The 53,995-nt window shown below is 46.7% G+C and carries 68 protein-coding genes and 1 pseudogene (1 of these 69 cut by a window edge); 52 read left to right on the forward strand and 17 right to left on the reverse strand.

Translation table 11 applies throughout. From position 1 onward, the window contains the following. The 3 genes and pseudogenes from VNE01S_RS16700 to VNE01S_RS16710 all read right to left on the reverse strand — a co-directional run. Positions 1-226: pseudogene (locus VNE01S_RS16700) on the reverse strand (amidohydrolase); the annotation flags it as partial. Between the two features lie 147 nt (positions 227-373). After that, positions 374-967 (reverse strand): NADPH-dependent FMN reductase, encoded by a 594-nt coding sequence (locus VNE01S_RS16705; RefSeq protein ID WP_053397104.1) that lies wholly within the window; start codon positions 965-967, stop codon positions 374-376. 40 nt (positions 968-1,007) lie between these two features. Further along, a complete protein-coding gene (locus VNE01S_RS16710; RefSeq protein ID WP_053397105.1) occupies positions 1,008-1,880 on the reverse strand; it encodes an EamA family transporter in 873 nt (290 codons plus the stop codon). A 121-nt stretch (positions 1,881-2,001) separates the two neighbouring features. On the opposite strand from VNE01S_RS16710, the gene VNE01S_RS16715 reads away from it, so the two are divergent. From VNE01S_RS16715 to VNE01S_RS16740, 6 genes are all read left to right on the forward strand, one after another. Continuing rightward, positions 2,002-2,481 carry a MarR family winged helix-turn-helix transcriptional regulator gene (locus tag VNE01S_RS16715; RefSeq protein WP_053397106.1) on the forward strand — a complete coding sequence of 160 codons (480 nt, stop codon included), beginning with the start codon at positions 2,002-2,004 and terminating at the stop codon, positions 2,479-2,481. Between the two features lie 70 nt (positions 2,482-2,551). Continuing rightward, positions 2,552-3,130, forward strand: coding sequence for an aminodeoxychorismate/anthranilate synthase component II (locus VNE01S_RS16720; RefSeq protein ID WP_053397107.1), 579 nt, complete (start codon positions 2,552-2,554; stop codon positions 3,128-3,130). Positions 3,131-3,499: 369 nt separating this feature from the next. Beyond that, positions 3,500-4,714, forward strand: coding sequence for an aspartate aminotransferase family protein (locus tag VNE01S_RS16725; RefSeq protein ID WP_053397108.1), 1,215 nt, complete (start codon positions 3,500-3,502; stop codon positions 4,712-4,714). 242 nt (positions 4,715-4,956) lie between these two features. Further along, positions 4,957-5,976 carry an arginine N-succinyltransferase gene (gene astA, locus VNE01S_RS16730; RefSeq protein ID WP_053397109.1) on the forward strand — a complete coding sequence of 340 codons (1,020 nt, stop codon included), beginning with the start codon at positions 4,957-4,959 and terminating at the stop codon, positions 5,974-5,976. A 16-nt stretch (positions 5,977-5,992) separates the two neighbouring features. Further along, positions 5,993-7,450 carry a succinylglutamate-semialdehyde dehydrogenase gene (astD, locus tag VNE01S_RS16735; RefSeq protein ID WP_053397110.1) on the forward strand — a complete coding sequence of 486 codons (1,458 nt, stop codon included), beginning with the start codon at positions 5,993-5,995 and terminating at the stop codon, positions 7,448-7,450. Between the two features lie 119 nt (positions 7,451-7,569). Beyond that, positions 7,570-8,361 carry a DUF1338 domain-containing protein gene (locus tag VNE01S_RS16740; protein ID WP_053397111.1) on the forward strand — a complete coding sequence of 264 codons (792 nt, stop codon included), beginning with the start codon at positions 7,570-7,572 and terminating at the stop codon, positions 8,359-8,361. Positions 8,362-8,494: 133 nt separating this feature from the next. On the opposite strand, the gene crp is transcribed toward VNE01S_RS16740, so the two are convergent. The 6 genes from crp to VNE01S_RS16770 form a co-directional block, all read right to left on the reverse strand. After that, entirely contained in the window at positions 8,495-9,127 is a 633-nt protein-coding gene (gene crp, locus VNE01S_RS16745; RefSeq protein ID WP_004410522.1) for a cAMP-activated global transcriptional regulator CRP, read from the reverse strand. 242 nt (positions 9,128-9,369) lie between these two features. After that, entirely contained in the window at positions 9,370-10,239 is an 870-nt protein-coding gene (locus VNE01S_RS16750; protein ID WP_053397112.1) for a phosphoribulokinase, read from the reverse strand. Between the two features lie 79 nt (positions 10,240-10,318). Further along, positions 10,319-10,537 (reverse strand): YheU family protein, encoded by a 219-nt coding sequence (locus VNE01S_RS16755; RefSeq protein WP_053397113.1) that lies wholly within the window; start codon positions 10,535-10,537, stop codon positions 10,319-10,321. 31 nt (positions 10,538-10,568) lie between these two features. Next, on the reverse strand, positions 10,569-11,546 hold the full coding sequence (locus VNE01S_RS16760; RefSeq protein ID WP_053397114.1) for a hydrolase: 978 nt from the start codon (positions 11,544-11,546) through the stop codon (positions 10,569-10,571). 8 nt (positions 11,547-11,554) lie between these two features. Further along, the gene (locus tag VNE01S_RS16765) at positions 11,555-12,034 is read right to left on the reverse strand and encodes a TIGR02444 family protein (protein WP_053397115.1); all 480 of its coding nucleotides are present in this window, start codon (positions 12,032-12,034) and stop codon (positions 11,555-11,557) included. Continuing rightward, the gene (locus VNE01S_RS16770; protein ID WP_053397116.1) at positions 12,031-13,953 is read right to left on the reverse strand and encodes an ABC transporter ATP-binding protein; all 1,923 of its coding nucleotides are present in this window, start codon (positions 13,951-13,953) and stop codon (positions 12,031-12,033) included. Before VNE01S_RS16770 ends, VNE01S_RS16765 begins: the two co-directional genes overlap by 4 nt. A gap of 164 nt (positions 13,954-14,117) precedes the next feature. Here VNE01S_RS16770 and kefG point away from each other — a divergent pair, with 164 nt between their 5' ends. From kefG to rplQ, 37 genes are all read left to right on the forward strand, one after another. Then, positions 14,118-14,708, forward strand: coding sequence for a glutathione-regulated potassium-efflux system ancillary protein KefG (kefG, locus tag VNE01S_RS16775; RefSeq protein ID WP_053397117.1), 591 nt, complete (start codon positions 14,118-14,120; stop codon positions 14,706-14,708). Then, positions 14,692-16,488, forward strand: a complete 1,797-nt coding sequence (kefB, locus tag VNE01S_RS16780) for a glutathione-regulated potassium-efflux system protein KefB (protein ID WP_053397118.1) — start codon at positions 14,692-14,694, stop codon at positions 16,486-16,488. Before kefG ends, kefB begins: the two co-directional genes overlap by 17 nt. A gap of 18 nt (positions 16,489-16,506) precedes the next feature. Beyond that, positions 16,507-16,701 (forward strand): YheV family putative zinc ribbon protein, encoded by a 195-nt coding sequence (locus VNE01S_RS16785; RefSeq protein WP_053397119.1) that lies wholly within the window; start codon positions 16,507-16,509, stop codon positions 16,699-16,701. Positions 16,702-16,797: 96 nt separating this feature from the next. Next, positions 16,798-17,385, forward strand: a complete 588-nt coding sequence (slyD, locus tag VNE01S_RS16790; RefSeq protein ID WP_053397120.1) for a peptidylprolyl isomerase — start codon at positions 16,798-16,800, stop codon at positions 17,383-17,385. 124 nt (positions 17,386-17,509) lie between these two features. Beyond that, positions 17,510-18,454 (forward strand): isoaspartyl peptidase/L-asparaginase family protein, encoded by a 945-nt coding sequence (locus VNE01S_RS16795; protein WP_053397121.1) that lies wholly within the window; start codon positions 17,510-17,512, stop codon positions 18,452-18,454. Positions 18,455-18,585: 131 nt separating this feature from the next. Beyond that, entirely contained in the window at positions 18,586-19,902 is a 1,317-nt protein-coding gene (locus tag VNE01S_RS16800; RefSeq protein WP_053397122.1) for an adenylosuccinate synthase, read from the forward strand. Between the two features lie 230 nt (positions 19,903-20,132). Then, positions 20,133-20,771: a flagellar protein MotX gene (gene motX, locus VNE01S_RS16805; protein ID WP_053397123.1), complete on the forward strand. Its 639-nt coding sequence runs from the start codon at positions 20,133-20,135 to the stop codon at positions 20,769-20,771. A 267-nt stretch (positions 20,772-21,038) separates the two neighbouring features. Continuing rightward, complete coding sequence (rnr, locus tag VNE01S_RS16810; protein ID WP_053397124.1) at positions 21,039-23,501, forward strand: ribonuclease R; 2,463 nt, start codon at positions 21,039-21,041, stop codon at positions 23,499-23,501. 18 nt (positions 23,502-23,519) lie between these two features. After that, positions 23,520-24,257 carry a 23S rRNA (guanosine(2251)-2'-O)-methyltransferase RlmB gene (gene rlmB, locus VNE01S_RS16815; protein WP_053397125.1) on the forward strand — a complete coding sequence of 246 codons (738 nt, stop codon included), beginning with the start codon at positions 23,520-23,522 and terminating at the stop codon, positions 24,255-24,257. A gap of 428 nt (positions 24,258-24,685) precedes the next feature. Continuing rightward, positions 24,686-24,997: a 30S ribosomal protein S10 gene (gene rpsJ, locus VNE01S_RS16820; protein WP_004410492.1), complete on the forward strand. Its 312-nt coding sequence runs from the start codon at positions 24,686-24,688 to the stop codon at positions 24,995-24,997. A gap of 14 nt (positions 24,998-25,011) precedes the next feature. Beyond that, entirely contained in the window at positions 25,012-25,641 is a 630-nt protein-coding gene (gene rplC / locus VNE01S_RS16825; protein ID WP_053397126.1) for a 50S ribosomal protein L3, read from the forward strand. A gap of 17 nt (positions 25,642-25,658) precedes the next feature. Continuing rightward, the gene (gene rplD, locus VNE01S_RS16830; RefSeq protein WP_053397127.1) at positions 25,659-26,261 is read left to right on the forward strand and encodes a 50S ribosomal protein L4; all 603 of its coding nucleotides are present in this window, start codon (positions 25,659-25,661) and stop codon (positions 26,259-26,261) included. After that, entirely contained in the window at positions 26,258-26,560 is a 303-nt protein-coding gene (gene rplW / locus VNE01S_RS16835) for a 50S ribosomal protein L23 (RefSeq protein WP_053397128.1), read from the forward strand. Before rplD ends, rplW begins: the two co-directional genes overlap by 4 nt. Positions 26,561-26,576: 16 nt before the next feature. Beyond that, entirely contained in the window at positions 26,577-27,401 is an 825-nt protein-coding gene (gene rplB, locus VNE01S_RS16840; protein WP_053397129.1) for a 50S ribosomal protein L2, read from the forward strand. A gap of 21 nt (positions 27,402-27,422) precedes the next feature. Then, positions 27,423-27,701, forward strand: a complete 279-nt coding sequence (rpsS, locus tag VNE01S_RS16845) for a 30S ribosomal protein S19 (protein ID WP_004745876.1) — start codon at positions 27,423-27,425, stop codon at positions 27,699-27,701. Between the two features lie 10 nt (positions 27,702-27,711). Next, positions 27,712-28,044, forward strand: coding sequence for a 50S ribosomal protein L22 (rplV, locus tag VNE01S_RS16850; RefSeq protein WP_004745877.1), 333 nt, complete (start codon positions 27,712-27,714; stop codon positions 28,042-28,044). 19 nt (positions 28,045-28,063) lie between these two features. Continuing rightward, positions 28,064-28,762 carry a 30S ribosomal protein S3 gene (gene rpsC, locus VNE01S_RS16855; RefSeq protein WP_005383161.1) on the forward strand — a complete coding sequence of 233 codons (699 nt, stop codon included), beginning with the start codon at positions 28,064-28,066 and terminating at the stop codon, positions 28,760-28,762. Positions 28,763-28,773: 11 nt separating this feature from the next. Further along, entirely contained in the window at positions 28,774-29,184 is a 411-nt protein-coding gene (rplP, locus tag VNE01S_RS16860) for a 50S ribosomal protein L16 (RefSeq protein WP_005379577.1), read from the forward strand. Further along, positions 29,184-29,375, forward strand: coding sequence for a 50S ribosomal protein L29 (gene rpmC, locus VNE01S_RS16865; RefSeq protein WP_004410456.1), 192 nt, complete (start codon positions 29,184-29,186; stop codon positions 29,373-29,375). The genes rplP and rpmC overlap by 1 nt, the downstream gene beginning before the upstream one ends. Beyond that, positions 29,375-29,629, forward strand: coding sequence for a 30S ribosomal protein S17 (gene rpsQ, locus VNE01S_RS16870; protein ID WP_053397130.1), 255 nt, complete (start codon positions 29,375-29,377; stop codon positions 29,627-29,629). The genes rpmC and rpsQ overlap by 1 nt, the downstream gene beginning before the upstream one ends. 164 nt (positions 29,630-29,793) lie before the next feature. Further along, positions 29,794-30,165, forward strand: a complete 372-nt coding sequence (gene rplN, locus VNE01S_RS16875) for a 50S ribosomal protein L14 (RefSeq protein WP_004410450.1) — start codon at positions 29,794-29,796, stop codon at positions 30,163-30,165. Between the two features lie 12 nt (positions 30,166-30,177). Continuing rightward, positions 30,178-30,495 (forward strand): 50S ribosomal protein L24, encoded by a 318-nt coding sequence (rplX, locus tag VNE01S_RS16880; protein ID WP_014230668.1) that lies wholly within the window; start codon positions 30,178-30,180, stop codon positions 30,493-30,495. 23 nt (positions 30,496-30,518) lie between these two features. Next, positions 30,519-31,058: a 50S ribosomal protein L5 gene (gene rplE / locus VNE01S_RS16885; RefSeq protein ID WP_053397131.1), complete on the forward strand. Its 540-nt coding sequence runs from the start codon at positions 30,519-30,521 to the stop codon at positions 31,056-31,058. Between the two features lie 17 nt (positions 31,059-31,075). Continuing rightward, positions 31,076-31,381: a 30S ribosomal protein S14 gene (gene rpsN / locus VNE01S_RS16890; RefSeq protein WP_053397132.1), complete on the forward strand. Its 306-nt coding sequence runs from the start codon at positions 31,076-31,078 to the stop codon at positions 31,379-31,381. A gap of 29 nt (positions 31,382-31,410) precedes the next feature. Next, the gene (rpsH, locus tag VNE01S_RS16895) at positions 31,411-31,803 is read left to right on the forward strand and encodes a 30S ribosomal protein S8 (protein ID WP_038209098.1); all 393 of its coding nucleotides are present in this window, start codon (positions 31,411-31,413) and stop codon (positions 31,801-31,803) included. 13 nt (positions 31,804-31,816) lie between these two features. Beyond that, positions 31,817-32,350 carry a 50S ribosomal protein L6 gene (gene rplF, locus VNE01S_RS16900; RefSeq protein ID WP_053397133.1) on the forward strand — a complete coding sequence of 178 codons (534 nt, stop codon included), beginning with the start codon at positions 31,817-31,819 and terminating at the stop codon, positions 32,348-32,350. Between the two features lie 9 nt (positions 32,351-32,359). Then, positions 32,360-32,713, forward strand: a complete 354-nt coding sequence (gene rplR / locus VNE01S_RS16905) for a 50S ribosomal protein L18 (RefSeq protein WP_053397134.1) — start codon at positions 32,360-32,362, stop codon at positions 32,711-32,713. Between the two features lie 14 nt (positions 32,714-32,727). After that, a complete protein-coding gene (gene rpsE, locus VNE01S_RS16910; protein WP_004745894.1) occupies positions 32,728-33,231 on the forward strand; it encodes a 30S ribosomal protein S5 in 504 nt (167 codons plus the stop codon). Positions 33,232-33,238: 7 nt separating this feature from the next. After that, positions 33,239-33,415, forward strand: coding sequence for a 50S ribosomal protein L30 (gene rpmD, locus VNE01S_RS16915; RefSeq protein WP_004410429.1), 177 nt, complete (start codon positions 33,239-33,241; stop codon positions 33,413-33,415). 5 nt (positions 33,416-33,420) lie between these two features. Continuing rightward, positions 33,421-33,855, forward strand: a complete 435-nt coding sequence (rplO, locus tag VNE01S_RS16920) for a 50S ribosomal protein L15 (protein ID WP_053397135.1) — start codon at positions 33,421-33,423, stop codon at positions 33,853-33,855. Positions 33,856-33,875: 20 nt separating this feature from the next. Then, positions 33,876-35,210, forward strand: a complete 1,335-nt coding sequence (secY, locus tag VNE01S_RS16925) for a preprotein translocase subunit SecY (protein ID WP_008072356.1) — start codon at positions 33,876-33,878, stop codon at positions 35,208-35,210. Between the two features lie 38 nt (positions 35,211-35,248). Then, entirely contained in the window at positions 35,249-35,362 is a 114-nt protein-coding gene (gene rpmJ, locus VNE01S_RS16930; RefSeq protein ID WP_000868186.1) for a 50S ribosomal protein L36, read from the forward strand. Between the two features lie 149 nt (positions 35,363-35,511). Continuing rightward, positions 35,512-35,868 (forward strand): 30S ribosomal protein S13, encoded by a 357-nt coding sequence (rpsM, locus tag VNE01S_RS16935; RefSeq protein WP_017051447.1) that lies wholly within the window; start codon positions 35,512-35,514, stop codon positions 35,866-35,868. Between the two features lie 18 nt (positions 35,869-35,886). Then, entirely contained in the window at positions 35,887-36,276 is a 390-nt protein-coding gene (rpsK, locus tag VNE01S_RS16940; RefSeq protein ID WP_001118870.1) for a 30S ribosomal protein S11, read from the forward strand. A gap of 27 nt (positions 36,277-36,303) precedes the next feature. Further along, the gene (rpsD, locus tag VNE01S_RS16945; RefSeq protein ID WP_006963204.1) at positions 36,304-36,924 is read left to right on the forward strand and encodes a 30S ribosomal protein S4; all 621 of its coding nucleotides are present in this window, start codon (positions 36,304-36,306) and stop codon (positions 36,922-36,924) included. Positions 36,925-36,948: 24 nt separating this feature from the next. Next, the gene (locus tag VNE01S_RS16950) at positions 36,949-37,941 is read left to right on the forward strand and encodes a DNA-directed RNA polymerase subunit alpha (RefSeq protein ID WP_009602907.1); all 993 of its coding nucleotides are present in this window, start codon (positions 36,949-36,951) and stop codon (positions 37,939-37,941) included. A 26-nt stretch (positions 37,942-37,967) separates the two neighbouring features. Continuing rightward, a complete protein-coding gene (gene rplQ / locus VNE01S_RS16955; RefSeq protein WP_005383141.1) occupies positions 37,968-38,348 on the forward strand; it encodes a 50S ribosomal protein L17 in 381 nt (126 codons plus the stop codon). Between the two features lie 179 nt (positions 38,349-38,527). Here the strand turns inward: rplQ and VNE01S_RS16960 are convergent, their stop codons facing one another. Both VNE01S_RS16960 and bamJ read right to left on the reverse strand, forming a co-directional pair. Continuing rightward, on the reverse strand, positions 38,528-39,037 hold the full coding sequence (locus tag VNE01S_RS16960) for a DUF2780 domain-containing protein (RefSeq protein ID WP_053397136.1): 510 nt from the start codon (positions 39,035-39,037) through the stop codon (positions 38,528-38,530). A gap of 93 nt (positions 39,038-39,130) precedes the next feature. Beyond that, positions 39,131-39,751 carry a BamJ family beta-barrel-assembly machinery protein gene (gene bamJ / locus VNE01S_RS16965; RefSeq protein WP_053397137.1) on the reverse strand — a complete coding sequence of 207 codons (621 nt, stop codon included), beginning with the start codon at positions 39,749-39,751 and terminating at the stop codon, positions 39,131-39,133. 233 nt (positions 39,752-39,984) lie between these two features. On the opposite strand from bamJ, the gene VNE01S_RS16970 reads away from it, so the two are divergent. Continuing rightward, positions 39,985-40,557, forward strand: coding sequence for a LysM-like peptidoglycan-binding domain-containing protein (locus VNE01S_RS16970; protein WP_053397138.1), 573 nt, complete (start codon positions 39,985-39,987; stop codon positions 40,555-40,557). On the opposite strand, the gene VNE01S_RS18960 is transcribed toward VNE01S_RS16970, so the two are convergent. The 4 genes from VNE01S_RS18960 to cpdB form a co-directional block, all read right to left on the reverse strand. Beyond that, on the reverse strand, positions 40,503-41,414 hold the full coding sequence (locus VNE01S_RS18960; RefSeq protein WP_082331725.1) for a DMT family transporter: 912 nt from the start codon (positions 41,412-41,414) through the stop codon (positions 40,503-40,505). The two genes, VNE01S_RS16970 and VNE01S_RS18960, sit on opposite strands and share 55 nt — an antisense overlap. A gap of 3 nt (positions 41,415-41,417) precedes the next feature. Further along, on the reverse strand, positions 41,418-41,876 hold the full coding sequence (locus VNE01S_RS16980) for a GNAT family N-acetyltransferase (RefSeq protein ID WP_053397140.1): 459 nt from the start codon (positions 41,874-41,876) through the stop codon (positions 41,418-41,420). A gap of 71 nt (positions 41,877-41,947) precedes the next feature. Continuing rightward, positions 41,948-42,511 carry a Crp/Fnr family transcriptional regulator gene (locus VNE01S_RS16985; protein ID WP_053397141.1) on the reverse strand — a complete coding sequence of 188 codons (564 nt, stop codon included), beginning with the start codon at positions 42,509-42,511 and terminating at the stop codon, positions 41,948-41,950. A gap of 112 nt (positions 42,512-42,623) precedes the next feature. Continuing rightward, the gene (gene cpdB / locus VNE01S_RS16990; protein ID WP_053397142.1) at positions 42,624-44,585 is read right to left on the reverse strand and encodes a 2',3'-cyclic-nucleotide 2'-phosphodiesterase; all 1,962 of its coding nucleotides are present in this window, start codon (positions 44,583-44,585) and stop codon (positions 42,624-42,626) included. 260 nt (positions 44,586-44,845) lie between these two features. Between cpdB and cobA the strand changes: the two genes are divergently transcribed. Genes cobA through cysC form a run of 5 tightly spaced genes read left to right on the forward strand, consistent with a single transcriptional unit; the run spans position 44,846 to position 50,511 of the window. Beyond that, positions 44,846-45,715, forward strand: coding sequence for a uroporphyrinogen-III C-methyltransferase (cobA, locus tag VNE01S_RS16995; RefSeq protein WP_053397143.1), 870 nt, complete (start codon positions 44,846-44,848; stop codon positions 45,713-45,715). Positions 45,716-45,742: 27 nt separating this feature from the next. After that, positions 45,743-46,678: a sulfate adenylyltransferase subunit CysD gene (cysD, locus tag VNE01S_RS17000; RefSeq protein ID WP_281178112.1), complete on the forward strand. Its 936-nt coding sequence runs from the start codon at positions 45,743-45,745 to the stop codon at positions 46,676-46,678. 20 nt (positions 46,679-46,698) lie between these two features. Beyond that, a complete protein-coding gene (gene cysN, locus VNE01S_RS17005) occupies positions 46,699-48,126 on the forward strand; it encodes a sulfate adenylyltransferase subunit CysN (RefSeq protein ID WP_053397145.1) in 1,428 nt (475 codons plus the stop codon). Between the two features lie 27 nt (positions 48,127-48,153). Next, on the forward strand, positions 48,154-49,878 hold the full coding sequence (locus tag VNE01S_RS17010; protein ID WP_053397146.1) for an SLC13 family permease: 1,725 nt from the start codon (positions 48,154-48,156) through the stop codon (positions 49,876-49,878). Between the two features lie 12 nt (positions 49,879-49,890). After that, positions 49,891-50,511, forward strand: a complete 621-nt coding sequence (cysC, locus tag VNE01S_RS17015) for an adenylyl-sulfate kinase (RefSeq protein ID WP_053397147.1) — start codon at positions 49,891-49,893, stop codon at positions 50,509-50,511. A gap of 50 nt (positions 50,512-50,561) precedes the next feature. Here cysC and VNE01S_RS17020 read toward each other — a convergent pair whose 3' ends face one another. Continuing rightward, positions 50,562-51,023, reverse strand: a complete 462-nt coding sequence (locus VNE01S_RS17020; RefSeq protein ID WP_053397148.1) for a chemotaxis protein CheX — start codon at positions 51,021-51,023, stop codon at positions 50,562-50,564. Positions 51,024-51,048: 25 nt separating this feature from the next. Next, positions 51,049-51,498, reverse strand: a complete 450-nt coding sequence (zur, locus tag VNE01S_RS17025; RefSeq protein ID WP_053397149.1) for a zinc uptake transcriptional repressor Zur — start codon at positions 51,496-51,498, stop codon at positions 51,049-51,051. 353 nt (positions 51,499-51,851) lie between these two features. Between zur and dusA the strand changes: the two genes are divergently transcribed. From dusA to VNE01S_RS17040, 3 genes are all read left to right on the forward strand, one after another. Continuing rightward, the gene (dusA, locus tag VNE01S_RS17030) at positions 51,852-52,856 is read left to right on the forward strand and encodes a tRNA dihydrouridine(20/20a) synthase DusA (RefSeq protein ID WP_082331726.1); all 1,005 of its coding nucleotides are present in this window, start codon (positions 51,852-51,854) and stop codon (positions 52,854-52,856) included. Between the two features lie 155 nt (positions 52,857-53,011). After that, the gene (gene pspG / locus VNE01S_RS17035) at positions 53,012-53,221 is read left to right on the forward strand and encodes an envelope stress response protein PspG (RefSeq protein ID WP_053397150.1); all 210 of its coding nucleotides are present in this window, start codon (positions 53,012-53,014) and stop codon (positions 53,219-53,221) included. Between the two features lie 127 nt (positions 53,222-53,348). Continuing rightward, on the forward strand, positions 53,349-53,995 hold the 5' portion of the coding sequence (locus VNE01S_RS17040) for a TIGR04219 family outer membrane beta-barrel protein (RefSeq protein WP_053397151.1). Its footprint extends 16 nt past the window's final position; the window shows 647 of its 663 coding nt (coding positions 1-647); its start codon is at positions 53,349-53,351; the stop codon falls past the right edge of the window.

Below are 53,995 nucleotides of genomic sequence, written 5' to 3' on the forward strand. Positions count from 1 at the left end.
GCAGACCGATGCTTTTTCCGTCCCCGAGTGAGCCGTGAATCACGCCCACCACGCCCGTTTTGGCAAAATCAGTACAGATTTCATCGACGCCGTACTTTTCGAGCTCGGCGACCACTAAGGCTTGAGTACTGGTTTCTTCGTAACCGAGCTCTGGGTGGCGATGGATCGCATGGCGAATGTTAATGGCGTCTGCTAGCCAAGGCGTTAACGCATCCTGAATAGTCATAAAATTCCCTCTGTTCGATAGGAACATTAAATCCTAATGGCGCATGGCAAACAAACCGGATTACTACTGAAACTATTAGCGTTGCTAATAGTTGGCGAGAGCAGGTAAAACTAAAAGCCGCCCAACACTGAGCGGCTTAAATGACGATTACATCCCATAGGTGAACGGTTTACCGAGCGGCAGCATGTCCTGATGCACGGGTGCTAATGCGCTCGCGTAGCAACTGAGCAGTTTCAAGGTGTATTGGCTGCGAGCGACAAAATCACTGTCATCGCTGCGCGCATCTTGATCGATGAGTTTATCACTGTTGCGTACAATGAGGTGGTCAGGCAAAAAGCACACGTGGTTATTTTTGCTGCCAGTCATGCGCAATTCGCTGATCGGGTAAACACCGTTGATACTCACGCTGACACTCACCAATAGTGCTGGTTTATGTGCCAGCTCGTTTGCTGTCGTCAGCAATAGGAAGTTTTTCAGCGCAGGGGTCGCCATCCCGTGCCATTCTGGTGTGATAAAGACAAACGCGTCAGACTCTTTCAGTTTTTGCGCGATTGGCGTCCAGACATCCCACTCTTCGCTACCTTGCCAAACACCTTCATTCCAAAACGGAAGGTTTAGCTCATGCAGGTCGAGGATTTCCACTTGGTCGAACTCTTGCAAACCGTGCTGTTTGAGAAAACGAGCCACGTTGAGGCTTTGTGAATTTGCCCTTTGGCTGCCAGAGATAATGGTGAGTTTCATAATCATTTCCTTTTGAATTTAATATGTTTGCTTATTGGTGTTATGCATTGGCAGCTTTAGGACTATGGGAGGCCAAAAAGATAGAAACCAGTATTGCTGCCGCACCCAACAATTGCAGTGGTGTGAGAATTTCATCTAAAAATACGTAGCCTAAAACGCTGGCAGAGACGCTACTCAAAAATCCGAGAAACGCAACGTTGGTTGCCGGGAGGCGCTCAATGCCTTTGAACCACAGGACGTAAGCAATGACTGCACCCACGAGGGTCAGGTAGCTGTATCCGGCTAAGTTTTTCAGTGAAATAGTGTCTGGTAGCCCTTCAAACCATAGCGCTGCAGGTAATAAAAGCACGCCTCCGACGAGGAGTTGCCAGCCGGTGAATGCCAATGTCGACATATTCTCCGGACGTCCCCAGTATTTGGTGAGCACCACGCCGCTCGCCATACTTAAGGTGCCCAATACCGCTAACACAATTCCTTGCGCGCTGATCTGCACCGTTTCGTTGATGACGATAAGCGCCACGCCAAGCACACCAAAAATGGCCGCGATGCAGTGGCTCAAGGCGATCTTACTTTTTAATACTAGCCCACTGAGCAGCATCACGATGATCGGTTGGCTCGACATGACCAATGCCGCCGTTCCTCCGGGCAGGTAGCTCGCCGCAAAAAATAAACAGTAGAAAAACAGCCCGATGTTGAGCGTTCCAAGGCAAGCGAGTTTTCCCCACCATTGCTGGTTCGGAAAGCAGCGTGTATACGCGATGAGCAGTAATCCTGCTGGCAGTGCGCGTATCGCTGAAGCGAGCAGTGGGCTGTCTGCGGGTAACAGTTCTGTGGTGACAATGTAGGTGCTGCCCCAAACTATCGGCGCGATGGCAGTGAGTAAGATGGCTTGAATCCTTTCGGTGTGGGTCATGATATTTTTCCTTAAAGTATCTTTTGTGAAAGATTGTTTTTTAAAAGTAATGGCACTTTTTCTTTTGGTCAAGTATCTTTTTGAAAAGATTTTTACATCAATAGATTCGTGAGGAGGTAGAATGGACGGTGTCGATAAGATTCTTGGACAGTGGCAACAAGCGCGCCCGGATTTAGATTGCTCTTCAATGGGCGTGGTGGGGCGCATTCGTCGCGCGGCAAACTTTTGGGAGCAGGTGCACGGACAAGTGTGCGGCGACGCGGGGATCAGCGCGATTGAGTTCGACATTCTGGCGACACTTAGACGCAGCATCGAACCTGTCACGCCAACGACTTTGTACAAAACCCTGATGATCTCTTCCGGCGCGGTGAGTACGCGTTTAGAAGGGTTAGTACAGAAAGGTTGGGTGCACCGCGTGGCGAGTGAAAGTGACCGAAGAAGTAACCGAGTGACACTGACGGAAGAGGGGATTGTCTTTCTAGATCAGGTGCTTGAAGCACATGTTGCGAGCATGGAAAAACATCTAGCTTGCCTCGACCCAGCAGAACGAGGTGCGTTGGAAAGCCTACTAAGTAAGTTCCTGCAAGCCGAAGTCGAATAACCGATCCTACTTGCGTTTAGACAAAAAGGCGGCACAATACTCGCTTTCAAGGTTTCTGCGATGTACTCCTATGCTGTTGATAATCGATAACTATGATTCTTTCACCTACAACCTCTACCAGTACTTTTGTGAACTGGGGGCAGAGGTCAAAGTAGTGCGTAATGATGAGATTGATATTGCTGGCATTGAGGCGCTCAACCCGAGCCACTTGGTGATTTCGCCGGGGCCTTGTACTCCAAACGAAGCGGGTATTTCGCTCCAAGCGATCGAACACTTTGCGGGTAAACTGCCGATCCTTGGTGTGTGTCTCGGTCATCAAGCGATCGCACAGGTGTTTGGTGGTGAAGTGGTGCGCGCAAGGCAAGTGATGCACGGTAAAACGTCACCGATTCGCCATACTAACCAAAGTGTCTTTACAGGCTTAAACAACCCTCTGACTGTCACCCGTTACCATTCGTTGGTGGTCAAAAATGGCACCCTGCCTGATTGTTTTGAATTGACCGCATGGACGGAGTTTGAAGATGGCTCAATGGACGAAATCATGGGCTATCAGCACAAGTCTCTGCCTATTGACGCGGTGCAGTTTCACCCAGAATCGATCAAAACAGAGCAAGGTCACGAGCTTTTAGCGAACTTCCTACGCCGTTAAATCCTGATCGGGATCACTTTTCTTAACATTTTCTTCATATTCTCCATTGTGGATATTTCGTGAAATAATATTCGCAGCCGTTGTCGTGCCTATCGTTTGCCCCTTGCTATACCTATGCTTAACCAGAGCTTATCTGTGTCATAAGAATATATTGCTTCATAAAAGCAATCGCTTGATGCATAAATACTCATACATTGTGAAGGTTGGTCTAAATTCCAGTCTTCAAAAAGAATAAATCACTATTGAAATAGTTAATTAATTGTAAATACAATGCCGTAATTGCTTAAATGCAAAACAATGTGTGCTTTCATATTTTGAAAGCAAGGATGCAATAGTTACCTGGCATGCGGTATCGAGAGGGAATGTGCAATGACAATTGAAAATAAAGTAGAACGCGGTCTGTTTGATGAGGTAATGGTACCTTGTTATAACCCAATGGAAATGATTCCAGTGAAGGGCGAAGGCGCGCGAGTCTGGGATCAGGAAGGCAAAGAGTACATCGACTTTGCTGGTGGTATTGCCGTGAGCTGCTTGGGTCATTGTCATCCTGCAATGGTTAACGCATTAACAGAGCAGGGCAACAAGCTTTGGCACCTTAGTAACGTAATGACTAACGAGCCCGCACTGCGTTTAGCGAAGAAGCTGACCGAAGTGAGCTTTGCAGAAAAAGTCTTCTTTGCGAACTCGGGCGCAGAAGCGAACGAAGCGGCGCTTAAACTGGCGCGTCGTTACGCGGTTGATAAGTTCGGCCCAGAAAAATCAGAAATCATCGCATTTAAACAAGGCTTCCACGGCCGTACTTTCTTCACAGTAACTGTGGGTGGTCAAGCAGCGTACTCAGATGGTTTCGGCCCTAAGCCAGGCGATGTGACACACCTACCTTACAACGACGTCGACGCACTACGCGAGCACATCTCGGATCGTACTTGTGCCATCATGATGGAACCGCTGCAAGGCGAGGGCGGCATCATCGCACCAACCGATGAATTCATTCAGACCGTACGCGAGCTGTGTGACAAACACAACGCACTGCTTATCTTTGATGAAGTACAAACGGGTAACGGCCGTACGGGTAACTTCTACGCGTACCAAGGTCTAGGTGTCACACCAGACATTCTAAGTACCGCGAAATCACTGGGTGGTGGTTTCCCAATCGGTGCAATGCTAACGACAACTGAGCTTGCCAAGTATCTAAAAATTGGTACACACGGCTCGACATACGGCGGTAACCCACTGGCGTGTGCGGTTGCAGAGGCAGTGGTTGATATCGTTAGCCAGCCTGAAACTCTTGCAGGTGTCGCAGAGCGCGAAGCTCTGTTCCGTGAGGGTCTAACAAAACTGAATGATAAATACCAAATCTTTGCAGAAGTGCGCGGTAAAGGCTTACTTCTGGGTGCTGCTCTGAATGAAGAGTGGCAAGGCCGCGCTCGCGACGTACTGGTTGCAGCGGGTAAAGAAGGTTTGATGGTACTGGTTGCGGGGGCGAACGTGGTTCGTTTCACTCCGTCACTGGTCATCACTAAAGAAGAAATCCAAGAAGGATTATCTCGACTAGATAAAGCTCTAGCGACACTAACAAAATAAATATAACACTAGGAAGATCTATTTATTCTAGTGATCTTCCATACCATTGCCACTGGTCATGTGTTCAAAGTATTGCTTAGGAAAAATCGCTTAGAACAAGGCGTAGATTGCAGCGAGCTAGCGGGCCTAACTCCCCCTATGCTTGCAAAAATCTAGCTACAACGCAGTTATTAGCGATTTTAACAAGCAAGAATGAATAGATGACCGGTGGCAGTGGTATCAAGCATCAGGAGGGAGTATCGATGCTGGTTGTCCGCCCTATCGCAATGTCGGATTACGATGCGCTGCACACTTGTGCGGTGGAATCGGGTCATGGATTTACATCATTACCGGTTAACGAAGAACTGTTAACTAATCGAATCACACACTCAGAATACAGCTTCTCAAAACCTGACGTTACCCAACCTGGGGATGAAGGTTACCTTATGGTGGGCTTTGAAAGTGAAACTGGAGAAGTTGCTGGTTGTACAGGTATCGAAGCCTCGATTGGCTGGGATGTTCCTTTTTACTCGTACCACATCAGTACCGTTGTTCACTCATCAAGAAAGCTAGGCGTGAACAACACGGTTAAGCTACTGACTTTCGGTAACAACTACACGGGCTGTAGTGAGATTTGTACGTTATTTTTACGCCCGACCTTCCGCCAAGGTCTGAATGGCCGTTTGATGTCAAAATGCCGCTTCCTAATGATGGCAGAACACCCACATCGCTTCTCAAAAACCATCTTTGCCGAAATGCGTGGTATATCAGATGAGAACGGTAACTCACCATTTTGGCAGTGGCTGCAAGAACACTTTTTCTCGATTGACTTCACCATGGCTGATTACCTGACGGGTATCGGTGCCAAAGGTTTCATCGCAGACCTAATGCCGAAGTTGCCAATTTACATCAACTTACTGAGTAAAGAAGCACAAGAAGTGATTGGCCAAGTGCATGAAAACACCAAACCAGCACTACGTCTGTTAGAGAAAGAAGGTTTTACCTGCCGTAACTACGTCGATATTTTCGATGGTGGCCCAACGGTAGAATGTGACCTACGCAATATTGAATCAGTACGTCACTCGTTCCGTGCGAAAGTGACGATTGCTGAGCACTCTAGCTCGCAAGATTACCTGATTTCGAACACCTCTTTTGACAACTTCCGTGCAACGGCGGCGAAAGCGGCTTACGACAAGGAATCTGAGTCAGTGATCCTTTCACCAGTGGTTGCAGAAGCGCTGCAGGTAAATGAAGGCGAATTCGTTCGTATGTTGGCTCAGTAAAGGAAAGGATAAACAAATGACACATTGGATTGCAGGAGAATGGGTTGCCGGAGAAGGCGAGCCAATGAATTCACTAAGCCCATATAACAATGAGGTTGTTTGGGAAGGCGTGAGCGCAACTCCCGCTCAGGTTGAGTCCGCGGTCAGTGCGGCTCGCCAGGCGTTTGTAAGCTGGAAGAAACTGAGCTTTGCTGAGCGTGAGGCGATTGTTTTGGCGTTTGCCGAGCAAGTAAAAGAACACAGCGAGCAAATCGCAGAAGTGATCGCGAAAGAAACCGGTAAACCGATTTGGGAAACGCGCACCGAAGCAGGCGCGATGGCGGGTAAGATTGCCATTTCTATCCGCGCTTATCATGACCGTACAGGCGAAACTACGCGTGAAGCGGCGGGTAACCAAATTGTTTTACGTCACCGTCCACTGGGCGTGATGGCCGTCTTTGGCCCTTATAACTTCCCTGGTCACTTGCCTAATGGCCACATTGTTCCTGCATTACTTGCGGGTAACACGGTCGTGTTCAAACCGTCAGAGCAAACGCCAATGACGGGTGAGTTAGCGATGAAACTGTGGGAAAAAGCAGGCTTGCCAAAGGGCGTGATCAACTTGGTTCAAGGTGCTAAAGAGACGGGCATTGCTCTGGCTGACTCTAAAGGTATCGACGGTCTACTGTTCACTGGTAGCGCGAACACGGGTCATATCCTACACCGCCAGTTTGCGGGTCAGCCGGGTAAGATGCTGGCGTTGGAAATGGGCGGCAACAACCCAATGGTGATCACGGACAACTACGGTGAACTTGATGCCACGGTTTACACCATCATCCAATCTGCGTTTATCAGTGCGGGTCAGCGTTGTACGTGTGCACGTCGCCTTTACGTACCTGTAGGTGAAAAGGGTGATGTACTGGTTGAGAAGTTAGTTGAAGCGACGAAGAAGATTCGTGTGGATCAGCCATTTGCAGAACCAGCGCCATTTATGGGACCACAAATTTCTGAAGCGGCAGCGAAGTTCATCCTTGATGCACAAACGAATCTACAAAGCTTGGGCGGCGTGAGCTTGCTGGAAGCGAAAGGTGGTCAAGCGGCGTTTGTTACACCGGGTATTATCGACGTAACACCAATCGCGGAACTGCCAGACGAAGAGTACTTCGGCCCGCTACTGCAAGTGGTACGTTACCAAGGTTTGGAAAAAGCAGTCGATCTCGCTAACGATACGCGCTTTGGTCTGTCTGCGGGTTTGGTTTCAACCGACGACGGTGAGTGGGACTACTTTGTTGACCATATCCGCGCGGGTATCGTTAACCGTAACCGTCAGCTGACGGGCGCGAGTGGTGATGCACCGTTTGGTGGCCCGGGCGCGTCGGGTAACTTACGTCCGAGTGCGTACTACGCGGCGGACTACTGTGCTTACCCAATGGCTTCAATGGAGGGTGGTGAAACACTGCTTCCTGCTACTTTAAGCCCAGGTGTTGAGCTATAAGAATTAATAAATAGAACGTCACAGGTTGAAGGCTATCTAATCACACCTCTGGACACTTGGTTAGGTAGCCTTTTTTTATTATCCAATAACCGTAAATAACCCTTAAACAAGGAGGCGTTATGACGCCAGATGTTTTATTCCAGTCGTTATGGAATGACTATATTCAACGCTTATGTCCCTCTGCAGAACAAGTTCATCACCTGCTTCAAGAAGATGAGCCGCTGATCAATGACCACATCGCACTTCGCACTTTTAATGTTGCGCCGCTAGGTATCGCGACTTTGGCTCAGCCATTTCTTGATGCGGGTTATAAACCGTGTGGAGACTATGAGTTCGAAAGCAAAAAACTGGTCGCGAAACATTTTGAGCACCCAGATCCAAAGCAACCAAAAGTGTTTATCAGTGAGCTGAAGGTCAACGAATGTTCTGATGAGCTTCAAGAGATTGTCGCTAAGCTTGTGGCGCAAGTTGATAGCAACAAGCTAAGTGGTCCTGATTTCCTTTATGGTGGTCGTCTGTGGGATCTGAGCTTTGCTGATTATCAAGTTTTAGCAAAAGAAAGCGAATATGCGTCATGGCTGGCGGCACACGGTTATGGTGCCAACCACTTTACGGTGAGCGTGAATCAGATAAATGCATTCTCGGAAGTGAAAGACGTGAATGATCATCTGCGTGAATCAGGCTTTAGCATCAATGAATTTGGTGGCGAAGTGAAAGGTTCACCAGAGGTACTTCTAGAGCAATCCTCGACCATGGCAGATAAAGTGCCAGTTCAGTTTACGGAAGGCAGTGAAATTGTGCCGGGTGGCTTCTATGAGTTTGCTAAGCGCTACCCAATGAGCAATGGTGATTTATATCCAGGGTTCGTAGCGGCGTCAGCAGATAAGATTTTTGAGAGCACGAACGGTTAACGTTCTCTCTCAAATCCATGACTTACTTATCACGAGCCAATCATAAGTAAGTCATGGAACCCCTACCCAGAAAGAAAAAAGCCACCAAATTCTCATTTGGTGGCTTTCATTATTCTTACGCAATCAATCGTGATTAACGCGTACCGTAAACAACAATAGTCTTACCGTGTGCAGAAATTAGGTTCTGCTCTTCAAGCATCTTCAAGATACGGCCTACTGTTTCACGAGAACAGCCAACGATTTGACCAATTTCCTGACGAGTGATCTTGATTTGCATACCGTCTGGGTGTGTCATCGCATCTGGTTGTTTCGCTAGGTTTAGTAGCGTTTGCGCGATACGACCAGTTACGTCTAGGAACGCTAGGTCACCCACTTTTTGGCTCGTCACTTGTAGACGGCTTGCCATCTGTGCTGATAGGCGCATCAGGATGTCTGGGTTAACTTGAATTAGCTGACGGAATTTCTTGAAAGAGATTTCCGCTACTTCACAAGGAGATTTTGCACGAACCCACGCTGTACGTTCTTGATCTTCTTCGAACAGACCAAGTTCACCGATAAAGTCGCCTTGGTTTAGGTAAGAAAGGATCATCTCCTTACCTTCTTCGTCTTTGATAAGTACTGCAACAGAACCTTTAACGATGTAGTACAAAGTTTCTGCTTTCTCGCCCGCGTGGATCAGCGTGCTTTTTGATGGGTACTTATGAATATGACAGTGTGAAAGGAACCACTCTAATGTTGGGTCGGTTTGAGGTTTACCTAGAACCATAATATCTCACTTCCTCTGCAGGGTACGCTTGCCGCTTTCCATATTTTAGCTAAGCCTTGAATCAGACTTGCTAGGATAAGAGCACTTGATAAGTGCTGCAAGCTATCTTGTGTTTCGGTTTCAAATAGTATCCTTTTTCGAAGCCGATTTCTTGACTTTAATCGGGTCCAGATGCCGATTTTCTAAGCAAAAATGTGCACATGATCACGGTATGAAAAGTAATCGTACTTTTTGTACCTGTATTAGCCAATTTTGCCTGTTTCGATGAGTTGTTGCAGGATAGGCCTAACGATTAACTCCATGGCAAAACTCATCTTGCCTCCCGGTACGACCAGCGTGTTATGACGGGACATAAAAGAGCCATCAATCATTGCCAGTAGGTAAGGGAAGTCCACGTTTTTTATACCGCGTAGCCGGATAACCACAAAACTTTCATCCAAACTTGGGATGCCTTTCGCGTTAAGAGGGTTAGATGTATCGACAGTGGGGACACGCTGAAAGTTGATGTGGGTGCGGGAAAACTGCGGTGTAATGTAGTTGAGGTAGTCGTCCATCGAGCGCACGATGGAGTCCATGACAGCCTCTCGTGAGTGGCCTCTGTCACGGGTATCGCGTACAAACTTTTGAATCCACTCTAAGTTTACGATCGGCACCATCCCAATCAAAAAATCGACATGCTGCGAGACATTGACGTCACCGTCGACCACACCGCCGTGTAAGCCTTCGTAAAAGAGCACGTCCGAGTTTTCAGGCAAATCTTGCCATGGGGTAAAGGTGCCCGGCATTTGGTTATAAGGCACCGCCTCGTCAAAGGTGTGCAGGTAGCGGCGTACTTGGCCAGTGCCGTCACAACCAAACTGGCGGAAGAACTCGGCCAACGCTGGAAAATCGTTGGCTTGAGGGCCGAAATAACTGATGTGTCGCCCTTGATCTCGGGCTTTGCGTATCTCGATATCCATTTCTGGTCGAGTAAAACGATGGAAGCTGTCCCCTTCAACCCAGGCGGGTTTAATGTCCATCATATTGAACATTTTACGGAACGCTTCAGATGTAGTGGTTGTGCCGGCACCAGATGAGCCGGTCACAGCGATAATAGGGTGTTTTGCTGACATGACAAACCTTGTCTGTTAGTTACTTACCTGTAATTCAATGCCACTATAACACGCTTTCGGGTCAGGTCATCGTATTCGCTTACCCTTGAAAATGTCGTCTGAGCTGGATATCAACAGTTTCATGCAGCTCAGAAAAAACCACAACGGCTTCGCCAGATTCCAGCTGGGCTTTGATTTGGTCGATCTTATCTTGTAGCGAAATTTCTTGTTCGCCGTAATCGGTGCCTTCACGTAGCACAAACTCTTTGATGAGATTCTCTAGCGTGTCTGGCGCAATTTGTTGCCATGGAATGATCATAAATACCTCAGAATTTTATGACGAACGCGTATTATGCCGAAACGGATAAACATTCATAGTAGGCTGGTAGAGCTTCTTCCAACCAGAATCGTGGCCTGAGCGCGCTGCCAGTCACAAAGCCCACATGGCCACCTTGCTCAAACAGACGGTAGTCAATGTTGTCAGGCAACACATATTTGGGGATGACGGCTTCGGTCATAAATGGATCGTCTTTGGCATGAATGATCTGAGTTGGTAGGGTGATCTCTTTTAAACGGTTTATCCCAGAGCAGCGCTGGTAGTAATCTTCAGCGTCTTTGAACCCGTGGAGTGGCGCAGTGATCAAGTCATCAAACTCGTAGAGCCTAGTGACGCGTTTAATACTGCGATAAGAAAGATCCAGCTCGCCTTTCAGTAAGTGGTGTTTTCTCAGCGCGTTTCTCTTCAGCGAGGCAAGCAAATAGGTTTTGTAGAGTTTCGAAAAGCCTTGCTCAATACGTTGTGAGCATGCGGACAGGTCGAGTGGGGCCGAGACAATGGTCGCAGCATCCAACAGGGGCTGATCATTGTATTGGGCTAAGTAATTGGCCAGCATATTGCCGCCCAATGAAATGCCGACGGCGATTTTGGTTTGGTTGGGAAACAGCGTGTCTAAATGTTCAAGGAAGAGGCGAGCATCCTCGACTTCCCCTGAATGGTAAGCTCTGGCTAGGTTGTTCGGTTTACCGCTGCAGCCACGAAAGTGCATCATGACCGATAGCCAGCCATTGTTTGCAAACGCGTGCATCAGGCCATTGGCGTAAGGGCTATAAAAGCAGCCCTCGAGCCCATGGAAGAGGACAAAAATCGGTTTTTGTCTGGCTGTTTCTGCCTGCCAGTCTTCACTCCAAGCTAAGTCGAGGAAGTCATTGTCCGGTGTGTTGAGTGTGTGCCAAATGGGCTCAAACAGTGCTTTTTTACGAATAAAACGCGGTGCAAGAGTTTGCAGGTGTGGGTTGGTGAGCCCTGTGGCAGCGACAAATTGAGTCATAAGCAGCCCTACAAGTTGACAATATGCTCCATGGGAGCCGAAAAAGCGTTGTGGAGATGCTCTGCACCGAGCTGACGGCAGTAGCGAAGGGTTAACGGCGCCCCTAAATTGCGTTGTAGCTCGATGCTACTAATGCAATCGACCAGATCAGATTGCTGCTGTCTTTCAAGTTGCAGCTCAAATTGAAGTGCTTCTCGGTAAAGAGCATCAGACACCTGTGCTTTGAGCTTTCGCCTGATTTCTCGGTAGTTGTGCAGTAGGGCTTCTGAGTGCCCTAAACACTCTTCAACCCTAAGCCAATCTTGATCTTGAAAACACACTTGCTGCTCATCCAGCCATTTGAGTAGCAGCAACAAGTTGACGTTTCCTTTGAACTGATTTTGTAGATTGAGACACGCGTCTTTCACACCCCGCGTACTGTAGTACTGCAAGCTAAATTGCCAGAGTCTTTCTAGGGTGAGTGAAACTGTTACGCGTTCTGGATTCATTGGCTAGTGAACTCCTGCTCCATCTGTTCAAGCTCTTCTTGCAGAGCCATCCATTCCATTTCTACGTCTTCAAGCTCGCTTTTAGTGTTGGCTTGATCAGCCAGCACTTGGTTAAGTTTAGTCTTATTTTCCGCATCATACAGTGAGTTATTTGATAATTGTGTCTCTGTATCTGCCAAAATCGCGCCTAACTTATCCATTTTTGCTTCGAGTTTTGTCAGCGTTTTGCGAATTGGTGCCGTTTGTTTGCGGAAATCGGCTTCGCGACGTTTTTGCTCTTTTTTCGCGGCGGCACTATTAATGCTGCTTTTTTCTGGTAACGCGGCTTGGGCTTCACGTCGCTGTACTTTTTGTTGTTCAGTCAGCCACTTATAGTAATCGTTCAAGTCACCATCAAACGGGGCAACTTGGCGGTCGTGAACCAAGTAAAGATCATCGGTGGTCGCACGCAGTAAATAGCGGTCGTGCGAGACGATGACCATTGCACCTTCAAACGTTTGTAGCGCCAATGTCAGCGCTTGACGCATATCCAGATCCAGGTGGTTAGTCGGTTCATCAAGCAGCAATAGGTTCGGCTTTTGCCACACAATCAATGCCAGAACCAAACGTGCTTTCTCACCACCAGAAAATGGGGCGACTTTTTCTAATGCCTTGTCACCTTGGAAGCCGAAGCTGCCCAAGTAGTCACGCAGTTGTTGCTCGGTATGCTTAGGCGCGATCTGCATCATGTGTTGCAGTGGGGTTTCTTCAGGGTGCAGCGTTTCTAACTGGTGCTGAGCGAAATAGCCAATTTTCACCCCTTGGGAATAGGTCAGGTCGCCGCCTTGGGCGTTTAACTCACCAGAGAGCAGTTTGATCAATGTGGATTTACCAGCACCATTGCGACCGAGTAGACCGATGCGGCTACCAGGCACAAGGTTTAGACGGATCTTTTCTAGGATCAGGTTATCGCCATAGCCTGCTGATACCTCGTCCATCATAATGATTGGATTCGGTAGGGCTTCAGGTTCGCGAAATTCAAAGCTAAACGGGTTATCAAATTGTGCAGGCAGCACTTTCTCCATCCGTTCCAACGCTTTGATACGGCTTTGCGCTTGGCGAGCTTTAGAGGCTTTGTAGCGGAAACGGTCGATGTAGCTTTGCATGTGCGCCATCTGTTTCTGCTGCTTTTGGTACTGGGCTTGTTGCAAGATCAGCTTTTGCGCGCGTTGATCTTCAAACGACGAGTAGTTCCCGGTGTACTCGTTCAACTGCTGATTTTCGATATGAATGATGCGCCCAACGATCGGGTCGAGGAAATCTCGGTCGTGAGAGATCAACACCAAAGTGCCTGGGTAGTTTTGCAACCAGCGCTCTAACCACATGACCGCATCCAGATCCAAGTGGTTGGTCGGTTCGTCGAGTAAGAGCAAGTCAGAACGGCAAAGTAGCGCCTGAGCCAAGTTTAGACGCATACGCCAACCACCTGAGAACTGAGTCAAGTTCCAGCTCATTTGCTCTTGGCTAAAGCCTAAACCATCCAAAAGCTCGGAGGCACGGGCGCGAATGCTGTACCCGCCAATGGTTTCGATTTTGCCATGTATTTCAGCGACCAGTGTGCCGTTATCGGCTTGCTCTGCTTGAGCCAGTTGCTGCTCCAAAGCACGGTATTCGCGATCGCCATCAATGACGTATTCCAATGCGCTTCGCTCTAGTGCTGGTGTTTCCTGAGCCACCCAAGCAAGCTCCCAATGTGCAGGTTTGCTAAAGTTACCAGCATCAATCGACAACTCGTCTTTGATCAATGCGAACAGGGTGGATTTACCACAACCGTTTTTGCCCACTAGGCCGACTTTATCGCCAGGGTGAATGGTTGCAGAGGTTTGGTCCAGAAGCGGCTTGCCGCCACGAAGAAGCTGGATGTCAGAAAAGGTAATCATAGTCTTGTGCTTTATCTTTGCTCATATCGCGACGAATAGTAGGGGGAATAAGATTAAATGTCGATCATTGTATTATCCGTAACAAAGACGTATAACAATCTGATAACGATAAAATTGTATCTAAACCCTCAGATGCATTGATGAAAAGGATTGCTGTCCAAGGAATGCAGACACGACTAGCAAAAAAGCCCAAAGTGCTTGTTCTTTATGCTCACCCAGAGCCAGATAGTTCAGTCGCTAACCAAATGATGATCAAGAAGATTGAATCGCTTGATCATGTCACTGTGCGAGATCTTTACGCACGTTATCCTGATTTTTTTATTGATGTGAAAGCGGAGCAGCAATTGCTCACGCAGCACGATGTGATTGTCTTTCATCACCCTCTTTATATGTATTCTTGTCCGGCATTGTTAAAAGAGTGGATGGACAGAGTGCTGTGCAAAGGATTTGCCTTTGGCTCAGGAGAGGCGCTCAAAGGAAAGTATTGGCGCAGTGTGATTACTGCGGGAGGCCGAGAAGAAGCGTTCGGCGCCAGTGGCTATAACCGGTACCCGCTCTCCGATATTTTGCAGCCATTTGAGTTAACGGCGGCGCTTTGCCAGATGTATTGGCTTGAACCTTTGGTGTTGTATTGGGCGAGAAAAGTGCCTGAGATGGAACGTTACCAACACGCGGAAGGTTACCGTCAATGGTTGATGAACCTCTCTCTCATTCCTGAAAAAACGGTAGGAGGTCCAGATGGCGATGGAAGGTGACTTTCTACAAAGCAGTGTGATTTTTCTGACCGCAGCAGTCGTTGCGGTGCCACTTGCCCAGCGCTTAGGTCTAGGCTCAGTGCTCGGTTATTTGTTGGCTGGCGTGGCCATTGGTCCTTGGGGACTTGGGCTGATTAGCGATGTTACGTCGATTCTACACTTCGCTGAATTTGGCGTGGTGTTGCTACTGTTTCTAATTGGCTTGGAGCTAAACCCGAAAAAATTGCTGCAAATGAAAGGGCCCATTTTGGGCTTAGGCGGCGCTCAAGTGGTGATCACCACCTTGGTGCTCGCGAGTTTTGCTTATCTTATCGGGACCAGTTGGCAAACAAGTTTAGTGATTGGCATGGGCCTGGCGCTTTCTTCTACCGCCATTGCGCTCAAAGTGATTGAAGAGCAAGGATTAGAAGGCAGCGAGGCCGGGCAATCGGGGTTTGCGGTTTTGCTATTCCAAGACATCGCGGTAATTCCGATGCTCGCTATCTTGCCCGTATTGGCGGGCAACACGGCGGGCGATTGGTTTGACTTACTGTGGATGTTTGCTGGCGTTGGTGGGCTATTGGTAGGAGGCCACTATTTATTAAGACCGTTGTTCCGCTATGTAGTGATGAGTGGTGTGCGCGAGCTGTTTACCGTAGCCTCTTTGCTGCTGGTGATTGGTATTGCACTGCTGATGAAACAGCTCGGTTTATCTATGGCGCTGGGGACTTTTCTTGCTGGCGTGCTGTTGGCGGAAAGTGAGTATCGCCATGAATTAGAAATTGCCATTGAACCTTTTAAAGGACTGCTATTGGGGCTGTTCTTCATCGCGGTTGGCATGGCCGTCAATTTAGGCTTGCTCGCGTTACAGCCTTTAATGGTGTTGTTTTCGGTGCTTGGGCTGGTTGTCATTAAAGGGCTCATTCTTTACCTGCTCGGTCACTTGTCGGGCAATCGCGCTAAGGCACGCAGTAAAATGGCGGCGATTCTTAGCCAGGGTGGTGAGTTTGCATTCGTCATATTTACAGCCGCGAGCGCAGAAGGTTTATTGTCGCAAGACCAAATTGCTTTCTTGTTGGTGGTGGTGAGTTTGTCGATGGTAACGACACCTTTGCTCCTGACAGCCCAAAACCGTTGGTACGCAAGACGGCTTAATGCGAGCGCGACGAAAACACGGCGTAGTGACGTAGTCAACAAGCAGCCGAGAGTGATCATTGCGGGTTTCGGGCGTTTCGGGCAGATTGTCGGTCGCCTGATGTACGCGAACAAAATTAAAGTGACCGTACTGGAAAGCGATGCCAGCCAAATCCAGCTGTTAAGAAAGTATGGCTACAAAGTGTTTTTTGGTGATGCGACCCAGCTTGATTTACTCCGAGCGGCAGGGGCTGATAAAGCGGAAGCTATGATTATCTGTACTGATTCCCCAGACGAAATCATGAAAATCGTCGAATTGTGTCAGCAGCACTTCCCACGGTTGAAGTTACTGGCGCGAGCTCGAAGCCGGGTTGAGGCATATCAGTTGCTCAGTCACGGAATTGAAAGCTACTCGCGAGAAACGTTTTTAGGTGCGTTAGACTTAGGCCGTCAGGCATTGGTTGAAATGGGAATGCACCCTTATCAAGCCAAGAGAGCGGAAGCGCATTTCAGAAAGCTTGATAATGCCATGCTCAAAGAGTTGTTACCGCAACACAAAGATGACAAACAATTGGCCCTAAGAGCCAAGGAAGCCCGTAAAGAACTGGAAGAAATCTTTGGCCGTGAAATGGAAAGCGACCAACAAGCAAAAAACTTCTGGGATTGATTGAAATAGAGTCGTGAAATGAAAAAAAGATTTATCGCTGGTGCCAGTTGCCCTAAGTGTTCTGCACAAGACACGTTACGCTGGTGGATAGAGAACAATATAGAGTTGGTAGAGTGTGTGGAGTGTTCGCATACGGATCAGCGTAAGCCACAATCTGTAGAAAAAACTGAACACAATGATCAGGAAATGATCGGAATTTTTAAGCCGGAATAATTGAGTTTCTATAATCAGCCCCCATAATACCTGAATAGTCACTTTGCTAATCGGAGCGCTTTTTTTGCTCCGTATCTCTATCTCCTTGGAGTAAATATGAAAATTGAAAAGAACGTAGTAGTAAGTCTTGCTTACCAAGTAAAACTAGAAGACGGTGCTGTTGTTGATCAATCAACATCAGACGCGCCACTAGATTACCTTCATGGTAACAACAACCTGATCACAGGTCTTGAAAGTGCGCTGGAAGGTAAAGAAGCAGGTGCTAAGTTCTCTGTAACAGTTACTCCAGAAGAAGCGTACGGCGAGCACAACGATGCACTAGTTCAGCGCGTTCCTGCTGAAGTATTCCAAGGCGTTGACCAAATCGAAGTGGGTATGCGTTTCCTAGCGGATACTGACCAAGGTCCAATCCCTGTAGAAGTAACAGAAGTGGACGGCGACGAAGTCGTAGTAGACGGCAACCACATGCTTGCTGGTCAGACTCTAACTTTCGATGTTGAAGTAGTTTCACTGCGTGAAGCAACGGCTGAAGAAGTAGAACACGGCCATGTACACCAAGCTGGTGGCTGTGGTCACGACCATGACCACGATCACGAAGGTGGTTGTTGCGGTGGTGAAGGCCACGACCATGGTGAAGAGAAAAAAGACGGCTGCTGCGGTGGCGGTAGCTGCGGTTCTCACTAATTTGAGAATCCCATTGCCCGCATAATGTGAAGCGGGGAGCTAAAGATAAAAACGCAAGCTAGGTATTGGCTTGCGTTTTTTGTATCTTGCAAAGAAATAAGTACACATATCAAAAAGGAATATCGTGAATAAACCATTTTCTATAGCCATCCATGGCGGGGCAGGAACGATCCTACGTGAACAGATGACACCAGAGCTGGAAGTGAGCATCAGAGCAGACTTAAAAAAATCTGTTCGGGCTGGGCATAGAATATTGGCGCAAGGTGGTGACGCCCTAGACGCAGTCGTTGAAGCCGTCAAAGTGTTAGAAGATTCACCTCACTTCAATGCCGGCAAAGGCTCCGTACTGACAAACAAAGAAATGGTGGAGATGGATGCTTCGGTCATGCATGGCAAAGAAATGGAAGCTGGTGCGGTTGCGGGCGTTAAGCATATCAAAAACCCGATTGAGCTGGCGCGCGATGTGATGACAAACAGCAAGCACGTACTATTGATAGGAGAAGGTGCTGAAGAGTTTGCGTTTACACAAGGGTACGAATATACCGAACAAGATTACTTCTACACCGACCGCCGCTATGAGCAATTGCAGTCGATGAAAGCGAAAGGTCAATTTGCTCTCTCTGAATCGAAATACCCAGATGACGAAAAGCATGGCACGGTGGGCGCTGTGGCTTTGGATCAGCAAGGCAATTTGGCCGCCGCAACCAGTACAGGTGGTATCACCAATAAACAGTACGGACGAGTAGGTGATTCTGCCCTGATAGGGGCTGGCACGTTTGCCAAAAATGGTAATGTGGCTATCTCAACAACAGGGATGGGAGAGTACTTTATCCGCCAAAATGTTGCCTGCGATGTCGCCGCGAGAATGCGCTACTTAAAAGAAGAGATTGGCAGCGCCTGCGAAGCCGTGATTCAGGGTGATTTAAAACAAATGGGCGGTGAGGGCGGGCTTATCGCTGTCGATTCACAAGGTCAACTCCACTTTTCTTTGAATAGTACCGGGATGTACCGAGCAGGGGTCGACCCACAAGGGAATATTGAAGTTAAGATATATTCAGATGAAATTTAACGGCTGATGGTGATAAATAACACCAAGCACAAACATTTAGCATTGTGTGGCATAAGAGCGCCTAAAAAATAACTGCAAGAAGTGTGATTCGGTGCTAGAATCCATTTTTAATTAGCAACAGAATTGGAAAGATGGGAAATAACGTAGTCGTTCTAGGCACCCAATGGGGTGACGAAGGTAAAGGTAAAATTGTTGACCTTTTAACTGAAGATGCAAAGTACGTGGTTCGCTACCAAGGCGGTCACAATGCAGGTCATACTCTTGTTATTGACGGTGAAAAAACCGTTCTTCACTTAATTCCATCAGGCATCCTTCGCGATAACGTAAAATGTGTTATCGGTAACGGTGTAGTACTATCGCCTGAAGCACTTCTTAAAGAAATGAAGCCTCTAGAAGAGCGCGGTATTCCAGTACGCGAACGTCTTTTCATTTCTGAAGCATGTCCTCTAATTCTTCCTTACCACATCGCGCTTGACCAAGCTCGCGAACTTGCTCGTGGTAAGAAAGCGATCGGCACAACTGGTCGTGGCATCGGTCCAGCATACGAAGATAAAGTGGCTCGTCGCGGTCTACGCGTTGGCGATCTATTCGATATGGATGCTTTTGCAGATAAGCTAAAAGAAGTCATGGAATTCCATAACTTCCAACTAGTTAACTTCTACAAAGCTGAAGCAGTAAGCTACGAAGAAGTACTTGAGCAAGCAAAAGGCTACGCTGAGCTACTAACTTCAATGGTTATCGACGTAACTGACGAACTAGACGCAGCACGTAAGCGCGGCGACAAGATCATGTTCGAAGGTGCGCAAGGTACGCTACTAGATATTGACCACGGTACATACCCATACGTAACGTCTTCTAACACGACTGCTGGTGGTGTTGCTGCAGGTTCTGGCTTCGGCCCTCGTTACCTTGGTTACATCCTAGGTATTGCTAAAGCATACTGCACACGTGTGGGTTCTGGCCCATTCCCAACAGAGCTATACGATGGTCTAGACAAGCAAGACCCAATCGGTAAACACCTAGGTGAAGTTGGCCACGAGTTTGGCGCAACAACGGGTCGTCTACGTCGTACAGGTTGGTTCGATGCGGTTGCGATGCGTCGTGCTATCCAAATCAACTCAGTAACAGGTTTCTGCTTAACTAAACTAGACGTGCTAGACGGTCTGGAAGAGCTAAAAATCTGTACTGGTTACAAGATGGAAGATGGCTCTGTACTAGAAGTATCGCCAATGGCTGCTGAAGCATTCGAAAAAGCAACGCCAATCTACGAAACAATGCCAGGCTGGTCTGAAAACACATTCGGTGCTAAGTCACTAGAAGACCTACCACAAGCGGCTCTAAACTACATCAAACGTATTGAAGAGCTAACAGGCGTTCCAGTAGACATTATCTCAACTGGCCCTGACCGTAACGAAACAATCATCAAGGTTCACCCATTTGAATCTTAATCCTGATTGTTCTCAGTGAATTAGAAAACCAGCGCTTTGTCGCTGGTTTTTTTATGTCTGTAATACAATCAATGCCTATACTCTGCATGGCAACATTTTGCCTGAAAGCGGCAAATTTGATTAAAGTGATAACATCGTTTGCCGATATAACTATCAAACTTGCCGTTTTTATGGCAAATCCGGCTGTGGCGTAAAGCTAAAGTCGATTATCGAAGTTAAGAGTGCAGAAAATGAAGCTAAAACAATTAGCGGCTTCGGTGGTATTGGCAGCGAGCACCTTTGTCGTGAAAGCAAATGGTTTGCAGGAGATTGGCGAGCCAGTACCCATCTACTCCGAAGCGGAGCTTATAAGACTGGTTAACGACAACCAACATCTCGCGCGTATTAAAGCAGATAACTGCCAACTCGTTGAAGACATTGTGGCGCGTGCTACCCGAATTAGCTTGCCCGCTTATGAATTTCTTTACGGCGATATGCTGGCGTGGGGAGTGTGTGTCGAGCAAGACGTTGAGCTTGGTCTTTACTACATGGAAAATGCGGCGCACCAGGGGTTACCTGCAGCCTTAGAGCAACTTGGGCGCTACTACTCTCGTGGCACCTTGGTTCAGCAAGATAAAGAGCGCGCCATTCCATATCTACGTGAAGCGGCGGCGATGGGCAACCTCAATGCTCGAATTCACTTAGCCGAGCTGCTACTAAGAGATCATGGTAGCCCTCTCGATTATGAAGACGCTTATCGATGGTTGTATAACTCAGCCACTGCCGACAAGCGGACCCATAAGCGTATCTCTATTTTACGTCAGGGACTCGAGCAGCGCATGCCAATGAATATCATCGCACGCGCGAAAAAGCGTGATACTTTCTGGTGACCGATATTTGAGATAAGCCTTACTGCACTCAGGTTTATCTCGGTTCTACAATTTCACTCCGATCCATACCTTCCTCTTTATTTAAGCAACCTTGAAGCACGATAACGACTCTTCTGACAATTAGTCGCCAGAGCAGTGTGAGTGCGAGCGCTAAGTTATCAAAACTAATCGGATATTCCCCGTTTTTAACTCGCTTTACCTGTAGCTTCTATCAGGACTCAGATATACTAGTTTCAGAACCCTTCCTTGCTAAATTTAGGCGTGCCTATGTCAGATAATATCAATAACGACCCTTTTGCAGAACGTGAATCGGAAAACTACGAAAACCCAATCCCAAGTCGAGAATTTATCCTAGAGTTTTTGGCTCAGGCGGGCGTACCGATGAATCGGAATGACCTGTTTGAGGCACTTCAACTTCAAGGTGAAGACCAATACGAAGGCCTGCGTCGCCGTTTAAGAGCGATGGAGAGAGATGGCCAATTGGTGTTTACGCGCCGCCAGTGCTATGCGCTACCTGAAAAGTTGGAGATGGTGAAAGGTTATGTCATTGGTCATAGAGATGGGCATGGATGGGTTCGTCCGGAAGGCAGTGTAGGTAAAGATAAAGACATCGTATTACCGCATCATCAGATGAAGAACGTCATCCATGGTGACTTTGTCCTTGTGCAGCCAACACAAAATTCTAAACGTGGTCGTAAGGAAGGCCGTTTAGTACGTGTGTTAGAAGAAAGAACAGGGCAGATCGTCGGTCGATTCTTTATGGAATATGGCTACTCATACGTTGTACCTGACGATTCTCGCATTTCTCAAGACATCTTGATCCCGAATGAGTTGAAGTCAGGCGCTCGCATGGGCAATGTGGTCGTGATCGAAATCACCGACCGAGGCTCACGCTCACGTGGCATGATGGGCAAGGTGGTTGAAGTCCTTGGCGAGAGCATGGCGCCGGGTATGGAAACGCAAATTGCTATTCGTACTCACCAAATCCCACACGAGTGGCCAGTCGAAGTCGATAAGCAAATTGAAGGTTTAGGTGAGGAAGTTCCGGAAGAAGCGAAACAAGGTCGTGTTGATCTGAGAGAGCTTCCGCTTGTCACGATTGATGGTGAAGACGCTCGTGATTTTGACGATGCTGTATATTGTGAAGCGATTCCCGATGGCGGGTGGAAACTTTGGGTGGCAATTGCTGATGTGAGTTATTACGTGCGCCCAGATACAGCGCTAGATAAAGAGGCGATTAACCGAGGCAACTCAGTTTATTTCCCTTCACAAGTTGTCCCAATGCTGCCGGAAGTACTCTCTAACGGCTTGTGTTCTCTCAACCCTCAAGTTGACCGACTGTGTATGGTCTGCGAAATGACCTTGTCTGAGTCGGGTAAGTTGACCGGTTACAAACACTATGAAGCGGTGATGAACTCACACGCTCGCCTGACTTACAACAAAGTTCACGACATTCTCGAAGGTGACGAAGAATTACGCCAGCGCTATGAGGCGGTGGTTCCGCACCTGGAAGAACTGCATAAAATGTATAAAGCTCTCAAGAAAGCGCGTGAGCATCGCGGTGCTATTGAGTTTGAGAGTATCGAAACCAAATTTATCTTCAATGCCGAACGTAAGATTGACAGCATTGAGCCTGTCATTCGAAACGATGCTCATAAAATCATTGAAGAATGTATGATCCTAGCCAATATCGCGTCAGCATCCTTGGTCGAAAAAGCGAAAGAGCCAGCGTTATATCGTATTCACGAGTCTCCTGGTGAAGAGCGCTTAACGGGCTTTAGAGATTTCTTGAGTGAATTAGGTTTAGATCTGAAAGGTGGTTTAGAGCCATCACCAATGGATTATGCCGACCTTGCTCGCCAAATCTCAGAACGCCCAGATCAAGAATTGATTCAAACTATGCTGCTTCGCTCAATGAAGCAGGCTGTTTATAACGCCGATAATGTGGGCCACTTTGGTTTAGCACTAAAGCGTTATGCGCACTTTACTTCACCAATTCGTCGTTACCCAGACTTACTCCTTCACCGTGCGATTAAATATCTAATTGCGAAACAAGAAGGACGTAACCAAGATCGCTGGACGCCAACAGGCGGTTATCACTACTCGTTTGATGACATGGACTTCTACGGCGAGCAATGCTCAATGACTGAACGCCGTGCGGATGATGCGACTCGTGAAGTAGCGGATTGGCTCAAATGCGAATATATGCAAGATCACGTTGGTGAAGAGCTTGAGGGCGTGATAGCGAATGTGACCAGCTTCGGCTTCTTCGTTCGCCTAAGTGACTTACACATCGATGGGTTGGTGCATATTTCAACACTAGCCAACGACTACTACCAGTTTGATCCGATTGGTCAGAGGCTTATCGGCGAAAGCTTTGGTGCAATTTATCGTTTAGGTGACTCAGTGAAAGTGAAAGTACTGTCGGTGAACCTGGATGATCGTCAAATTGACTTTGAATTACTTGAAACAAGTCGTAAGCTACGCGGAAAAGGCAAAACTGCGAAGAAGCGTGCGGCAGAAGCTCAGAAAAAAGCAAAGGCGAAAAAGCGCGCGGCAACCAAAGGTAATGGTAAAGCGTCACCGAGTATTGAGCCTACGGTGCGTCCTGAGTCAGCGGAGCGTACAGGCAGTACAGATAAAAAGCCTAAAGTCACTAAGGCACGCAAGAAGAAGCCCAACAGCAAGCCAAAGAAGGCTAGAAGTAGCAAGAAAGCTAAAGCGCAGTAAACGAAACAGGTTTAGTTAATGAGTAATGAATTTATTTACGGTATTCACGCAGTTAAAGCGGTTTTAGCGCGTGAACCAGAACGTTTTATTGAAGCGTTTGTTCTAAAAGGTCGTCAAGACGACCGTTTAATGCCAATACTTAATGAATTGCAACAGGTGGGTGTGTCTGTTCAGCAGATGACGCGCAAGACATTGGATGACAAAGCGCGAGGTGCTAATCACCAAGGTATTATGGCTCGTGTGAAACCAGCGAAGCAATTAAATGAACATGATCTTGATGATATTTTGGCTCAGCATGAAGCGCCACTACTGCTAGTTTTAGATGGCGTAACAGACCCACACAATCTTGGCGCGTGTTTGCGTAACGCTGATGCAGCAGGTGTTGCCGCAGTGATTGTCCCGAAAGACAAATCAGCCAATATCAACGCCACAGTCAGCAAAGTGGCATGTGGTGCGGCGGAAACTGTACCGCTAGTTCGTGTAACTAATCTGGCGCGCACTATGCGTTCTTTGCAAGAGCAGGGCATCTGGTTTGTCGGTACCGCGGGTGAAGCGACCCAAGATATCTACCAAGCTAAGTTGACCGGACCACTGGCGATTGTCATGGGTGCTGAAGGTGATGGCATGCGACGTCTAACACGTGAGACCTGCGATGACCTGATTAAGATCCCAATGGCGGGTAGCGTATCGAGCTTAAACGTGTCAGTCGCTTCCGGCGTATGCCTATTCGAAGCCGTGCGTCAGCGACTAGCTTAATCCTCAGTTTTAAATCGTCTATTTTAAGCGCACTTGGCTGGTCCCTGTGCGCTTTTGTCTATCTGAAATTTATTTCGCTTAATTTTCAAACACCCCTTGCAAGTAAAGTTGTGATCTGTATAATGCAGCGCACTGGTTAAGCCAGTTGTGAACCAATGAGCAGCGAGGAGCTGGCTTATCTTATTGATTTGTCAGGTAATGTAGACTCAGCTTATGTTCGCGGTTAATACAATTAGCTATCTTTTCTTCGGAAAAACTATCCCCAGAGGTGACTTTGGTATGTAGGGGTAGTTAATCGAAAATTAACTGACAATGCTTCCTAATCTTGGAGGCTACGGTTTCACATAAATCAATCGGCATTCTCTCGTCTTAACGAGTTTGAGTGGCGATATTGTTTGTGTAATTTATAATAATTGGAGCTCTGTCTCATGCAGAACCAACGTATCCGTATCCGCCTAAAAGCTTTCGATTACAAACTAATCGACGCTTCTACAGCGGAAATCGTTGAAACAGCTAAGCGCACTGGCGCACAGGTTCGTGGTCCAATCCCACTGCCAACTCGTAAAGAGCGTTTCACAGTTCTTATCTCTCCACACGTTAACAAGAAAGCACGTGACCAGTACGAAATCCGTACTCACAAGCGTCTAATCGACATCGTTGAGCCAACAGACAAAACTGTTGATGCTCTAATGCGTCTAGACCTTGCTGCGGGCGTTGACGTTCAAATTAGCCTAGGTTAAGGGAGATTAGAAGTATGATTGGTCTAATCGGTCGTAAAGTGGGCATGACCCGCGTATTTACTGAAGAAGGCGTTTCTATCCCAGTAACTGTTGTTGAGGTTGAAGCTAACCGTGTTTCTCAAGTGAAAACTCTTGAAACTGACGGCTACGCAGCAATCCAGGTTACAGCTGGTTCTAAGAAAGCTAACCGTGTAAACAAAGCTGAAGCAGGTCACTTTGCTAAAGCTGGCGTTGAAGCTGGTCGCGGTCTTTGGGAATTCCGTTTAGAAAACGGCGAAGAGTTCGAAGTTGGTTCAGAACTAACTGTTGAACTATTCAACGAAACTAAGAAAGTAGACGTTACTGGTACATCTAAGGGTAAAGGTTTCCAAGGCGCTGTTAAGCGTTGGAACTTCCGTACTCAAGATATGACTCACGGTAACTCATTGTCTCACCGTGCTCCTGGTTCTATCGGTCAATGTCAGACTCCAGGTCGCGTATTTAAAGGCAAGAAAATGGCAGGTCACATGGGTGCTGAGCGTGTAACGACTCAAAACCTAGAGATCGTACGTGTTGACGCTGAGCGCAACCTGCTTCTTATTAAAGGTGCAGTCCCTGGCTCAACTGGCGGCAACGTGATCGTTAAACCAGCTGTTAAAGCATAACGTCTCAGGAGTAAGTAATGGAACTAATGGTTAAAGGTGCCGACGCACTAACTGTTTCCGAAACTACTTTCGGACGTGAGTTTAACGAAGCTCTTGTACACCAAGTAGTTGTTGCGTTTGCAGCAGGTGCTCGTCAAGGTACTCGTGCTCAAAAAACACGTTCAGAAGTTTCTGGCGGTGGCGCTAAGCCATGGCGTCAAAAAGGTACTGGCCGTGCGCGTGCTGGTACAATCCGTAGCCCAATCTGGCGTACAGGTGGTGTTACTTTTGCTGCGAAACCACAAGATCACAGCCAAAAAGTAAACAAAAAAATGTACCGTGGTGCTATGAAGAGCATTCTTTCTGAGCTTGTTCGTCAAGAGCGTCTAATCGTTGTTGATAACTTCTCAGTAGAAGCACCAAAAACTAAAGAGCTAGTAGCTAAGCTTAAAGAGCTTGAGCTTAACGATGTACTAATCGTTACTGGCGAAGTAGACGAGAATCTATTCTTAGCTGCTCGTAACCTATACAAAGTTGACGCACGTGACGTTGCTGGTGTTGATCCAGTATCTCTAATCGCGTTTGACAAGGTTCTAATGACTGCAGAAGCAGTTAAGCAAGTTGAGGAGATGCTAGCATGATCACTGAAGAGCGTATCCTAAAAGTTCTACGTGCACCGCACATCTCTGAAAAAGCAACTATGGCTGCAGAGAAAGCGAACACTATCGTTTTCAAAGTATCTATCGATGCAACTAAGAAAGAGATCAAAGCAGCTGTAGAAAAGCTATTTGAAGTTGAAGTTAAGTCTGTAAATACTCTTATTAATAAGGGTAAGACCAAACGTCAAGGTCTACGCCAAGGTCGCCGCAGCGACGTTAAGAAAGCGTACGTTACTTTGAAAGAAGGTCAAGATCTTGACTTTGTTGGCGGCGCGGAATAACAGGAGTAGTTGAGAAATGGCTATTGTTAAATGTAAGCCGACTTCGGCTGGTCGTCGTCACGTTGTTAAAGTTGTTAACGCTGACCTACACAAGGGTAAGCCTTACGCACCTCTTCTAGAGAAAAACTCTAAGAATGGTGGTCGTAACAACAACGGTCGTATCACAGTACGTCACATCGGCGGTGGTCACAAACACCACTACCGTGTAATTGATTTTAAACGTACTAAAGATGGCATTCCAGCGAAAGTTGAGCGTCTAGAATACGATCCAAACCGTAGCGCAAACATCGCTCTAGTTCTGTACGCAGACGGTGAGCGTCGTTACATCCTAGCACCTAAAGGTGTTAAAGCTGGTGATGCAATCCAGTCTGGTGTTGATGCACCAATCAAAGCTGGTAACACTCTACCAATGCGTAACATCCCAGTAGGTTCAACTGTACATAACGTTGAACTTAAGCCTGGTAAAGGTGGTCAGCTAGCTCGTTCGGCTGGTGCATATGCTCAAATCGTTGCTCGCGACGGTGCATACGTAACTATCCGTCTACGTTCTGGTGAAATGCGTAAAGTATTGTCTGAAGGCCGTGCAACAATCGGTGAAGTAGGCAACTCTGAGCACATGCTACGTGAACTAGGTAAAGCTGGTGCTAGCCGCTGGCGCGGTGTTCGTCCAACCGTTCGCGGTGTGGTAATGAACCCGGTTGACCACCCACACGGCGGTGGTGAAGGTCGTACTTCTGGTGGTCGTCACCCAGTATCTCCTTGGGGTATGCCAACTAAAGGCTTTAAGACCCGTAAGAACAAACGCACTGACAAGTACATCGTACGTCGTCGTAACAAGTAATCTATATAAAGAGGAATCGCCATGCCACGTTCTCTCAAGAAAGGTCCTTTTATTGACCTACACTTGCTGAAGAAGGTAGAGAAAGCGGTGGAAAGCGGAGACAAAAAGCCTATTAAGACTTGGTCCCGTCGTTCAATGATCATCCCTACGATGATCGGTTTGACCATCGCTGTCCATAATGGTCGTCAGCACGTACCAGTATTCGTAACCGAAGAAATGATCGGTCACAAACTGGGTGAATTCGCACCAACACGTACTTACCGCGGCCATGTCGTGGATAAGAAAGCTAAGAAGCGTTAAGGAGTAGATGATGGAAGCACTAGCTAAACATAACTTTGCTCGCATTTCGCCTCAGAAAGCTCGCTTAGTTGCGGACCAAATTCGTGGAAAATCTGTAGACCAAGCTCTAGAAATCTTGACGTTCAGCAACAAAAAAGCTGCTGACCTAATCAAGAAAGTTCTTGAGTCAGCTATCGCTAACGCGGAGCACAATGAAGGCGCAGATATTGACGATCTAAATGTCGCAAAAATCTTCGTAGATGAAGGCCCGATCATGAAGCGTATTATGCCTCGTGCTAAAGGTCGTGCGGATCGTATCTTGAAGCGTTCAAGCCACATCACTGTTGTTGTAGCAGATCGCTAAGAGACTAGGAGAGTAAGCAATGGGTCAAAAAGTACATCCTAATGGTATTCGTCTAGGCATCGTTAAGCCTTGGAATGCTACATGGTTTGCTAACACCAAAGATTTCGCTGACAACCTAGACGGCGACTTCAAGGTACGTCAGTTCCTTACAAGTGAACTGAAAAAAGCATCACTTTCACGCATCGTTATCGAGCGTCCTGCTAAGAGCATCCGTGTGACTATTCACACTGCTCGTCCAGGCGTAGTAATCGGTAAGAAAGGTGAAGACGTAGAAAAACTACGCGCAGCTGTAGCTAAAATCGCAGGTGTACCAGCGCAAATTAACATCGCTGAAGTACGTAAACCTGAGCTAGACGCGCAGCTTGTAGGTGATAGCATCGCGTCTCAGCTAGAGCGTCGTGTTATGTTCCGTCGTGCTATGAAGCGCGCGGTACAGAACGCTATGCGTCTAGGTGCTAAAGGTATCAAAGTAGAAGTAAGCGGTCGTCTAGGCGGCGCTGAAATCGCACGTTCAGAGTGGTACCGTGAAGGCCGTGTGCCTCTACACACTCTACGTGCTGACATTGATTACGCAACTTCTTCGGCTCACACTCAATACGGTGTGATCGGCATTAAAACTTGGATCTTCAAAGGTGAAATCCTAGGTGGTATGCCAGCAGCTAACGCTGTAGAGCCTAAAGGCGACAAGCCTAAGAAGCAGCGTAAAGGCCGTAAGTAAGGAGTCGACAGATGCTACAACCTAAACGTACTAAGTTCCGTAAGGTTCAGACTGGTCGTAACCGTGGTCTAGCTAAAGGTACTGATGTAAGCTTCGGCGAATTCGGTCTTAAAGCTGTTGGCCGTGGTCGTCTAACTGCTCGTCAAATCGAAGCGGCACGTCGTGCAATGACACGTCACGTTAAGCGTCAAGGTAAAATCTGGATCCGTGTGTTCCCAGACAAACCTATCACAGAAAAACCACTTGAAGTTCGTCAAGGTAAGGGTAAAGGTAACGTTGAGTACTGGGTAGCCCAAATCCAACCTGGTAAGGTTATGTACGAAATGGGTGGTGTACCTGAAGAATTGGCTCGTGAAGCGTTCCGCCTAGCGGCTCGTAAACTGCCATTCAAAACTACATTTGTAACTAAGCAGGTGATGTGATGAAAGCACAAGATCTACGCGAGAAAAGCGTTGAAGAGCTTAACGCTGAGCTATTGAATTTGCTACGTGAACAGTTCAACTTGCGCATGCAAGCTGCAACTGGTCAGCTACAGCAAACTCATACTCTGAAAGCTGTACGCCGTGATATCGCACGTGTGAAAACTGTTTTGACTGAGAAGGCAGGCGCATAATGAGCGAAGTAAAACGTACTCAACAAGGTCGTGTAGTTAGCGACAAGATGGACAAGTCTATCACTGTTGCTATCGAACGTTTCGTAAAACACCCAATTTACGGTAAATACGTTAAACGTACGACTAAAGTACACGCACATGACGAGAACAACGAATGTGGCCTAGGCGACAAAGTTGAAATCGCAGAGTGTCGTCCACTGTCTAAGACTAAGTCTTGGACATTGGTAAAAGTTGTAGAAAAAGCGAAGATGTAATCTTCTTTCTTCTATAACGAAAGCGGCTCCAAAAACTTTTTTTGGGGCCGCTTATTTTTTGACTACCCAATTATAAAAAAGGGTGGTACAATTCGCGTCCCTTTTAAAGAGGCAGCCCGACCCGTGAGGGTCTAGTTTTTTTATATATTTAGCGGAGCACTAACATGATCCAAATGCAAAGTATGCTGGACGCAGCTGATAACTCAGGCGCTCGCAGCGTAATGTGTATTAAGGTTCTGGGTGGCTCTCACCGCCGTTATGCACATATCGGTGACGTCATCAAAGTTACTGTTAAGGAAGCAATTCCTCGCGGTAAAGTTAAGAAAGGTGACGTTCTGAAGGCGGTGGTAGTTCGCACCCGTAAAGGCGTACGTCGTCCAGACGGTTCTGTCATTCGCTTCGACCGTAATGCTTGCGTACTGTTAAATGACAATACTGAGCAACCAATCGGTACACGTATCTTTGGTCCTGTGACTCGCGAACTTCGTGGCGATAAGTTCATGAAGATCGTTTCACTGGCTCCAGAAGTTCTGTAAGGAGCACGTAAGATGGCAGCTAAAATCCGTCGTAATGACGAAGTAATCGTTCTTGCTGGTAAAGATAAAGGCAAGAAAGGTAAAGTAACTAAGGTTCTAGCAACTGGTAAAGTTATCGTTGAAGGCATCAACCTTGTTAAGAAGCACCAAAAGCCGGTTCCGGCTCTAGGTCAACAAGGTGGCATCGTTGAACAAGAAGCAGCTATTGACGCTTCTAACGTTGCAATCTTTAACGCAGCTACTGGTAAAGCTGACCGTATCGGTTTCCGTTTCGAAGATGGCAAGAAAGTTCGTTTCTTCAAGTCTAACGGCGAAACCGTTTCTAACTAATAGAAGTAATTTGGAGTTCTACTATGGCGAAACTGCATGATTACTACAAGTCGTCTGTAGTCGCTGAACTGACCAAACAGTTCGGTTACACAAGCGTCATGCAAGTCCCTAGAATCGAGAAAATCACCCTAAACATGGGTGTTGGTGAAGCAATCAACGATAAGAAACTGCTAGAAAACGCAGCTGCTGATATGGCAACGATCTCTGGTCAAAAGCCACTTATCACTAAAGCGCGTAAATCTGTTGCAGGTTTCAAAATCCGTGAAGGCTACCCTATCGGTTGTAAAGTAACCTTGCGTGGCGAACGTATGTGGGATTTTCTTGAGCGTTTAATTAATATCGCTCTTCCACGTGTACGTGACTTCCGTGGTGTTAGCGCTAAGTCTTTTGACGGTCGCGGTAACTACAGCATGGGCGTTCGCGAGCAAATCATCTTCCCGGAAATCGACTTTGATAAAGTTGATCGAGTACGCGGTCTAGACATCACTGTAACGACGTCTGCTGGTACTGATGAGGAAGGCCGTGCTCTGCTGGCTGCCTTTAACTTCCCATTCCGTAAGTAAGGTGAAGGGTTACTGTTATGGCTAAACAATCAATGAAAGCACGTGAAGCTAAACGTGCAAAGCTAGTAGCTAAGTTCGCTGAAAAGCGTGCAGCGCTAAAAGCTATCATCAGCGATGTAAACGCATCTGAAGAAGATCGTTGGAACGCGGTTCTTACACTGCAATCTTTTCCACGTGATTCAAGTGCATCACGTCAGCGCAACCGTTGCAACCAAACTGGTCGTCCACACGGTTACCTACGTAAGTTCGGTCTAAGCCGTATTAAGGTTCGTGAAGCTTGCATGAAAGGCGAGATTCCGGGTCTTCGTAAGGCTAGCTGGTAATTGCCACTTAATCATTTGGAGTAAATCATATGAGCATGCAAGATCCGATTTCGGATATGCTGACCCGCGTTCGTAACGGTCAGGCAGCAAACAAAGTTGCTGTAAAAATGCCTTCTTCAAAGCTTAAAGTTGCAATTGCTGCACTACTAAAAGCTGAAGGTTACATCACTGACTTCGCTGTAGAAGGCGAAGTAAAACCTGAGCTAGAAGTAACTCTTAAGTACTTCCAAGCTAAACCAGTTATCGAGCAACTTAAACGTGTTTCTCGTCCAGGTCTACGTGTTTACAAGAAGAAAGATGAACTTCCTTCTGTAATGGGTGGTCTTGGTGTTGCTATCGTTTCAACTTCCAAGGGTCTTATGTCAGACCGCGCTGCACGTAAAGCAGGTCTTGGTGGTGAAATCATCGCTTACGTAGCTTAATAAGGAGTAGACTATGTCTCGTGTTGCAAAAGCACCTGTCGCTATTCCAGCTGGCGTAGAGGTGAAACTAAACGGCCAAGAAATCACTGTAAAAGGTGCGAAAGGCGAACTATCACGCGTTCTTAACAACGCTGTAGTTGTTGCTCAGGAAGAAAACAATCTTACTTTCGGTCCACGCGAAGGTGTTGCTAACGCATGGGCACAAGCAGGTACTGCTCGCGCTCTAGTTAACAACATGGTTGTTGGTGTTACTGAAGGCTTTACTAAGAAGCTAACTCTTAAAGGTGTTGGTTACCGTGCTGCTATCAAAGGCAACGCTGTAGGCCTAACACTAGGCTTCTCTCACCCAGTTGAGCACGAGTTGCCAGCGGGTATTAAAGCTGAGTGTCCAAGCCAAACTGAAATCGTGATCACTGGTTGTGACAAGCAACTAGTTGGTCAGGTTGCGGCTGACATTCGTTCTTACCGTGAGCCTGAGCCTTACAAAGGTAAAGGTGTTCGTTACGCAGATGAAAATGTGCGTACTAAAGAAGCTAAGAAGAAGTAAGGTAACACTATGGATAAGAAAGCATCTCGCATCCGTCGTGCTACACGCGCACGTCGTAAGATTGCAGAACTGGGTGCAACTCGCCTAGTAGTACACCGTACTCCTCGTCACGTGTACGCTCAGGTTATTGCAGCTAACGGCTCTGAGGTTATCGCAGCAGCTTCTACTGTAGAAAAAGCGATCCGTGAGCAAGTGAAATACACTGGTAACATCGATGCAGCTAAAGCAGTGGGTAAAGCTGTTGCTGAGCGCGCTCTTGAGAAAGGCGTTGAGTCAGTTGCATTTGATCGTTCTGGTTTCCAATACCACGGTCGAGTAGCGGCGCTAGCAGAATCTGCTCGCGAAGCTGGTCTGAAATTCTAAGGTAGGGTTGGACGATGGCTAAAGAACAACAAGTTCAAGCGAATGATTTGCAAGAAAAGCTAATCGCCGTTAACCGCGTTTCTAAAACGGTTAAAGGTGGTCGAATCATGAGCTTTACTGCACTAACTGTAGTTGGTGACGGTAACGGTCGCGTAGGTTTCGGTTACGGCAAAGCTCGTGAAGTACCTGCAGCGATTCAAAAAGCAATGGAAAAAGCGCGTCGTAACATGACTACGATCGCTCTAAACGAAGGCACTCTTCACCACCCAGTGAAAGGTCGCCACTCGGGCTCTAAAGTTTACATGCAGCCTGCTGCAGAAGGTACTGGTGTTATCGCAGGTGGTGCGATGCGTGCAGTACTAGAAGTTGCTGGCGTACATAACGTACTATCTAAAGCTTACGGTTCAACGAACCCAATCAATATCGTTCGTGCAACGATTGATGCGCTAGGTAGCATGAAGTCGCCAGAAATGGTTGCTGCTAAACGTGGTCTAACTGTTGAATCTATTTCGGAGTAAGAACACCATGGCAACTATTAAAGTAACTCAAACTAAAAGCTCAATTGGTCGCCTACCAAAGCACAAAGCGTGTCTTAAAGGTCTGGGCCTTCGTAAAATCAACCACACAGTAGAACTTGAAGATACTCCGTGCGTGCGCGGCATGATCAACAAGGTTTACTACATGGTTAAAGTTGAGGAGTAATCAGAATGCGTTTGAATACTCTATCACCGGCTGCGGGTTCTAAGCCTTCTGCGAAGCGCGTAGGTCGTGGTATCGGTTCTGGCCTTGGTAAAACCGGTGGTCGTGGCCACAAAGGTCAAAAGTCACGCTCTGGCGGTTCAGTTCGTCCAGGTTTTGAAGGCGGTCAGATGCCTCTAAAACAACGTCTACCTAAGTTCGGTTTCACTTCTCGTAAGAGCCTAGTGTCTGCTGAAGTTCGTCTAGCTGAGCTAGCGAAAGTAACAGGTGACGTAGTAGATCTAAACAGCCTTAAAGCTGCTAACATCATCACTAAGAACATCGAATTTGTTAAAGTTGTTCTTTCTGGTGAGATCAACAAAGCAGTGACTGTAAAAGGTCTACGTGTGACTAAAGGCGCTAAAGCTGCAATCGAAGCTGCAGGCGGTAAAATCGAGGAATAATCTCGAGGAACGAGGTACAGATGGCTAAGAAACCAGGACAAGATTTTCGTAGTGCTCAGAGCGGCTTAAGTGAACTAAAGTCGCGCTTGTTATTCGTAATTGGTGCACTTTTAGTATTCCGAGCAGGCTCTTTTGTGCCGATTCCTGGTATTGACGCTGCTGTACTTGCCGATTTGTTCGAACAGCAAAAAGGTACCATCGTTGAAATGTTTAACATGTTCTCCGGTGGTGCTCTTGAGCGTGCATCTATATTAGCGTTGGGCATCATGCCGTATATTTCGGCATCTATTGTTGTCCAACTGCTAACTGTAGTTCATCCAGCGTTAGCTGAACTCAAAAAAGAGGGTGAAGCAGGCCGTCGTAAGATCAGCCAATACACACGCTACGGCACGCTTGTACTTGCGACATTCCAGGCTATTGGTATTGCAACAGGCTTACCAAACATGGTCGACAATCTGGTTGTTATCAACCAAACCATGTTTACGCTAATTGCTACCGTAAGTTTAGTAACCGGCACCATGTTCCTAATGTGGTTAGGTGAACAAATTACTGAGCGTGGAATTGGTAACGGTATCTCGTTACTTATCTTTGCAGGTATTGTTGCTGGATTGCCTTCAGCAATCGGTCAAACAATCGAGCAAGCGCGTCAAGGTGAATTGCATGTACTTCTTCTGCTGTTGATTGCGGTATTAGCGTTTGCAGTTATTTACTTTGTTGTTTTCATGGAGCGTGGTCAACGTCGTATCGTTGTAAACTACGCAAAACGTCAACAAGGTCGCAAAGTATTTGCTGCACAAAGCACTCATTTGCCACTTAAAATAAATATGGCAGGTGTAATCCCGGCAATCTTTGCATCAAGCATTATCCTGTTCCCAGGAACATTGGCTCAGTGGTTCGGTCAGAACGGTGAGAGCAGCGCGTTCGGTTGGTTAACTGACGTGTCTTTGGCTCTTAGCCCAGGTCAGCCGCTATATGTAATGCTTTATGCAGCAGCGATTATTTTCTTCTGTTTCTTTTACACGGCGTTGGTTTTCAACCCGCGTGAAACAGCAGATAACCTGAAGAAGTCAGGTGCATTCGTACCCGGTATCCGCCCAGGTGAGCAGACAGCTAAGTATATCGATAAAGTAATGACGCGTTTAACCCTAGCTGGTGCGCTTTACATTACCTTTATCTGTCTGATTCCGGAGTTCATGATGGTCGCGTGGAACGTACGTTTCTACTTTGGCGGTACATCACTACTTATTGTAGTGGTTGTTATCATGGACTTTATGGCACAGGTACAGACTCATATGATGTCTCAACAGTATGATTCTGTGTTGAAGAAAGCGAATCTGAAAGGCTACGGCCGTTAATCCGGCGGTAGACTCAGTTTCATTTACGGAGTTTAGCAATGAAAGTTCGTGCTTCCGTTAAAAAAATCTGCCGTAACTGTAAAGTAATCAAGCGTAACGGTGTCGTTCGCGTGATTTGCAGTGAGCCAAAGCACAAACAGCGCCAAGGCTAATTAGCAGAAATTTTTACTTGAAAATGAAGGATAGGTCGAGTATATTCCTCGGCCTACCTTTTGCGTGCAAAAGAAGTAGTATCCCGCAGCGTATCCATCACGGGCTTTGCTGCGGCTAATTCTTTTATAGAAACACTTAGGAGTGAATAATGGCCCGTATAGCAGGCATTAACATTCCTGATCAGAAACATGCTGTAATCGCACTTACTGCGATTTTCGGCATCGGTAAAACTCGCTCTCAAGCTATCCTAGCTGAAGTGGGTATTGCTGAAAATGTTAAGATCAGTGAACTAACTGAAGAGCAGATCGATCAACTGCGTGATGGTGTAGCTAAGTACACTGTAGAAGGTGATCTACGTCGTGAAGTATCTATGAACATCAAGCGTCTTATGGACCTTGGCTGTTACCGTGGTCTTCGTCATCGTCGCAGTCTACCACTACGTGGACAGCGTACTAAAACCAATGCTCGCACCCGTAAGGGTCCGCGTAAGCCGATCAAGAAATAATCGGGAAGGTAGAGTACAATGGCTAAACAACCAACTCGCGCTCGTAAGCGCGTACGCAAGCAAGTTGCAGATGGCGTTGCGCACATCCATGCTTCTTTCAATAACACAATCGTAACCATTACTGACCGTCAAGGTAACGCTCTTGCATGGGCTACTGCAGGTGGTTCTGGTTTCCGCGGTTCTCGTAAGTCTACTCCGTTCGCTGCACAGGTTGCTGCTGAACGTTGTGCTGAAATGGCTAAAGAATACGGCCTAAAGAACTTGGAAGTTATGGTTAAGGGTCCTGGTCCAGGTCGCGAATCTACTGTTCGTGCACTGAACGCTGCTGGTTTCCGCATCACAAACATCGTTGATGCTACACCAATCCCTCATAACGGTTGTCGTCCACCTAAGAAACGTCGCGTATAACGTTTCTAGGACAATTGGAGAAGAATCATGGCAAGATATTTGGGTCCTAAGCTGAAGCTTAGCCGTCGTGAAGGCACTGACTTATTCCTTAAGTCTGGTGTTCGCGCGATCGATACCAAGTGTAAAATTGATAACGCACCAGGTGTACACGGCGCTCGTCGCGGTCGTCTATCTGAGTATGGCGTTCAGCTTCGTGAGAAGCAAAAAGTTCGTCGTATGTACGGCGTTCTAGAAAAACAATTCCGTAACTACTACAAAGAAGCAGCTCGCCTTAAAGGCAACACTGGTGAAAACCTACTTCAGCTTCTTGAAGGTCGTCTTGATAACGTAGTTTACCGTATGGGCTTTGGTGCAACTCGCGCAGAAGCACGTCAGCTAGTTAGTCACAAAGCTATCCTAGTTAACGGTAAAGTTGTAAACGTTCCTTCTTTCAAAGTTGCGGCTAACGACGTTGTTTCTATCCGCGAGAAAGCTAAACAGCAATCTCGTATTAAAGCGGCTCTAGAAGTTGCTGAACAACGCGAGAAACCAACTTGGATTGAAGTAGATGGTGGCAAGATGGAAGGTACGTTCAAGCGTCTGCCTGAGCGTTCAGATCTGTCTGCTGACATCAACGAACAACTGATCGTCGAGCTTTACTCTAAGTAAGGTTTAAAATAAAGAGAGGACACAATGCAGGGTTCTGTAACAGAATTTCTTAAGCCACGTCTTGTTGACATCGAACAAGTTAGCACGACTCACGCAAAAGTAACTCTTGAGCCATTAGAGCGTGGCTTTGGTCACACTCTAGGTAATGCACTTCGCCGCATTCTTCTATCTTCTATGCCAGGTTGCGCAGTTACAGAAGTAGAGATTGAAGGCGTTCTACACGAATACAGCACTAAAGAAGGTGTTCAGGAAGATATTCTTGAAGTTCTTCTAAACCTAAAAGGTTTGGCTGTGCGCGTTGCCGAAGGCAAAGATGAAGTGTTTATTACGCTGAATAAATCAGGCTCGGGCCCTGTGGTTGCAGGTGACATCACCCATGATGGTGATGTAGAGATCGCTAACCCAGAACACGTTATTTGTCACCTAACGGATGACAACGCTGAGATCGCTATGCGTATCAAAGTTGAACGTGGTCGTGGTTACGTTCCAGCTTCTGCTCGCATCCATACTGAAGAAGATGAGCGTCCTATTGGTCGCCTACTGGTTGACGCTACATACAGTCCAGTAGACAAGATTGCTTACTCTGTTGAAGCAGCTCGTGTAGAGCAGCGTACAGACTTAGACAAGCTTGTTATCGACATGGAGACGAACGGAACTCTAGACCCTGAGGAAGCAATTCGTCGCGCAGCAACTATTCTTGCTGAGCAACTTGATGCGTTCGTAGATCTTCGTGATGTACGTGTACCTGAGGAGAAGGAAGAGAAGCCAGAATTCGATCCGATCCTACTGCGTCCTGTAGACGATCTTGAACTAACAGTTCGCTCTGCTAACTGTTTGAAAGCAGAAGCGATTCACTACATCGGTGATCTTGTACAGCGTACTGAGGTTGAGCTACTTAAAACGCCTAACCTTGGTAAAAAATCTCTTACAGAGATTAAAGACGTACTTGCATCACGTGGTCTTTCTCTGGGCATGCGCCTAGAAAACTGGCCACCAGCGTCTATCGCTGAAGATTAATCGATACTAGTTAGAAGGATTAGGTCATGCGCCATCGTAAGAGTGGTCGTCAACTCAACCGCAACAGCTCACATCGCAAAGCGATGTTCAGCAACATGGCTAGCTCTCTAGTACGTCATGAAGTTATCAAGACTACACTGCCAAAAGCAAAAGAGCTACGTCGCGTAGTTGAGCCTTTGATTACACTAGCTAAGACTGACAGCGTTGCTAACCGTCGTCTAGCATTTGCACGTACTCGTGACAACGAAGTAGTTGCAAAACTATTTAACGAACTAGGTCCACGTTTTGCTGCTCGTCAGGGCGGTTACACTCGTATCCTAAAAGCTGGCTTCCGTGCTGGTGATAAAGCTCCAATGGCTTACATTGAGCTTGTAGATCGCCCAGCTGCTGAAGAAGCTGCTGAGTAATCAGGTTCGTATGAACGGAAAAGCCGAGCATTAGCTCGGCTTTTTTGTATCTAAAAATTGTCACCCTTGAGCTGCTCACTCTATTATTCCTCAGAGTTTTTCCATTCCTTAGATATAAAAATCGCCAACGATGGACACTGAACCATTCATTAGCGATTTAACTAATTCTCGTTTGACTCTTACTGCCAGATAGAGCCTAGGCTGCTCAGAAGGCCAGTACTTGCACCTTGGCTCTGAAGCGCTTGTAGGATGATCGGTGCAAACGTAGAAACCAATGATGGGTCCATACCTAGTGCAGAGAAACTGCTTTTAACCATTTCACTGTTGGCAATCATTGAGGTTAGCCCCGTTTGCTGAAGCATGTCATAGCCTGGTATCAAACCAGCTAGTTCATTATTTTGCGTTTGACCCAATGAATTTTGTGCTAGAGCCAATAGTGAGCCTACACCGCCGATAGCTTGCTCTGAAGTCACATTTGTATTCTGTTGAACTGCCTGAGCAAGAACAGAAGTACTCTCGTTTTGTTGGCCCCATGATTGTGCGGCTGCCAATAATGCAGCGTTAGCGATAGAGCTATAAGCATTGCCGCCTGTATTTGTTGCAGTGTTAGTTGTTGAGCTGTCAGAAGTGCTTTGGCAACCCATCAGAGCGGCACTTGCTATCACTGCCAGTACGAGTTTCTTATTCATGTTTTCTCCAATATCTCGTTATTATTGTCGTTTATAGTGAAAAAAACGGCGGCACAATGGCCGCCGTTTTATGAAGCCAGTTTTACTAAGAGATTATAGGATATCTAGTAGTTCAACTTCGAATACTAATGCTGCAAATGGAGGGATTGCAGCACCTGCACCGCGCTCACCGTATGCAAGATCTTGTGGTACGTATAGTTTCCACTTAGAACCTACAGGCATTAATTGTAGTGCTTCAACCCAACCTTTGATAACACCAGTTACTGGGAATTCAGCTGGTTGACCGCGAGACACAGAGCTGTCAAATACAGTACCGTCAGTTAGTTGACCGTGGTAATGAACACGTACTTGGCTTTGTTCTGTTGGGATTTCGCCAGTACCTTCAGTAATTACTTCATACTGTAGACCAGACTCTAGAACTGTTACTTCTGGGCGAAGTGCGTTATCAGTTAGGAACGCTTCACCATCGGCAGCGGCAGCTTTAGCAGCTTCTTGACGTGCTGCTTCAGCGCGTTGATGTAGTTCTTGAAGCGCTTGGTTGATGTCATCGATTTCGATCGCTGGCATTTCACCAACTAGTGCTGTTGCGATACCAGCAGCAATTGCATCAACGTTTAGACCTTCAAGACCAGAACCTGCTAGTTGCTGACCCATTTGTAGACCGATACCGTAGCTTGCTTTTTGCTCTACAGTCTCAAATTTTACTTCAGACATAATGTCTCTCTTTGTATGGTGTGTTAAGAGCGTAAGGATACCAGTATTAGCAGCACGATGAAATGTTCACCTCTAGATACGCTTTAACACTAAACAATGTGAGATTTGGATCTACTTTCGTAAAATCGTCGCAGAATTTTGACCTACTGATAACTCAGAGATGCGAAATTTCCTATACTCATGTGCGCTTGGTTTTTATACTTGAACTGAAGCCCTCTTGGAGATGAATTGCGATGAATCGCAGAAAGAAAAAGAAGCCGCAATCCGTAGACTACGTTAGTGTGTTGAAAGAGAAATATTCTTCGATTGACTGGTCGGGTATGAAAGAGAAGGTAGTGTCTCAGTGGAACGTATTACCCAAGTTGCATCAGCGCGCGCTGATGGTTGTTGTGCCAGTGGTTTTACTCTTGTTAGTGATTCCTTTTCCTCAACAGCAATCCGAAGCCAAGGATCCTAAGCCTCAGAGGGTGGCAATAGACATCAATGCGACAGGCTTAAGTGGGCAGCAAAGTACAGATGACAACAGTTCCCCTCCTAAGAGCCAGAACCATTGGCAAGAATACAGAGTTAAGAGCGGTGATACTTTAGCTCAGGTCTTCCGTACCAGTGGTTTGCCTATGTCTGACTTAAATGCCTTAGTTAAGGTAGAAGGGTCGGATAAACCATTAAGTTATATTAAGAAGGGCCAGTTAGTGCGCTACAAGCTTGATGAAGATGGCAAGCTCGACATTTTACAGCTAGAGAAAAGCGATCAGTCTGTCATGTTCTTCCGCCTTTCTGACGGTGGGTTTGGACGCAGCAAATAGTCCTTTGAATGTCCCTTTTTCCTAGAGAATAAGGCGTTCCAAGGGAGTAAAGGCGCGACAATCATGACAATTCCCACAGCTGTCAGCCAGTCTGGCAGCTCATCAAACCACATTACACCGAACAGAGTCACAAACAGTAGTCCAGAGTTTTCAGCTGCGGCAATGTTGCCAGCGGGAGCCTTTTGATAAGCCGCTACCGCAAGTCCGTTATAGAACAAAATTAGCGTCGCACTCCCTAGAGTCAAGAATAGGACTTCCACTGAGATTGGTGTCCAATTAATGATGGCGACGACAGTCGTTAAAGGCAAAGATAAAAGGCTTGTCCAAAAAAGTGTGCTAACAATGGTTTGCTCCGTGGGGATTTTCCGAGCGGTGATATTGAAAAGCGCGATGGTCATTGCCGTGATAAGAGCAAAAATAGCCGCCCAGTGGAATTCAGAAGGCCTTAAGACAACCAACACCCCTATGAAACCAATGAGTGTTGCAAATACTTTACCCAATGGGGGCGTTTCTTTGAGTAGCACGACTGATAAAGGAAGCATGAGTAAAGGTGCGGCATAAAAGATGGCATTAGCGGTTGCCAATGATAAGTGAGTGATCGCTATGACCATGCATCCGCTGCCCAGAATGAGAATATGAGCACGGAAAAAGTTCAGGGCTGGTTTATGCAACCTCCGTTTGACGGGCTTTTGCCTCCACCACAGTGGGAAGACAACCAAAGCAGACAGCAATTGGCGGATAAATACGTATTGATATACAGGCACGCTGTCATCGATAATTTTGACCGCCACATCAGATAAGGATGCCGCTAAGTTCCCTAATACTAACAGTAAGATGGCGAAGTATTGCGCTGACACGACTTACACTGACTTAGATAACTTCATATCGATATGGGGAATATCGTCTTCGAGGTACATTTGTGAGGTTGCCACAAAACCGTGTTGCTCATAAAAGCCAGCGAGATGTTCCTGAGCACCAATTTCAATATCCGTTCGTGGCCACAACTGTTCACAGCCAGCCAAAGCTTGTTGTAGTAATTGATGCCCTAAGCCACCGCCACGATGTGCTTTTTTTGTCGCCACCCGACCGATGCTGACAGACGGATAGCTGACACCACAAGGTAGCAGACGGGCGCAGGCGATCAGTTCGTCCTCTTTATAACCTAACAGGTGGTGAACACCCTCGAGGCAATCTTTATTGTCCAACTCCGGGTAAGGGCAGGTTTGCTCAACGACGAAGACGTCCACTCTAAGCTTAAGCACTTGGTATAGTTGATGAGTGGTCAGGTCGTTAAAAGGTACAAGTTGCCAGTGGATCATGTTTTTCTCGGAATATTGGATAAATGCCACTGCAACTTACCAGTCTAATAATATGAAGGCATTAACAATTGTTAACTTTGTGCCCGTTTCTTGATTCGACTGAGACTGATGGATGTAATGCCAAGATACGCCGCGATCTGGTAATCGTTTAAACGTTTCACGAGATCTGGGTAATGCTGGCAAAATAGCTCGTAGCGTTCTTCTGGACTATACAGCAGCATAAAGCGTTCTTTATTCTCTTTATACATCAGTTGTGTTTCTAAGAGCTTTAAGTAAATACTGTGTTTCTGTTCTCTCCAACCTCTTAAGGTTTCGACAGGCAAGGAAACCAGGGTACATGGTGTGAGTGATTCCAGTAAATAAGGGGAAGCCTGCTGTTTGATCAGGCTTTCAAAGCCAATGATCCAATCGTTCTCCCAATAAAACTCTTTACTGAACTCTTTGCCTTTATCGGTCAGGTATGCCGAATGGCACATTCCCTCAAGCAAGAAGAAGAGCTCTTCAGCCACTTGTCCTTGGTGCAGCAGAATGTGGCGGGTAGGAAGTTCGATCAATTGTGCAGAATCGAGCAGTTGTTCGATCTCATTTGGGTTGAACCCGTTGTCCGTAAGTTGCTGTTGAAAGTGTTTAAACATAGTCCGCAATGGTTTGAGGGAGAACAATACCCTGATTTTACCTTAGTTTTGTTGAGAGAGCGGACAAAAAAGCCGCGATGGTTATCGCGGCTTGAAGGGAGAGTAATGTCGATTACTTTTGCAGGTCAATTTGGTAGACCGCGAAACCGACATCGTCAGTTGCGACATGTTTCATCGGATATTGACCTTTATCCTTAATGAACTTGGCTGCTTTTTCGCTTGGGGAAGTTTCAAAGCGAATATCCAACGTTTTGTCTGATTGAATTGGCGCAAATGACCAGTTGTTATCAGCACTTGGTGCAAACTCGCCATTCTCTTGGCTCACACGAGTAATGTATGCAGCAACTACAGAGCGGTTTTCATCCGGAGAGTCAAACGCAACAAAATCAGAACCTGTGCCTGGGAACTTATTGCTATACGCGCGGTAGTTATTGGTCGCGATAATGAAGTCTTGGCTCATTTCGATCGGCTTACCTTGGTAGGTTAAACCAACGATGCGCTGGGCGTTTGGCTGAACCACTTTACAGTTTCCATCGTATTTCGCTGGTTGAGTCACATCGATTTGGTATGTCAGGCCGTCAATCACATCAAAGTTGTAAGTACGGAAGCCGTCCCAATCAATCAGGCTCTGTGGCGCGGTGCTGTTCACGTCAATTTGATTGAATTGACCCGCGCTACACTCTAACCATTCTTTGACTTCTTTACCCGTTACCTTCATAGCAACCAAGGTGTTCGGGTAAAGATAAAGGTCGGCGGCGTTACGGAAAGTCAGCTGACCGGATTCGACTTCGGTAAAGTTGGCAGGATCGTTTTTACGGCCACCCGCTTTAAATGGTGCGGCTGCTGACAAGACCGGGATATCAGCTAAGTCAGGGTCGCCTTGGATAAAACGCTCCACATAATCTTTTTGCGCCAGGTTGACGATCTGCACGGTAGGATCATCTTGGACCAGCGCTAAAAAGCTGTACATGACGTCATTTGCTTTACCAATTGGCTGATTGACAAAGTCACGGGTGCCTTTGTGGTCAGCTTCAAGGGCTTTAACGATCGTTGCGTCTGCTTCCACTAACGCTTTCTTCTCAATTTTATCGTAGATAGGGCGTGCTTCGGTTTGGCCTGTTACCACTTGCCATTTCCCATCTTGCTCTTTTAGCTCAAGGTCAATGACACCAACATGGCTTCCCCAACGTCCTGGCATGACAGCCGCTACGCCGTTGATGGTCCCTTTCTGGTTATCAACGCCTGGGATGCTCTCAAAACCTTTACCTGGGAATACAGCATGGGAGTGACCAAACGCAATCGCATCGATGCCTTCTACTTCAGATAGATAATAGGTAGAGTTTTCCGCGCCTACTTTATGTGGGTCAGACGAGACACCTGAGTGAGGGATAGCAACAATTACATCTGCACCCTCGGCTTTCATTTCTGGGATAAGCGCTTCAGCAGACTCTTTGATATCTTTAGCAAACACTTTACCTTCTAGGTTTTTCTTATCCCACACCATGATTTGTGGCGGAACAAAGCCGATGTAGCCGACTTTGATTTCATGTGCTTCACCATCGATATCTTTAAACGTATGGGATTTGATAATGTAGGGTTTGAAATAGTGTTTGCCAGTTTTTTTGTCAAATACGTTGGCGTTAACGTACGGGAAATCGGCGTCGTTGATGGTTTCTGCTAGAAACTCCAAACCATAGTTGAACTCATGGTTACCGATATTACCTACGTCGTAGTTCAGCGTATTCATCGCCTTATAGACAGGGTGAATTTCCCCCACTTTGATGCCTTTATCCGCCATATAGTCTCCCATAGGGCTGCCTTGGATAAGGTCACCGTTATCCACTAGAACGCTATTTTCGACTTCTGCACGGGCCTGTTTAACCAAAGTAGCAGCTCGAGTTAGGCCAATTTTCTGACTTGGTTTGTCTTTGTAATAGTCATAGTCCATCACGTTGGTGTGAATGTCCGTTGTTTCGACAATACGCAGTTTGATCGTATCGGCCATTGCTGGACCAGCCATGGTCAGCATTCCACCTAAGACAGCAATAGAAAGAGGTTTCACTGCTACTTTCATTTTTTAGCTCCAATAGCGTTAGTTAGGATTTCGACTAATGTAACAAAATGATATGAAACAATGATTTCAGTCGATATTAAAGTGTGATCTATAGTGAACGCTTTACAGTGTTCTGCTGCCAACGTCTCAAAAAGCTATGGCAAATGGCTGGTCTCTTTTCGTCCCTTATCAATATTTAATATAAAAAATGAAATTTTAGAATTTCAGGTAATATGACTTGAGCGCCATAATGCCATCATCAACGACGAGAGGATGACACAATGGCGAGCAAGGATACGGTTTCTCAGTTTCCACTGAGCAATCTGCACACACAGCGTGGCAAGCAAACCAATTTAAATACCGTTGGCCAGAGCTTGTTAGAGCAAGGCGAAGTGGCTTTGGTCGGCGCTGGCCCTGGTGATGTGGAATTACTGACGCTGAAAGCATTGCGCTTTTTACAGCAAGCTGATGTTGTTCTGTATGACTACCTTGTTTCTGACGACATTATGTCTTTAGTGCCAAGCGACACCATTTTAGTGTGTGTTGGCAAGAAGGCGGGTCATCATAGTGTCCCTCAAGAAAAAACCAATCAGTTACTCGTCGAATTTGCCAAACAAGGTCACCGCGTTGTTCGCATTAAAGGCGGCGATCCTTTCATCTTTGGTCGTGGTGGGGAAGAACTCGAAGTGTTGGCCGATGCGGGTATTTCCTTCCACGTTGTCCCCGGGATTACTGCGGCGGCCGGTGCCACGGCGTATGCCGGTATTCCGCTCACCCATCGTGATTTTGCTCAGTCAGCAATGTTTATTACCGGACACTTGAAAGCTGAAAGCGACCAAATGGATTGGTCGACGCTGGCTCGCGGTAACCAAACCTTAGTTATCTACATGGGTTTGATGAAGTCTGAGTACATTCAAGCCCAGTTAATTGAACACGGACGTAACCCAAACACACCGATCGCCATTATCGAGCGCGGGACACAAGCAAGCCAAAAGGTGTTTAAAGGTCAGCTAGAGAACCTTGCTGAACTTGCCCAAGACGCGCAGTCACCGTCACTGATTGTGGTCGGTGAGGTGGTGTCATTGTCAGAGAAACTGGCGTGGTTCTCACCCTCACAACAGGCAGATGAGCAGCAACGCCAATTCGCCTAACACCAAATTTTGACTAGTCAGAAGCTCATTAAGAGTCGTAAAGGAAGCCCTAACATGGACCAAGAACGATTAACCCATTTGAAGCAACTGGAAGCGGAGAGTATTCATATCATCCGTGAAGTTGCTGCCGAATTTGATAACCCAGTGATGATGTACTCCATCGGTAAGGACTCATCCGTCATGCTGCATCTTGCGCGTAAAGCATTTTACCCAGGCAAGATCCCTTTTCCGCTGCTTCACGTAGACACGGACTGGAAATTCAAAGAGATGATCGAGTTCCGTGATCGTACGGCAGAGAAATACGGCTTTGAGCTTTTAGTTCATAAGAACCCAGAAGGTCTGGCAATGGGGATTAGCCCGTTCGAGCATGGTTCGTCAAAACATACGGACATTATGAAAACCCAAGGTCTGAAGCAAGCGCTGAACAAATACGGTTTTGATGCTGCTTTTGGTGGCGCGCGCCGTGATGAAGAAAAATCGCGTGCAAAAGAGCGTGTTTATTCGTTCCGTGACAAGAATCATACCTGGGATCCCAAGAGTCAGCGTCCAGAGCTTTGGCGTACTTACAACGGTCAAATTAATAAAGGTGAAAGCATCCGTGTATTCCCTCTATCAAACTGGACAGAGTTAGATATCTGGCAATACATCTACCTAGAAAATATCGAGATCGTACCGCTTTATCTCTCTGACAAGCGTCCGGTAGTAGAGCGTGACGGCATGTTGATCATGGTTGACGACGAGCGCATGAAGCTACAGCCAGGCGAGAAAATTGAAGAGAAAAGCGTTCGTTTCCGTACGCTGGGTTGCTACCCACTGACCGGTGCGATCGAATCAGAAGCCAACACGCTGACAGGCATCATTGAAGAAATGCTGGTTGCAACATCGAGTGAACGACAGGGGCGAGCGATCGACCATGATCAGTCCGGATCGATGGAGCTGAAAAAGCGTCAGGGTTACTTCTAAACAGGATCTAAGGAAAGAAAATGAATAGCGCAGTAGAAGCTCAATTAGAAGAGCTAGGTATCGAAGGTTACCTCAAACAGCACCAATACAAGTCACTACTTAGATTCCTAACGTGTGGCTCGGTGGATGATGGCAAAAGTACCTTGATCGGTCGCTTGCTCCATGACTCGAAGCAAATTTATGAAGATCAATTGGCAGCGGTTCATTCAGACAGCCAACGTGTGGGTACGACGGGTGAGAAGCCTGATTTAGCCTTGTTGGTTGACGGCCTACAAGCCGAGCGTGAACAAGGGATCACGATTGATGTCGCGTACCGTTACTTCTCTACCCAGAAGCGCAAGTTCATCATTGCGGACACGCCGGGGCACGAGCAGTACACGCGCAATATGGCGACAGGTGCTTCGACGTGTGATCTGGCGGTGATCTTGATCGACGCGCGTAAAGGCGTATTGGATCAAACGCGTCGTCATTCATTCATCTCCAACTTACTTGGCTTGAAACACTTTATCGTTGCAGTCAACAAGATGGATCTTGTTGATTACTCACAGCAGCGTTTTGAAGAGATTCGTGAAGAGTATTTAGAGTTCTCTAAGCACTTGCAAGGCGAGACCGACATTCAAATCATTCCACTGTCGGCACTGGAAGGCGATAACGTAGTAGACGCGAGTGCCAACATGCCTTGGTTTGAAGGGCCATCATTGCTTGAGCTACTGGAAAATGTCGATGTAGACCGCGAGAAGAAAGTTGGTGAATTCCGTTTCCCGGTGCAATACGTGAATCGTCCGAACCTCGATTTCCGTGGTTTCGCTGGTACGGTAGCGGGCGGCGAAGTGAAAGTTGGTGACCGCATTAAGGCATTGCCATCGGGTAAAACTTCAACTGTGGCACGTATTGTTACATTCGATGGCGATTTAGAGCGAGCACAGGCAGGTCTTGCCGTGACTTTGACTTTGGAAGACGAAATCGACATCAGCCGCGGTGACTTGATTGTGTTGGAAGATTCAAAAGTTGAATCCAGCAACCATCTGCTCGCTGACATGGTTTGGATGACAGAGCAACCATTGCAACCGGGTCGTGAGTACGACATTAAGATCGCGGGTAAAAAGACCGTTGGTCGTGTGGAAGCGATTCGTCACCAGTACGACATTAACAACTTGTCGACGCACGAAGCGGTTGAATTACCTCTGAATGGCATTGGCCTATGTGAGTTAACGCTGAATGAATCGGTCGCACTCGACCACTATTTAGAGTGTCAGGACACAGGTGGTTTTATTGTTATTGATCGTCTGTCTAACGTGACGGTTGGTGCAGGCCTAGTACGTGAAAGCCTGACCCAAGTTGAGCAGCAAACGGGTAATATCTCGGCGTTTGAACTTGAGTTGAATGCGCTTGTACGCAAGCACTTCCCACACTGGGAAGCGAAAGACATCAGTCAGTTACTTAAATAAGTACTCACTTACTGACAAGGAAGAGTTATGTGGCAACAAGGTTTTGTGTTGGCGTTGTTACTGGGAACAGTAACCTGCCTGCTAACAACACGCATTAAACCGAGCTTCATTTTTGCTGGAGCAGCATTTATTGCTTTCATGGCGGGAATGATAGACATCGGTGAAGTTGCCACTAACTTTACCAACTCTTCATTACTGACACTGGTGCTGTTGATCGTTGCGTCTGCAGCACTAGAAAAGACCTTGTTAATCAGTTGGGTGAGCCGCTCGCTCTCAACCGGTTGTTTAGGCACGGTGGTAGCCAAATTGGGGCTTTCCACCGCCTTTTTATCCTCATTTACGAATAATACTGCTGTTGTGGTTTCTCTGATCAGTGCGATTAAGCGTAACCAGCAACACGCTCCTTCCAAGCTGTTGATCCCGTTATCTTATACAGCGATTTTGGGCGGCACTTTAACTTTGATCGGTACGTCAACCAACTTGATCATCAACAGCTTTGTGGAAGATGCTGGGCTGCCAAGCCTTGGGTTCTTTACGCCCACGATGATCGGTCTGTCGGTGCTGGTTGTGGGGCTAATGATCTTAATTCCGCTAAGCTATTTGCTGCCAAGCTACGAAGATCAAAACCAAGATGAACTCTCGTATTTCCTAGAAGCGAAAGTCGAACCGGGATCACCGCTGGTGGGGCGCAGTATCAACGAAAATAACTTACGTGCATTGCGTAAACTGTTTTTGGCCGAGGTGGTACGCGATGCCCGAACGATCGCGCCCGTAGAGCCTAATTTTGTGCTAGAAGCTAAAGATCGATTGTTATTCTGTGGGGACGTCGAAAGTGTCGCGACGCTACAAGATATTCAGGGGTTAACGTTATTTGGCCAGCATCACTTAAACGGTCAGCGTTTTATTGAAGTGGTGGTGAGCTCATCAGCCAGCTTTTGTAATAAAACACTCAAATCGAGTCATTTTCGTGACCGTTTTGACGCTGTGGTTGTGGCGATCAGACGTGGCCATGAGCGCTTGCAAGGGGGCTTAGGCAATATCACGTTGAGTGCTGGTGATACGCTGGTATTGGTTCCGGGCAAGCGTTTTGAACAAGAACGTCGAACGCACCGCAAAGAATTTGTGGTGGTCAATGATTTGGACTCAAGCGCCCGTTTGGATTCCAGAAAGTCTACCTTGGTTTTAGGTGGGTTTGCTTCTGTCATCGCGTTGGCATTATTGGGGTGGGTACCGCTGATTAAAGGGTTATCTGTCTTTCTACTTGCCGCGTTGTTCTGTGGCGTTGTGCAGTTGAGTGAGCTCCGCCGACGCTTTCCCGTCGATATTGTCGTGATTGTAGGCTCAGCTTTGTCGATTGCTCAATTGATGCTGTCTTCAGGCCTTTCAGAGGCTTTAGGTCAAATGTTTATGGAGAGCTTTAATGGTTGGGGAGTATTTGGGGCGCTAGTGGCGACATATCTACTGACGTTAGTACTGACCGAGTTAGTGACGAATAACGCGGCGGCGGCACTGGCTTTTCCTTTAGGCTACAGTATGGCGCTCAGTTATGGCGTTGATCCCATGCCGTTTATTATGGCGGTATTGTTTGGCGCGAGTGCCAGCTTTATCTCGCCTTACGGTTACCAAACGAACTTATTAGTGTATAGCGTGGGCAACTACAAGTTTGCGGATTACATCCGAGTGGGGATCCCAATCTCTATTGTCTATTCGGTATTAGTCCTTACGCTTATCCCTCACTTTTTTCCATTTTAAAAGGATTCAATCATGACAACGGAAACGCCAACGAAAGACGAAAATATTGTTTGGCACCAGCATGCAATTAACAAAGAATTCAGAGCCAAGATCAAACAGCAAAAGCCTGTTGTATTGTGGTTTACCGGATTATCTGGTGCGGGTAAGTCGACAATTGCAGGGGCATTAGAAAACAGACTCGCAGAGCAGGGGTATCATACTTATTTGCTCGACGGTGACAATGTGCGCCATGGTCTATGCAGTGACCTTGGTTTCTCAGAGCAGGATCGTAGAGAAAATATTCGTCGCATTGGCGAATTGGCCAAGTTAATGGCTGATGCTGGCCTTATTGTTCTTTCCGCTTTCATTTCACCTCATCGAGCTGAACGTCAGTTGGTAAGAGAAATGTTGCCTGAAGGCGAGTTCCTGGAAGTTTATGTGAATACGTCTCTCGAAGTGTGTGAGCAAAGAGATCCTAAAGGGTTGTATAAAAAAGCGCGAGCAGGGGAGATACGCAATTTCACAGGGATTGATTCAGAATACGAATCACCGCTTAAACCAGAAATTGATTTGCTCGCTGGCGATAAGTCTATCGATGAGCTGGTGGATGATTGCTTAGAAGTATTAAAGCAGAGAAATATTATTGCTCTATAAAAGACAAAAGCTTCCATAACGGAAGCTTTTTGACATCATTGAGTGCATTTTTACTCGAAACAGATTTCGATAAATGCGTTACCCCACTGAGAGGTGAAAGGCATTATGATAATAGAGCCTTCACACTTGTGCCGGATCGTGTGACCTTTACCGGATACCACAACTGGCGTGGCCATATCGAAATCGAATCCACTTTCAGCAAGAATTCGCTTCGCACCACCCGTTACCATGTTGGTGATTTCACCTACCATGTCTGTGACTTCATCATTCAGACCGTTTGGTCGTTCACCAAGCATGTTGTTCATGATCTCAAGGGCGAGGTTTTCGTCAAACGTAATAGACATAGAACCGCGAGTTTGCGGACCAACCATCCCTATCAAACCTGACACATCACCACGTGCAATTTCGTCTTTCTTCACACGAGGTTTCTGTGGCTTCAATTCTAATGAAGCCATCGTTTTCAGAACGTTCATTAAAGAAGCTAAAAACGGGTTTACAAATTCAGCGCGCATAATTTTCTTCTATATCTTTATTTCGCTATTCAGAACAACAGTTTTTACAAACCCCGTGTGTTTCTATTACGTGATTGGTGATTGTAAATTCATGCTTATCTGCATTTTCAACTAACAAGGCTACCAAACTATCATCTTGCAGTTCAATAACATTACCGCATTTATCACAGATCAAAAGATGTGAATAATGCTTGTGTGCGTTACAGGAACAACATTGAATATAGCTGTTGGTTGACTCCACGCGGTGGATAAAACCTTGTTCCAGTAAAAAATCTAATGCTCTATACACCGTTGGTGGCTTGGCTTGAGGTTCAACTTTTTGTAACTGCTCTAAAAGCTCATAAGCGCTAGAGGCTTTAGGGCTAGTGCAAATTAATTCGAAGACTCTTTTTCTTTGCGCGGTTAACCTCACGCCTCGAGAGGCACATATTTCTTCAACTTGTTTGACTAACTGATGGTCCAAATCTGTCACCATTATTCATGGATGTTCATGGCAATATATCATTGATTCGCATTTTAGCGTTGTTTAACAGGCTAATTTTGACGACGTCTTCAATGTGTTGACGATAACCCAGACTTGATAGCCGCCACTGGCGATACAGACATGGTGTTGATCTTATTGATTGCAAAAAACAAAATATACAGAGCAATTGAAAGTCGATCTTTAGGTCTCGATGCGCTGTAAATGATCTTCCGCAGTAGTGTATAATACGCGATTAATTTAAAAAATTGCAGCAAACATAAGTAAACTTGTCGATCTTAGTTATCTGTCATGTTCGCTCTTTTGTGCTCAGGTTTCACCAAACATAGACTTTATGAGGATCCTCAGTGTCTAACACCAATGTAAAAAACGACTTTGCCTTACAGCGTTTCTCTATCGCTCCCATGCTCGATTGGACAGATCGCCATTGCCGCTACTTCCATCGCCTGCTGACGAGCGAAACATTGTTGTACACGGAAATGGTCACCACCGGTGCGATTATCCACGGCAAAGGAGACTTTCTTGCCTATAACGAAGAAGAGCATCCGGTAGCGTTGCAGCTGGGAGGGTCGAACCCGCAAGATTTAGCCACTTGTGCTAAGTTAGCCGCTGAACGTGGTTATGATGAAATTAACCTCAATGTGGGGTGTCCGTCAGATCGCGTGCAAAATGGTCGTTTTGGTGCGTGTTTGATGGCTGAACCGCAATTGGTCGCGGACTGTATTGCAGCAATGAAAGACGTAGTGGATGTGCCTGTTACGGTGAAAACGCGTATTGGCATTGATGATCAAGATTCTTACGAGTTTCTTACCGACTTTGTGTCTACCGTGTCTGAAAAAGGTGGTTGCGAGCAATTTACTATCCATGCGCGTAAAGCCTGGTTATCTGGTTTAAGCCCAAAAGAGAATCGCGAAATTCCGCCGCTTGATTACCCACGCGCGTATCAGTTGAAGAAAGACTTTTCTCACCTATCTATTGCAGTTAATGGTGGAGTCAAAACGTTGCAAGAAGCTAAAGAGCATTTGCAACACCTTGATGGCGTGATGGTGGGTCGCGAGGCGTACCAAAATCCATATATCCTTGCGGAAGTGGATCAGCAGATCTTCGGGTTGGATAAGCCAATCAAGAAGCGCACTCAAGTCGTGCAAGAGATGTATCCATACATCGAGCAACAACTAGAGAAAGGCGCATACCTTGGCCACATTACGCGTCATATGCTGGGTTTATTTCAGAATATGCCGGGTGCTCGTCAATGGCGTCGTTACATTAGTGAAAACGCTCATAAACCAGGTTCCGGTATCGAAGTGGTAGAAGCAGCATTAGCGAAAATTCCCAAAGAATTAGATGTGTAAATCTCACCACGCACATGGTAAAAAAAACCAAATTGAAAATATTAAAGGCGCTCACTCAGAGCGCCTTTTTATTTTGTTTAATTAATTCAACTGGTTATTTTGTTGTTTATGTTGGCATGTATCGTGATAGATAAACTTAAACAAAGGAGATGCGTATGTTTGAGTTAATCTTTATTTTAGTCTTTACTGCGACCCTGCTGGTAACAGGTGTCACTATGCTGACGGTATTTGCAGCAGTGGCATTTGCTATCGTCGTCATGGTTCTGCTCGGAATGCTAGGGGCGGTGCTTAAGCTACTACCGTGGTTGATTGTGATAGCAATTGGTATTTGGTTCTTTAAATCCCATGTCGCCCATACAAGATAGACGACGTACCCGAAAGGCTTATAGGCATCAATTCGGTATATGCTAGAATTCGTCTAATCCATTTGCTCTTCTGCTGCTTGGGTTAGAGCAGTAGAAGAGGCTTACCAATATTCGGAGAAAAACGTTCATGGGCCTTAAAGCCGCGGTCTTACTATCCAGTGTGGTTATGTCATTATCAGCTTACGCGGAGTCAACTTTGACGACCAAGTTAGGAGCAGAAATCTGGTGGCCAAACACCAAAGTGAATGAAGTTGATCGTGAGAATGATACGACACCTAATGTTTATGCCACTATTGAGCATTATGTTAAGTACGTACCCGATGTGCGGTTGCGCTATTCTTCGGTTGATGCGGATTACATGGCGTTCGATAAGATTGATCTTACCTTGTATTACCAAATCTTCGAGCATGATTTGATGAGCTTCGATGCTGGTTTCACCTTGAGTGACCTGAATGATAGCCACTACCGCAATGCGGATACGAATGCACAAGTCAACTACGATGGTGTGATATGGGCTTGGCACGGGTATGCAGAAATCGCCGTGCCGGATACCCCATTTGATGTCATAGGCGAAATGAACTTTGGGGATAGTCGAGGTATTAAAAGTACTGATTTGATGGCGGGCGTACAATATCAGCCGGATTGGCAGGACAGTCGCTGGTTTGTAAAGGCAGGATACCGTGTTATTGATTTAGAGTCGGATGATTTTCGGGTCGCTGAAGGTTCGGAGTTGGGTAAACCGTTTGTGTTTGCCGATGGTTGGTTCTTAGGAGC

Source organism: Vibrio nereis NBRC 15637 (assembly GCF_001591105.1).
Lineage (GTDB): Bacteria > Pseudomonadota > Gammaproteobacteria > Enterobacterales > Vibrionaceae > Vibrio > Vibrio nereis.

Coding starts and splice junctions, on each gene's coding strand:
- VNE01S_RS16705 (WP_053397104.1), bottom strand. CDS start 967: ATGAAACTCACCATTATCTCTGGCAGCCAAAGGGCAAATTCACAAAGC.
- VNE01S_RS16710 (WP_053397105.1), bottom strand. CDS start 1,880: ATGACCCACACCGAAAGGATTCAAGCCATCTTACTCACTGCCATCGCG.
- VNE01S_RS16715 (WP_053397106.1), top strand. CDS start 2,002: ATGGACGGTGTCGATAAGATTCTTGGACAGTGGCAACAAGCGCGCCCG.
- VNE01S_RS16720 (WP_053397107.1), top strand. CDS start 2,552: ATGCTGTTGATAATCGATAACTATGATTCTTTCACCTACAACCTCTAC.
- VNE01S_RS16725 (WP_053397108.1), top strand. CDS start 3,500: ATGACAATTGAAAATAAAGTAGAACGCGGTCTGTTTGATGAGGTAATG.
- astA (WP_053397109.1), top strand. CDS start 4,957: ATGCTGGTTGTCCGCCCTATCGCAATGTCGGATTACGATGCGCTGCAC.
- astD (WP_053397110.1), top strand. CDS start 5,993: ATGACACATTGGATTGCAGGAGAATGGGTTGCCGGAGAAGGCGAGCCA.
- VNE01S_RS16740 (WP_053397111.1), top strand. CDS start 7,570: ATGACGCCAGATGTTTTATTCCAGTCGTTATGGAATGACTATATTCAA.
- crp (WP_004410522.1), bottom strand. CDS start 9,127: ATGGTTCTAGGTAAACCTCAAACCGACCCAACATTAGAGTGGTTCCTT.
- VNE01S_RS16750 (WP_053397112.1), bottom strand. CDS start 10,239: ATGTCAGCAAAACACCCTATTATCGCTGTGACCGGCTCATCTGGTGCC.
- VNE01S_RS16755 (WP_053397113.1), bottom strand. CDS start 10,537: ATGATCATTCCATGGCAACAAATTGCGCCAGACACGCTAGAGAATCTC.
- VNE01S_RS16760 (WP_053397114.1), bottom strand. CDS start 11,546: ATGACTCAATTTGTCGCTGCCACAGGGCTCACCAACCCACACCTGCAA.
- VNE01S_RS16765 (WP_053397115.1), bottom strand. CDS start 12,034: ATGAATCCAGAACGCGTAACAGTTTCACTCACCCTAGAAAGACTCTGG.
- VNE01S_RS16770 (WP_053397116.1), bottom strand. CDS start 13,953: ATGATTACCTTTTCTGACATCCAGCTTCTTCGTGGCGGCAAGCCGCTT.
- kefG (WP_053397117.1), top strand. CDS start 14,118: ATGCAGACACGACTAGCAAAAAAGCCCAAAGTGCTTGTTCTTTATGCT.
- kefB (WP_053397118.1), top strand. CDS start 14,692: ATGGCGATGGAAGGTGACTTTCTACAAAGCAGTGTGATTTTTCTGACC.
- VNE01S_RS16785 (WP_053397119.1), top strand. CDS start 16,507: ATGAAAAAAAGATTTATCGCTGGTGCCAGTTGCCCTAAGTGTTCTGCA.
- slyD (WP_053397120.1), top strand. CDS start 16,798: ATGAAAATTGAAAAGAACGTAGTAGTAAGTCTTGCTTACCAAGTAAAA.
- VNE01S_RS16800 (WP_053397122.1), top strand. CDS start 18,586: ATGGGAAATAACGTAGTCGTTCTAGGCACCCAATGGGGTGACGAAGGT.
- motX (WP_053397123.1), top strand. CDS start 20,133: ATGAAGCTAAAACAATTAGCGGCTTCGGTGGTATTGGCAGCGAGCACC.
- rnr (WP_053397124.1), top strand. CDS start 21,039: ATGTCAGATAATATCAATAACGACCCTTTTGCAGAACGTGAATCGGAA.
- rlmB (WP_053397125.1), top strand. CDS start 23,520: ATGAGTAATGAATTTATTTACGGTATTCACGCAGTTAAAGCGGTTTTA.
- rpsJ (WP_004410492.1), top strand. CDS start 24,686: ATGCAGAACCAACGTATCCGTATCCGCCTAAAAGCTTTCGATTACAAA.
- rplC (WP_053397126.1), top strand. CDS start 25,012: ATGATTGGTCTAATCGGTCGTAAAGTGGGCATGACCCGCGTATTTACT.
- rplD (WP_053397127.1), top strand. CDS start 25,659: ATGGAACTAATGGTTAAAGGTGCCGACGCACTAACTGTTTCCGAAACT.
- rplW (WP_053397128.1), top strand. CDS start 26,258: ATGATCACTGAAGAGCGTATCCTAAAAGTTCTACGTGCACCGCACATC.
- rplB (WP_053397129.1), top strand. CDS start 26,577: ATGGCTATTGTTAAATGTAAGCCGACTTCGGCTGGTCGTCGTCACGTT.
- rpsS (WP_004745876.1), top strand. CDS start 27,423: ATGCCACGTTCTCTCAAGAAAGGTCCTTTTATTGACCTACACTTGCTG.
- rplV (WP_004745877.1), top strand. CDS start 27,712: ATGGAAGCACTAGCTAAACATAACTTTGCTCGCATTTCGCCTCAGAAA.
- rpsC (WP_005383161.1), top strand. CDS start 28,064: ATGGGTCAAAAAGTACATCCTAATGGTATTCGTCTAGGCATCGTTAAG.
- rplP (WP_005379577.1), top strand. CDS start 28,774: ATGCTACAACCTAAACGTACTAAGTTCCGTAAGGTTCAGACTGGTCGT.
- rpmC (WP_004410456.1), top strand. CDS start 29,184: ATGAAAGCACAAGATCTACGCGAGAAAAGCGTTGAAGAGCTTAACGCT.
- rpsQ (WP_053397130.1), top strand. CDS start 29,375: ATGAGCGAAGTAAAACGTACTCAACAAGGTCGTGTAGTTAGCGACAAG.
- rplN (WP_004410450.1), top strand. CDS start 29,794: ATGATCCAAATGCAAAGTATGCTGGACGCAGCTGATAACTCAGGCGCT.
- rplX (WP_014230668.1), top strand. CDS start 30,178: ATGGCAGCTAAAATCCGTCGTAATGACGAAGTAATCGTTCTTGCTGGT.
- rplE (WP_053397131.1), top strand. CDS start 30,519: ATGGCGAAACTGCATGATTACTACAAGTCGTCTGTAGTCGCTGAACTG.
- rpsN (WP_053397132.1), top strand. CDS start 31,076: ATGGCTAAACAATCAATGAAAGCACGTGAAGCTAAACGTGCAAAGCTA.
- rpsH (WP_038209098.1), top strand. CDS start 31,411: ATGAGCATGCAAGATCCGATTTCGGATATGCTGACCCGCGTTCGTAAC.
- rplF (WP_053397133.1), top strand. CDS start 31,817: ATGTCTCGTGTTGCAAAAGCACCTGTCGCTATTCCAGCTGGCGTAGAG.
- rplR (WP_053397134.1), top strand. CDS start 32,360: ATGGATAAGAAAGCATCTCGCATCCGTCGTGCTACACGCGCACGTCGT.
- rpsE (WP_004745894.1), top strand. CDS start 32,728: ATGGCTAAAGAACAACAAGTTCAAGCGAATGATTTGCAAGAAAAGCTA.
- rpmD (WP_004410429.1), top strand. CDS start 33,239: ATGGCAACTATTAAAGTAACTCAAACTAAAAGCTCAATTGGTCGCCTA.
- rplO (WP_053397135.1), top strand. CDS start 33,421: ATGCGTTTGAATACTCTATCACCGGCTGCGGGTTCTAAGCCTTCTGCG.
- secY (WP_008072356.1), top strand. CDS start 33,876: ATGGCTAAGAAACCAGGACAAGATTTTCGTAGTGCTCAGAGCGGCTTA.
- rpmJ (WP_000868186.1), top strand. CDS start 35,249: ATGAAAGTTCGTGCTTCCGTTAAAAAAATCTGCCGTAACTGTAAAGTA.
- rpsM (WP_017051447.1), top strand. CDS start 35,512: ATGGCCCGTATAGCAGGCATTAACATTCCTGATCAGAAACATGCTGTA.
- rpsK (WP_001118870.1), top strand. CDS start 35,887: ATGGCTAAACAACCAACTCGCGCTCGTAAGCGCGTACGCAAGCAAGTT.
- rpsD (WP_006963204.1), top strand. CDS start 36,304: ATGGCAAGATATTTGGGTCCTAAGCTGAAGCTTAGCCGTCGTGAAGGC.
- VNE01S_RS16950 (WP_009602907.1), top strand. CDS start 36,949: ATGCAGGGTTCTGTAACAGAATTTCTTAAGCCACGTCTTGTTGACATC.
- rplQ (WP_005383141.1), top strand. CDS start 37,968: ATGCGCCATCGTAAGAGTGGTCGTCAACTCAACCGCAACAGCTCACAT.
- VNE01S_RS16960 (WP_053397136.1), bottom strand. CDS start 39,037: ATGAATAAGAAACTCGTACTGGCAGTGATAGCAAGTGCCGCTCTGATG.
- bamJ (WP_053397137.1), bottom strand. CDS start 39,751: ATGTCTGAAGTAAAATTTGAGACTGTAGAGCAAAAAGCAAGCTACGGT.
- VNE01S_RS16970 (WP_053397138.1), top strand. CDS start 39,985: ATGAATCGCAGAAAGAAAAAGAAGCCGCAATCCGTAGACTACGTTAGT.
- VNE01S_RS16980 (WP_053397140.1), bottom strand. CDS start 41,876: ATGATCCACTGGCAACTTGTACCTTTTAACGACCTGACCACTCATCAA.
- VNE01S_RS16985 (WP_053397141.1), bottom strand. CDS start 42,511: ATGTTTAAACACTTTCAACAGCAACTTACGGACAACGGGTTCAACCCA.
- cpdB (WP_053397142.1), bottom strand. CDS start 44,585: ATGAAAGTAGCAGTGAAACCTCTTTCTATTGCTGTCTTAGGTGGAATG.
- cobA (WP_053397143.1), top strand. CDS start 44,846: ATGGCGAGCAAGGATACGGTTTCTCAGTTTCCACTGAGCAATCTGCAC.
- cysN (WP_053397145.1), top strand. CDS start 46,699: ATGAATAGCGCAGTAGAAGCTCAATTAGAAGAGCTAGGTATCGAAGGT.
- VNE01S_RS17010 (WP_053397146.1), top strand. CDS start 48,154: ATGTGGCAACAAGGTTTTGTGTTGGCGTTGTTACTGGGAACAGTAACC.
- cysC (WP_053397147.1), top strand. CDS start 49,891: ATGACAACGGAAACGCCAACGAAAGACGAAAATATTGTTTGGCACCAG.
- VNE01S_RS17020 (WP_053397148.1), bottom strand. CDS start 51,023: ATGCGCGCTGAATTTGTAAACCCGTTTTTAGCTTCTTTAATGAACGTT.
- zur (WP_053397149.1), bottom strand. CDS start 51,498: ATGGTGACAGATTTGGACCATCAGTTAGTCAAACAAGTTGAAGAAATA.
- pspG (WP_053397150.1), top strand. CDS start 53,012: ATGTTTGAGTTAATCTTTATTTTAGTCTTTACTGCGACCCTGCTGGTA.